This is a genomic window from Luteolibacter sp. Y139 (genome assembly GCF_038066715.1).
In the GTDB taxonomy this organism is placed as follows: Bacteria; Verrucomicrobiota; Verrucomicrobiia; order Verrucomicrobiales; family Akkermansiaceae; genus Haloferula; species Haloferula soli.
Genome location: NZ_JBBUKT010000010.1, coordinates 230,686 through 288,356, shown reverse-complemented (window position 1 = coordinate 288,356; position 57,671 = coordinate 230,686). Strand labels below are relative to the sequence as shown.

Annotated in this window: 50 protein-coding genes (1 of these 50 running past the window's edge); 19 read left to right on the top strand and 31 right to left on the bottom strand. The window is 58.6% G+C overall.

The annotated features are described in order from the left end of the window. Positions 1-464 precede the first annotated feature (464 nt). Positions 465-659 (top strand): hypothetical protein, encoded by a 195-nt coding sequence (locus tag WKV53_RS22475; RefSeq protein ID WP_341407061.1) that lies wholly within the window; start codon positions 465-467, stop codon positions 657-659. 423 nt (positions 660-1,082) lie between these two features. Beyond that, positions 1,083-1,238 (top strand): hypothetical protein, encoded by a 156-nt coding sequence (locus WKV53_RS22470; RefSeq protein WP_341407060.1) that lies wholly within the window; start codon positions 1,083-1,085, stop codon positions 1,236-1,238. Positions 1,239-1,295: 57 nt separating this feature from the next. Here the strand turns inward: WKV53_RS22470 and WKV53_RS22465 are convergent, their stop codons facing one another. The 4 genes from WKV53_RS22465 to WKV53_RS22450 form a co-directional block, all read right to left on the bottom strand. Beyond that, positions 1,296-1,640 (bottom strand): hypothetical protein, encoded by a 345-nt coding sequence (locus WKV53_RS22465; RefSeq protein ID WP_341407059.1) that lies wholly within the window; start codon positions 1,638-1,640, stop codon positions 1,296-1,298. Positions 1,641-1,654: 14 nt separating this feature from the next. Continuing rightward, a complete protein-coding gene (locus WKV53_RS22460) occupies positions 1,655-1,846 on the bottom strand; it encodes a hypothetical protein (protein WP_341407058.1) in 192 nt (63 codons plus the stop codon). A 5-nt stretch (positions 1,847-1,851) separates the two neighbouring features. Further along, positions 1,852-2,130, bottom strand: a complete 279-nt coding sequence (locus WKV53_RS22455; RefSeq protein WP_341407057.1) for a hypothetical protein — start codon at positions 2,128-2,130, stop codon at positions 1,852-1,854. Between the two features lie 766 nt (positions 2,131-2,896). After that, on the bottom strand, positions 2,897-3,400 hold the full coding sequence (locus WKV53_RS22450) for a ferritin-like domain-containing protein (protein ID WP_341407056.1): 504 nt from the start codon (positions 3,398-3,400) through the stop codon (positions 2,897-2,899). Positions 3,401-3,878: 478 nt separating this feature from the next. On the opposite strand from WKV53_RS22450, the gene WKV53_RS22445 reads away from it, so the two are divergent. Beyond that, complete coding sequence (locus WKV53_RS22445) at positions 3,879-5,003, top strand: glycoside hydrolase family 130 protein (protein WP_345789673.1); 1,125 nt, start codon at positions 3,879-3,881, stop codon at positions 5,001-5,003. Between the two features lie 119 nt (positions 5,004-5,122). Further along, the gene (locus WKV53_RS22440; RefSeq protein ID WP_341407054.1) at positions 5,123-6,220 is read left to right on the top strand and encodes a lactonase family protein; all 1,098 of its coding nucleotides are present in this window, start codon (positions 5,123-5,125) and stop codon (positions 6,218-6,220) included. Between the two features lie 30 nt (positions 6,221-6,250). Here WKV53_RS22440 and WKV53_RS22435 read toward each other — a convergent pair whose 3' ends face one another. From WKV53_RS22435 to WKV53_RS28740, 4 genes are all read right to left on the bottom strand, one after another. After that, the gene (locus tag WKV53_RS22435) at positions 6,251-8,458 is read right to left on the bottom strand and encodes a hypothetical protein (RefSeq protein WP_341407053.1); all 2,208 of its coding nucleotides are present in this window, start codon (positions 8,456-8,458) and stop codon (positions 6,251-6,253) included. A gap of 88 nt (positions 8,459-8,546) precedes the next feature. Beyond that, entirely contained in the window at positions 8,547-9,323 is a 777-nt protein-coding gene (locus WKV53_RS22430) for an SDR family oxidoreductase (RefSeq protein WP_341407052.1), read from the bottom strand. 166 nt (positions 9,324-9,489) lie between these two features. Then, positions 9,490-10,377, bottom strand: a complete 888-nt coding sequence (locus WKV53_RS22425) for a glucose 1-dehydrogenase (protein ID WP_345789671.1) — start codon at positions 10,375-10,377, stop codon at positions 9,490-9,492. A gap of 869 nt (positions 10,378-11,246) precedes the next feature. Next, a complete protein-coding gene (locus WKV53_RS28740; protein WP_375341838.1) occupies positions 11,247-11,522 on the bottom strand; it encodes a glycine zipper domain-containing protein in 276 nt (91 codons plus the stop codon). Positions 11,523-11,771: 249 nt separating this feature from the next. Between WKV53_RS28740 and WKV53_RS22420 the strand changes: the two genes are divergently transcribed. After that, the gene (locus WKV53_RS22420; RefSeq protein WP_341407050.1) at positions 11,772-12,281 is read left to right on the top strand and encodes a hypothetical protein; all 510 of its coding nucleotides are present in this window, start codon (positions 11,772-11,774) and stop codon (positions 12,279-12,281) included. Positions 12,282-12,362: 81 nt separating this feature from the next. Here the strand turns inward: WKV53_RS22420 and WKV53_RS22415 are convergent, their stop codons facing one another. From WKV53_RS22415 to WKV53_RS22405, 3 genes are all read right to left on the bottom strand, one after another. Continuing rightward, positions 12,363-13,214 carry a transglutaminase-like domain-containing protein gene (locus WKV53_RS22415; RefSeq protein ID WP_341407049.1) on the bottom strand — a complete coding sequence of 284 codons (852 nt, stop codon included), beginning with the start codon at positions 13,212-13,214 and terminating at the stop codon, positions 12,363-12,365. A 621-nt stretch (positions 13,215-13,835) separates the two neighbouring features. Then, positions 13,836-14,084 (bottom strand): hypothetical protein, encoded by a 249-nt coding sequence (locus WKV53_RS22410; protein ID WP_341407048.1) that lies wholly within the window; start codon positions 14,082-14,084, stop codon positions 13,836-13,838. Between the two features lie 150 nt (positions 14,085-14,234). Beyond that, entirely contained in the window at positions 14,235-16,049 is a 1,815-nt protein-coding gene (locus tag WKV53_RS22405) for an FAD/NAD(P)-binding protein (RefSeq protein WP_341407047.1), read from the bottom strand. Between the two features lie 176 nt (positions 16,050-16,225). Between WKV53_RS22405 and WKV53_RS22400 the strand changes: the two genes are divergently transcribed. Next, positions 16,226-16,783 carry an MOSC domain-containing protein gene (locus tag WKV53_RS22400; RefSeq protein ID WP_341407046.1) on the top strand — a complete coding sequence of 186 codons (558 nt, stop codon included), beginning with the start codon at positions 16,226-16,228 and terminating at the stop codon, positions 16,781-16,783. A 37-nt stretch (positions 16,784-16,820) separates the two neighbouring features. On the opposite strand, the gene WKV53_RS22395 is transcribed toward WKV53_RS22400, so the two are convergent. The 3 genes from WKV53_RS22395 to WKV53_RS22385 all read right to left on the bottom strand — a co-directional run bounded on the left by WKV53_RS22395 (position 16,821) and on the right by WKV53_RS22385 (position 19,397). Beyond that, positions 16,821-17,057, bottom strand: a complete 237-nt coding sequence (locus WKV53_RS22395) for a hypothetical protein (RefSeq protein WP_341407045.1) — start codon at positions 17,055-17,057, stop codon at positions 16,821-16,823. A 702-nt stretch (positions 17,058-17,759) separates the two neighbouring features. Next, positions 17,760-18,332: a hypothetical protein gene (locus WKV53_RS22390; protein ID WP_341407044.1), complete on the bottom strand. Its 573-nt coding sequence runs from the start codon at positions 18,330-18,332 to the stop codon at positions 17,760-17,762. A gap of 504 nt (positions 18,333-18,836) precedes the next feature. After that, entirely contained in the window at positions 18,837-19,397 is a 561-nt protein-coding gene (locus WKV53_RS22385) for a DUF1003 domain-containing protein (RefSeq protein ID WP_341407043.1), read from the bottom strand. A 379-nt stretch (positions 19,398-19,776) separates the two neighbouring features. Here WKV53_RS22385 and WKV53_RS22380 point away from each other — a divergent pair, with 379 nt between their 5' ends. The 6 genes from WKV53_RS22380 (at position 19,777) to WKV53_RS22355 (ending at position 27,585) form a co-directional block, all read left to right on the top strand. Then, positions 19,777-20,427 carry a hypothetical protein gene (locus WKV53_RS22380; RefSeq protein WP_341407042.1) on the top strand — a complete coding sequence of 217 codons (651 nt, stop codon included), beginning with the start codon at positions 19,777-19,779 and terminating at the stop codon, positions 20,425-20,427. Between the two features lie 100 nt (positions 20,428-20,527). Next, entirely contained in the window at positions 20,528-20,758 is a 231-nt protein-coding gene (locus WKV53_RS22375; RefSeq protein ID WP_341407041.1) for a hypothetical protein, read from the top strand. Positions 20,759-21,091: 333 nt separating this feature from the next. Further along, positions 21,092-23,242 (top strand): hypothetical protein, encoded by a 2,151-nt coding sequence (locus tag WKV53_RS22370; RefSeq protein ID WP_341407040.1) that lies wholly within the window; start codon positions 21,092-21,094, stop codon positions 23,240-23,242. Continuing rightward, complete coding sequence (locus tag WKV53_RS22365; protein WP_341407039.1) at positions 23,239-24,525, top strand: glycosyltransferase; 1,287 nt, start codon at positions 23,239-23,241, stop codon at positions 24,523-24,525. Before WKV53_RS22370 ends, WKV53_RS22365 begins: the two co-directional genes overlap by 4 nt. After that, positions 24,518-26,929, top strand: a complete 2,412-nt coding sequence (locus WKV53_RS22360; protein ID WP_341407038.1) for an endonuclease/exonuclease/phosphatase family protein — start codon at positions 24,518-24,520, stop codon at positions 26,927-26,929. The genes WKV53_RS22365 and WKV53_RS22360 overlap by 8 nt, the downstream gene beginning before the upstream one ends. Next, positions 26,926-27,585: a TVP38/TMEM64 family protein gene (locus WKV53_RS22355; RefSeq protein ID WP_341407037.1), complete on the top strand. Its 660-nt coding sequence runs from the start codon at positions 26,926-26,928 to the stop codon at positions 27,583-27,585. Before WKV53_RS22360 ends, WKV53_RS22355 begins: the two co-directional genes overlap by 4 nt. Before the next feature lie 311 nt (positions 27,586-27,896). Here the strand turns inward: WKV53_RS22355 and WKV53_RS22350 are convergent, their stop codons facing one another. The 4 genes from WKV53_RS22350 to WKV53_RS22335 form a co-directional block, all read right to left on the bottom strand. Next, positions 27,897-28,991 carry a DUF418 domain-containing protein gene (locus WKV53_RS22350; RefSeq protein WP_341407036.1) on the bottom strand — a complete coding sequence of 365 codons (1,095 nt, stop codon included), beginning with the start codon at positions 28,989-28,991 and terminating at the stop codon, positions 27,897-27,899. 828 nt (positions 28,992-29,819) lie between these two features. Further along, the gene (gene ligD, locus WKV53_RS22345; protein WP_341407035.1) at positions 29,820-32,966 is read right to left on the bottom strand and encodes a DNA ligase D; all 3,147 of its coding nucleotides are present in this window, start codon (positions 32,964-32,966) and stop codon (positions 29,820-29,822) included. An 88-nt stretch (positions 32,967-33,054) separates the two neighbouring features. Beyond that, the gene (locus WKV53_RS22340; RefSeq protein WP_341407034.1) at positions 33,055-35,157 is read right to left on the bottom strand and encodes a catalase; all 2,103 of its coding nucleotides are present in this window, start codon (positions 35,155-35,157) and stop codon (positions 33,055-33,057) included. A 198-nt stretch (positions 35,158-35,355) separates the two neighbouring features. Then, a complete protein-coding gene (locus WKV53_RS22335) occupies positions 35,356-36,249 on the bottom strand; it encodes a YihY/virulence factor BrkB family protein (RefSeq protein WP_341407033.1) in 894 nt (297 codons plus the stop codon). 161 nt (positions 36,250-36,410) lie between these two features. Here WKV53_RS22335 and WKV53_RS22330 point away from each other — a divergent pair, with 161 nt between their 5' ends. The 3 genes from WKV53_RS22330 (at position 36,411) to WKV53_RS22320 (ending at position 39,082) form a co-directional block, all read left to right on the top strand. Beyond that, a complete protein-coding gene (locus tag WKV53_RS22330) occupies positions 36,411-36,920 on the top strand; it encodes a hypothetical protein (RefSeq protein WP_341407032.1) in 510 nt (169 codons plus the stop codon). Between the two features lie 443 nt (positions 36,921-37,363). Further along, the gene (locus tag WKV53_RS22325) at positions 37,364-38,533 is read left to right on the top strand and encodes a Gfo/Idh/MocA family protein (RefSeq protein WP_341407031.1); all 1,170 of its coding nucleotides are present in this window, start codon (positions 37,364-37,366) and stop codon (positions 38,531-38,533) included. A gap of 24 nt (positions 38,534-38,557) precedes the next feature. Continuing rightward, a complete protein-coding gene (locus WKV53_RS22320; protein WP_341407030.1) occupies positions 38,558-39,082 on the top strand; it encodes an HD domain-containing protein in 525 nt (174 codons plus the stop codon). A gap of 304 nt (positions 39,083-39,386) precedes the next feature. On the opposite strand, the gene WKV53_RS22315 is transcribed toward WKV53_RS22320, so the two are convergent. From WKV53_RS22315 to WKV53_RS22305, 3 genes are all read right to left on the bottom strand, one after another. Continuing rightward, positions 39,387-39,593, bottom strand: coding sequence for a hypothetical protein (locus WKV53_RS22315; protein WP_341407029.1), 207 nt, complete (start codon positions 39,591-39,593; stop codon positions 39,387-39,389). Positions 39,594-39,843: 250 nt separating this feature from the next. After that, entirely contained in the window at positions 39,844-40,413 is a 570-nt protein-coding gene (locus WKV53_RS22310) for a hypothetical protein (RefSeq protein ID WP_341407028.1), read from the bottom strand. Next, the gene (locus tag WKV53_RS22305; RefSeq protein WP_341407027.1) at positions 40,410-41,951 is read right to left on the bottom strand and encodes a hypothetical protein; all 1,542 of its coding nucleotides are present in this window, start codon (positions 41,949-41,951) and stop codon (positions 40,410-40,412) included. The genes WKV53_RS22310 and WKV53_RS22305 overlap by 4 nt, the downstream gene beginning before the upstream one ends. A 252-nt stretch (positions 41,952-42,203) precedes the next feature. Here WKV53_RS22305 and WKV53_RS22300 point away from each other — a divergent pair, with 252 nt between their 5' ends. After that, complete coding sequence (locus tag WKV53_RS22300; RefSeq protein ID WP_341407026.1) at positions 42,204-42,479, top strand: hypothetical protein; 276 nt, start codon at positions 42,204-42,206, stop codon at positions 42,477-42,479. A 137-nt stretch (positions 42,480-42,616) separates the two neighbouring features. Here WKV53_RS22300 and WKV53_RS22295 read toward each other — a convergent pair whose 3' ends face one another. Beyond that, positions 42,617-43,378, bottom strand: a complete 762-nt coding sequence (locus tag WKV53_RS22295) for a hypothetical protein (protein WP_341407025.1) — start codon at positions 43,376-43,378, stop codon at positions 42,617-42,619. Between the two features lie 549 nt (positions 43,379-43,927). Between WKV53_RS22295 and WKV53_RS22290 the strand changes: the two genes are divergently transcribed. Beyond that, complete coding sequence (locus WKV53_RS22290) at positions 43,928-44,374, top strand: hypothetical protein (protein ID WP_341407023.1); 447 nt, start codon at positions 43,928-43,930, stop codon at positions 44,372-44,374. Positions 44,375-44,843: 469 nt separating this feature from the next. On the opposite strand, the gene WKV53_RS22285 is transcribed toward WKV53_RS22290, so the two are convergent. The 6 genes from WKV53_RS22285 to WKV53_RS22260 all read right to left on the bottom strand — a co-directional run bounded on the left by WKV53_RS22285 (position 44,844) and on the right by WKV53_RS22260 (position 52,021). Further along, on the bottom strand, positions 44,844-45,314 hold the full coding sequence (locus tag WKV53_RS22285) for a hypothetical protein (RefSeq protein WP_341407022.1): 471 nt from the start codon (positions 45,312-45,314) through the stop codon (positions 44,844-44,846). Between the two features lie 78 nt (positions 45,315-45,392). Further along, positions 45,393-45,800 (bottom strand): hypothetical protein, encoded by a 408-nt coding sequence (locus WKV53_RS22280; RefSeq protein ID WP_341407021.1) that lies wholly within the window; start codon positions 45,798-45,800, stop codon positions 45,393-45,395. Between the two features lie 551 nt (positions 45,801-46,351). After that, positions 46,352-48,028 carry a DNA polymerase gene (locus WKV53_RS22275; protein WP_341407020.1) on the bottom strand — a complete coding sequence of 559 codons (1,677 nt, stop codon included), beginning with the start codon at positions 48,026-48,028 and terminating at the stop codon, positions 46,352-46,354. 29 nt (positions 48,029-48,057) lie between these two features. Beyond that, on the bottom strand, positions 48,058-48,696 hold the full coding sequence (locus tag WKV53_RS22270) for a hypothetical protein (protein ID WP_341407019.1): 639 nt from the start codon (positions 48,694-48,696) through the stop codon (positions 48,058-48,060). Between the two features lie 883 nt (positions 48,697-49,579). Then, complete coding sequence (locus WKV53_RS22265) at positions 49,580-50,794, bottom strand: hypothetical protein (RefSeq protein WP_341407018.1); 1,215 nt, start codon at positions 50,792-50,794, stop codon at positions 49,580-49,582. 54 nt (positions 50,795-50,848) lie between these two features. After that, positions 50,849-52,021, bottom strand: coding sequence for a tyrosine-type recombinase/integrase (locus WKV53_RS22260; protein WP_341407016.1), 1,173 nt, complete (start codon positions 52,019-52,021; stop codon positions 50,849-50,851). A 220-nt stretch (positions 52,022-52,241) separates the two neighbouring features. Between WKV53_RS22260 and WKV53_RS22255 the strand changes: the two genes are divergently transcribed. After that, positions 52,242-52,685: a hypothetical protein gene (locus WKV53_RS22255; RefSeq protein WP_341407015.1), complete on the top strand. Its 444-nt coding sequence runs from the start codon at positions 52,242-52,244 to the stop codon at positions 52,683-52,685. A gap of 103 nt (positions 52,686-52,788) precedes the next feature. Here WKV53_RS22255 and WKV53_RS22250 read toward each other — a convergent pair whose 3' ends face one another. The 3 genes from WKV53_RS22250 to WKV53_RS22240 form a co-directional block, all read right to left on the bottom strand. After that, positions 52,789-54,861: a TonB-dependent receptor family protein gene (locus tag WKV53_RS22250; RefSeq protein WP_341407014.1), complete on the bottom strand. Its 2,073-nt coding sequence runs from the start codon at positions 54,859-54,861 to the stop codon at positions 52,789-52,791. 185 nt (positions 54,862-55,046) lie between these two features. Continuing rightward, positions 55,047-55,430: a hypothetical protein gene (locus WKV53_RS22245; RefSeq protein WP_341407013.1), complete on the bottom strand. Its 384-nt coding sequence runs from the start codon at positions 55,428-55,430 to the stop codon at positions 55,047-55,049. A gap of 82 nt (positions 55,431-55,512) precedes the next feature. After that, the gene (locus tag WKV53_RS22240; protein ID WP_341407012.1) at positions 55,513-56,691 is read right to left on the bottom strand and encodes an FG-GAP repeat domain-containing protein; all 1,179 of its coding nucleotides are present in this window, start codon (positions 56,689-56,691) and stop codon (positions 55,513-55,515) included. A gap of 93 nt (positions 56,692-56,784) precedes the next feature. Here WKV53_RS22240 and WKV53_RS22235 point away from each other — a divergent pair, with 93 nt between their 5' ends. Beyond that, positions 56,785-57,671, top strand: the 5' portion of a protein-coding gene (locus WKV53_RS22235) for an SGNH/GDSL hydrolase family protein (protein WP_341407011.1). 403 nt of this gene lie beyond the right edge of the window; 887 of the gene's 1,290 nt are visible here — the first part of the coding sequence; its start codon is at positions 56,785-56,787; the stop codon falls past the right edge of the window.

Here is a 57,671-nt window from a genome sequence, read left to right as displayed (position 1 = left end):
TCGAAACTCCCACGAGTGATAAAGCAGTAGTTTCGCTGCAAGTTTGATCATCTGCATCTCGGCTTCCTTCTCGCTGGGGAATGAGCCGAAAATCCGCGCGGTGTGGTGAGGCCCTATGGCCGTGATCACAAATAGCGGTGTCGGGGAGTTCATCGTTGAAATGGCCGGGAGATTCTTGGGATAGGGAAGATTCCCACGTCCCGACCGCCCGGGACATCACGCGATCATGGGATTTTCCACCGCGAAAAGCGGACAATTACGCGCTAAATGCACTTGGGCAGCGCATTCTGAAACCCACCGGTTAGAGACGACTAAAGAGAAGCGTTGTCTTTCAGTCACTTACAGGGGCGCGCATACTGGTCTGTGGATTGCCATAGGCGGCGACGTTACACCCCCCACGGTGGCGGACTCCGGCATGACGGTGCGGGGTCCGCCACCGGTTTTACCGTTATATGCCACCCTGAATGATCACCCACACCACCGAGTTGTCCGACGAGGAATTTCGCCGCGTCCACGAAAAGCCCCTAACCGCTCTCCGCCGCTTGCACCCTGACCGGACCGAGGAAAAGCTCCTCCACGCGCTGCGGCAGGCGACTGGGCTAACAGAGCCCGCAGGCAATGCGCGGCTAATCCAAGCAGCCTTGTTTTTGTTGGACTAGCGACGTTCCGACCAGGTTGCAAAGATCGCCAAAAATCTTGCGCGAGGGCACGGCCTAACGTCAATATGTCCCCCTTCTCTGGGGGGAGAAGAACATGCGCCCCGTTAGTCCTGTGGCTGACGGGGCGTAGTTTTACTCCCATGGGAATGTAGGATCACGAGCCCTTCACAATCGCCAAGCAGAGCACGACCAATGCTGCGGCCAAGACGAGTAGCATCCACTTCAAGCCAGGGTCTTCGAATGGCTTTCGCTTTGGGTCGTCGTACCGTGGCGGACGGGGAAAAGAGCGACGGTTGTCTCGGGATTTGCGGAACATCAGCAGAGGGGAGTCTGGTGGTGATGCCGCGAGGTAGTCACAAGATCGCCCCAAGTCCAGCCACTCGTCCTTTGACAACCGCGCGGCGCTGACTAACAGGAACGGCGATGCCTAGAATTCGAAAGTTTGGACCTGACGAATTGCTGCTGGCGGCGGCGGTGTTCGTGACCGCGATCGCCGCGGCTGTGGCGCTGGTGCACCGATTCCTGTTCGGACACTTTTACTGCCGTCGCAGGAGGATCTCGGTGAGATCCGTCTCGTGAGGAGGTGAGTCGGGCAAGGCGGGGATGTTCTAGAAAAGCTCCTTGAGCGTGGGGTCGTCAATTATCGAGGCCCGTGGGCCAGGGTGGGCCTCGATCGCCAAAGAAAGGAGTTCCCGCGCATGTGCCTCGTCGCCGGCAATCAGATGGATTGCCGCCAGCTCCTGCAGGATGTGCGCGGCGAAGATGGAGGTAAGGTCCGCCTGCGGGGGCGAGGAATCGCGCCAACTCTTCGGCCATCTCGATCTGCTGCATGGCCATCGCGCAGATGACGCGCATTCTAAGCACCGGCAGGTTCATGCGGATCGACGCCGGGGCAGCTTCAATCGCCTCCCACGCGTCCTCATAGAGCTCGAGTTCAACGTAGCCCTGCGCCTGGGAAATGAGTTTTTCTTCGTCGGTCATCGGCTGGCAGGTGGCTAGAGAGGACCCTTCCGAAGAGTGACGGTGACCTCGAGCCAGAGGTCGTCGTCCATACTCTCGGAGACCGTGGCAGTCTCGACGTTCTGATCCTGTAGATAAATCTTGGCCGAGTAAAGAAGGCTGTCCCTCAGCAGCGTTTCGACCGGAACGTCGAGGGCCGGATCGTCGGAGGTGTCGGGCTTAGGCATGGCGTTCAGGATTTCACGGGATAGACGCCCCATAGTTTGAAGTCCTCCCGCATCCAATCGGGGGCGACGTCCTCCCACTCATTCGGCAGCTTGGCGAGGCTGTAGGCGTAGCGGAGGGTGAAGACATAGTCGGGCCCATGGATCTCCGGGCGAAGCTGTCGGAGGGCGGCGAAGACGTGCTCGATGAGCTGTGCTTCGGTGGGGAGGGTGGATTCGACAACGATTGTCGCCACGAAGTAGCCGAGGTCCTTGGTTTCCGCTGCATGCCGGCGGGCGATACCCATGATCCAATGTTGGGGTTCACCCATAGGTCAGACCGTAGGCCCGCCTCCGGGTCCCGCAAGCTCACAAGAAATGCCTGTCTGGCCGACAGCGTATGGCCTAGAGCGGATTCCATATGGACGAGGTCCCCCCGCCCACCGAAGACTGCGATATTGGTCCCGCCTGGTTCCACAACAAAGGGTCCGTCCGCCTTTCCGCGCGCTCTGGAGACGGTTGATTGATGGGTCCTGACGGTTTTAGTGGCGGCGTGTGCTCATGCTGGGGTTCGGATCGCCATCATGGTTAACCGCCGCCAGCGCCCTGGAACCGCGAAGGGTCACTACTTCAATTTACTGGAGGACGAGACCGGCATTGCGACCCGCTTTGTGCCGCACTGTTAACCAAGGGACGGATCCGAACCCGCGAAGGATGGGGAGTCCGGAGGGTTCGTGTTAATTGCGGCTCTCCGCCCGCATTTTCCCTTCAGCGCCAGCAGCCAGCGAATCAGCATGGAAGGCGGCAGGCGCCTTTTTGTGAAATCCAGCGCGTGCCGCCCTTGGCTGGGAGGCTTATCAGCGTTAGCGCCAAATTTCGATTCAAGCAAGCGTCCGCTAACACCTTGCCCGAGTGGTTCGTTTCTCGTAGCATTTAGCTTTCCCTGGGGAGGGAAAACGGAGAACAGACGAACCCCGTCAGTCTTTGGACTGGCGGGGTTCTCTGGGTCTGCGGTCGACAAAAGCGCGGTTTTGAGTTCCCTGTCGATTCCACGGGGCTCATGTCACGAACAGATCAGTCGGCCGCAGCCGTTGTAGCTTCAGGGATGAGTTCTTGGGCTACGGCAGTCAGTGTCTTGTCGGTTGTGCCCTCTTCATCGAGGGTGGCCTGAAGCAAGGCCACGACCTCATCCTGCCCGAGAGCCTCTGCCAAGGCACGGGCGGACCCATATCCGGAGATCTCGTAATGCTCCACCTTCTGAGCTGCGGTGATGAGCGCCAAATCCTTGATGACCGGATCGCCCTCCTCCTGGATCGTTTCCGCGCCCTCTTCGACAAGGCCCTTCATGGCTTTGCAGACCTTGCCTTTGGGTGAGGCTCCAAGGAGTTGGGCTATTTCTTCCAAGCGGGCCACGTGGCCCTTGGTCTCTTCGAGGTGTTTGGTGAAGCCCTCCTTGAGCTTCGGATTGGCGGCCGCTTTCGCCATCTTTGGAAGTGCCTTCACGAGCTGGTTTTCGGCGCTGTAGAGATCCTTGATCTCTTGCACGAGGAGAATATCGAGTGACGTTAGTTTAGACATGACGTTGAGTTGAAGTTTCACCTGACTCTCGCATCGCGAGTGCCAAACGCTCGCCGTCATGTTTGCGAAGACCACGTGGCTTAAGCCTCCAAGAAAGGAGGCATAATGCCGTTGCTTGGCTGCAATTTGCAGATGAAATCAGCCGGGTGGTCCATTCAAAACTCAGACTGACGCCAGCCAAGCAATGGCCCAACTTCTGCGAATGCACTCTCACCCATGAGTCAGCGTATTCTTCTGAAGTCTGGCGGCTTTACCGCCATGGATCTATTGTTCGCCTTATCCACAACTAAGGCTGGTAAATCCCCACGGGAAGGGACGAGGAAGTCCGCCCCAGCATCAAAAGCATCCACGAGGACGAAGCAAAATTATTTCGCCTCGGGCTCGTCCTCGCTGCGTGCTGCGACCGAGAAAGCTATCAGTCCCGGGGTTACATCGGAGGTGCGATGAGTGGCGACCGTTGCGAACGCACATGGATGCCATGACCTTCGATCAGGACCAGATTGTCTTCAGCCCTCTTGATATCGATCTGACCCGATCGCCTTTATACGGCCAGATCGGCGAGCCAACCTTTGTGCTTGGAGCTTTCAATCCCGGCTTCACCCGTCTGCCCAACGGCAACCTTCTGATGATGGTACGCGTCGCTGAGGCGCTGTCGAATCCCAAGACGGAGCACGAGATCTTCGCCATCCGCTGGGCCGCGGACCGCGGCTTTGTGAGGGATGGATACGACCTCTCGTTGGTTGATGTCACCGATCCACGGAAGTTCCGGCTTCGGGGTCATTCTTCGAAGGTAATGGCCCTGACCTCACTCTCCTGGCTCCTGCCGGTGGAGCTCGATCCCTCGGGGGGAATCATCGTGGCCGTCCACTACACCAAGGCGATTGCCCCTATGGCAGAGTACCAGGAATACGGGGTGGAGGACGCGCGGATCTCCCGCGTGGGTGACACGTGGTACATGACGACCTGTTCCGTGAGCGCCCAACGTCACAGCACGACCTTGTATACCTCTGCGGACGGGCTGAACTACTCCCTTAAAGGGGTCATCATGGACCACCAGAACAAGGACATGCTGATTTTCGAGGGGAAGGTGGATGACAAGTTCTTCGCCCTCACGCGACCCTTGGGGGACCTCTATTTCGCATATCCCCCGGACAGCAGCTTCGAAGCGGGCCCGTCGATCAACCTATCCTCGTCACCCGACGCCCTTCATTGGAAGCCGTCTGACAGGCCGCTGATCCGTCCGCGCCGCGGTTCGACATCGGTCATGAAGGTCGGCGGCGGGACGGCACCCATTCTCACGGACCGGGGTTGGCTCCTGCTCTACCATGGCGTGCAGCCCGGAACTATTGTGGGGACGTATCGAACCTTCTACGCCTACCTGGATAAGAATGATCCTTCCGTGGTGCTCTCGGTGGACGATTCAGACCCCGTGCTGGAGTCCAGACCCGAGCTCACTCTCCCTATAAAAGATCTGAGCTATCTTACCGACGTTGTATTCACCACGGGACTCGTGGAGGACGGCGACCATTTCATCGTGGCATCTGGGGAGGATGACCTTGCCTGTCGGATCACCCGCATTCCCAAGGCCCGCTTTGGCCTCTGATTCGAATATTCCCATTCTTCCGGGATAACTCACCTCCAAGTCGTGAGCCAGGCGCCGATTGCCGGGGTGGTCGATCCGGGAAAAAGGGCACGTTTCAATGCTCTCAACTCCATTTCGCGATGAATCACCGACAAGCTCCCCCTATCGATGCAGAGCAAGCTGAACGCCCCCTGCGGATTGCCATCGGATCCATCGTGGAAGGCGAATCGAAAGACCGCGGCGGTATTCTTTTGTCGTCATTCGACCCCGCCTCCGCGACTTTCGGTGAGGTGACCCTTGGTGCGCGGTATGGCAACAGTGCCACCTTCCTTTGTCTTCATCCCACGCTGCCTCTTCTCTATTCGGTAGGCCGCTCCGACCAGTTCCCGGACGGGAGCGTGGCGGTGTTTGCGATCAATGCCCGTTCCCTCGACCTGAGATCGGAAGCATCGTCAGGAGGATCTACTCCCTGTCATCTGGCCATTGATGAATTCGGTGCCACGCTCGCGGTGGCAAACTACGACGATGGAACCACGTACACGCTCGCACTGGACGAACGGGGTCTCCCTATTTCCACCTTTTCCACACGGACGATCGGCGGAGGCCCGAGCCCAAACCGCCAGGAGGGTTCACATCCTCACGGAGTGTACTTCCGGGGCAAGACGCTTCACGTTCCGGACTTGGAACTCGATCGGATACAGTGTTGGACGATCCAGGATGCGAGGCCTGAATGGGAAACGTTGTCAGTATGGCAATCGGTGCCTGGCGCGGGTCCGCGTCACATGGCATTTTCCCCCGATGGACGTCACGCTTATGTCGCCAACGAATTGGACAGCACGGTGAGTGCTCTCACCATCAACGCAGGAAGCGGCTGCTTCGAGACTATCAATCACGTGTCCACGCTGCCTGAAGGTGAAGTGGTGAACAACACCACCGCCGAGATCGCGATTCATCCCAATGGCAGATTCGTCTACGTCTCGAACCGCGGGCACGACAGCATCGCGGTTTTCGCGCGAGACGCCGGATCCGGAGAGCTCAAACGAATCCTGGTTGCCCCTGCGGGCGGGAAGAACCCGCGGCACTTCGTCATATCGCCGGACGCCAACTGGATTCTCTGTGCCCACCAGGATTCAGATACCATCGTTGCGCTGCCACTGGATGGGAAAAGTGGAATGATCGGGAACGCGGTGGCGGCGATCTCATGCCCCAAGCCGATTTGTGTGATCTTCCTCGAGTGACGGCACTGGAAGCGGAAGCAGGTGGACCTTTTACTTCCGCAGCCAGACGATCTCGATCCGGGCACTCCCCGCCGCCTCAAAAACAAAGTGGCCGTCCTTGGTAACCACCGGCTTGAGCATGGCCCGTCGCTTCCCCGGCTCCTCCCGCCACACCTTGAACTTATTTTTTCCACGCCGGCGAGAATTCGGAATGATGCGCAGACCATGACGGTGTGACTCGGGCCCGACCAACTTGAAGCGGATTACGACCTTCGACGGCCGTTTGCCATCAGCGGAAAATTCAGCTCCTGCCAGGGGCACCGCAGCCCAGACCATGAATGGCACGTCGTGCCAACGATGGAACGTTCGCGTCGCTAGAGTCAGCGCCAAGCCCGCACCGTAAAGCTCTTGTCCAACCTGGCCGGCAGGCTCCACGGAGGCATAAAGATCCTCCAGGGGAACAGGCAAGGAGCGGTCGATGACTCCCTCATGAGGTGAATCACAGATTCCATCAGCCGGGAGCATCTCGGGGAGGTAGTAGGCCGCCCGGCTAATGAGATGTTTCCCATACTCCACCCAGAGTTCCACGAGCGACAGGGGGATTTGATCGCCCATCTCAGACAGATAAACGCGACTCGCCGCGAACACCTCCGCCTCCTCGTACGGTGCAATATAGGGAGCGTCGTGAAGGGGCGGCAGCCCCATGTAAGTGCTCCACGAATTCCCGGGCCGCGCTGGCTCCCACATCCAGAGATGGCTCAACACGCTCGCCATGCAGACCAAGCTCAGCTCCCGATAGAGCGAGTTGCCTGTCGCCTTCCAAAGCCGGGCTAGAGCGACGGCAGTGTGCACGGTATTATTCGTCTGATAGAGCATGCCGAATCCAAGGCCCGTCAGCTTTGAGGCAGCTGCTTCTGCTTCCCCCAGATACCTCCGGTCCGCGGTGAGGTCCCAGGCCTGCAGCATCACATGGGCATAGAGTCCGGCAGCATCGCGTTCGCCCCCGAGACCCTCGGCCACTTCTCGCTTCAGGACTTTCAGCGTCTTGCGGTGGTAGAACACCGGCCAATCGTGCTGGAAATGATGCGCCGTTTTTATCGTATATTCGAGGCATTCAAGGAAGAGCTTCTGCTCGGCCTTCTTTCCCGAGGCGGCGAGCCGGCCGAGGTTCATCATCGTGTGAAGCAGATACCAGGAATCCATCCTCTCGGTTTCCTGCTCCTCGCCCCGATCCGTCTTCAAAAACTTCTCGCCTGGCAACCACCGGGCCATGGTGCCCAGATCCTTCAGGAAGAAGGCTTCGAGATTGCCTTCCAGTCGCTTCATCAGGGGATGGGGCTCAAGCTGCCAGCCCTCGTACTCGCACAATGCCACCTGCACCGCAGCTTGGACCATGCTCTCCGGCGGCTTGTCATCCGAACCCACGTAGGCGTTGAGAAACGCTTTGCCCCTGATCTTGCGCACGCATGCGCGCGACTTTCCCAGCTCCGCCAGGATACGTTCTGCAGCACGCGTCCAATCGAACCACTTCCCGGGAGGTGGCGCCGTTTTTCGATAGGCCCACGCCAACCCCTCGAGGAATTCCACGGCTCGGGTCGCCTCTCCCCGGTCGCTGCTTCCCGTGACGCGAAGGAAGGCGTCCGAGATGACGACCGTCACCCCCTTCGGCAATGGCCGCTCGCCGCTGGGTAAGCACAGACCGAGCGCCGGCCACTCCACCCCCACGCAACCCCGTAAATTGGCTCCCGTTAATGCCGAGTACGGACCTAGGGCGGTGAGATTCTGGAAGTAGAACACCGTCGCATCGTTCGCCGCCACAAAGGCATGCCCGGAATTCGAGCCTGTCTGCGTCGTGAAGAGAAGCCCCTCGTCTAAGGGTCGATGGCGCAAATCCGTTGCCAGGATTTCCCGCGCGGAAGGGTCAAGCTTGGCAGGCTGCCGGGTAGTGACTCGCACCGTTGCTCGTGCCATCGGGACGGGATCTTCGGTCAGTCGAAGGCGGATTTCGTAGTCTCCGACCAAACAGGCAGTCTTCAATACGAAATTAGGGCCATCCCCGGTCACCTTCACCTTCGACACGTGCGGATCTTTTTCCAAGAGACGCAAGGCAGCCAAAACGCCCGTCTTGCAGTCAACGATCAGCCAGACAGCTTGATCACTCTCCATCATCCGGAATGATCCATGCTGCGCGAGTAGCCGGGCATGTTGAAGCTGCAGCGAATGCCCGGCCCAGGATCTCGCCAAATATTCACGCTCCACCGGATGGCGGGTGAAGGGTGGGTTTCCTTTCATGAAGGGTAGATGGGGAAAGCAACCTCACGCGCACCATCCACGTGGCGACATGCTCTCAAATGGCTTCGAGACGGGGACGGATCTGGAGCATGACGACGTCGCAACGATCAGGCTGGCTGAGCACGTACATCACACTCCGCGCAATGTCCTCGGACGTCAGCATTTCATGATTTTCCTCGGCTTTCTCCTGCTCCTCAGGGCTGGCATCCTGCATGTCCGTTCCAACTTTGCCGGGCTCAATGAGGGAAACTCGAATCCCCTCGGGATTCACTTCTCGCCGCAGCGACTTGGAAAATCCCCGAATTCCGGACTTCGAGGCCACGTAGGTGGCCGCATTTGTGCCACATTCCTCGGCGCTCATCGAGCCAATGAGGATGATCTGACCTCCCTTGCCTTTCATCCGCTTCAAAGATTCAATGGAGCACGAAATGTAGCCCGTTAGATTCACATTCACGATCTCGTTGCACGCGTCGTGGGTCATATCGACGAGCGGACCGGACTCCGCGACGCCGGCATTGAGGACGGCAATATCAATTCCTCCCAAGCGCTCGTCGACAGCCGCGAACAGCGCAAGCACGCCCTCCTTGGTGCCGATGTCTGCCAGTATTCCTTCCACTTTTCCGGCGGCTCCATCGCACGATTGCTCAGCATCCTCAAGGTGTTTCGCATCCGTCCCATTGATGAGCACATGCGCGCCGTGAGTTGCCAGCTCCAGCGCTGTGGCCCGCCCGATCCCGGTTGTGCCGCCTGTGACCAGAATTCGGTAGCCTTCAAGAGAGACGGTAGGTTCTCGATACATGGCGCTTTCCCTCGCGAACTCTGTGCCAGCCATGATCCCCGGTCAAACGACGCGAAAATGAAGCTGACGCGCTTCTCCTTGAGCAAAAAGCAAAGCATACCGCCGTCGCGCGATGCAGTCCGCCCCGTTCCTGCCCTCATCTCGTCATTCGCCGCCTCAGGGAAATTCCTCGAACTGCGGTCCCCCGCCAATGGAGCTTTCAGCCGTTGATGATCTCGCCTCCATTCGGGTGGAGCACTTGGCCCGTCATATAGCTGGCTGCTTCACTCGCCAGGAACACGTAGCACTCCGCGCATTCCCATGGCTCGCCGGCGCGTCCTAGCGGTGAGTCAGATCCAAAGGTGGCGACTTCTTCGGGAGGAAACGTTGCCGGAATCAGGGGCGTCCAGATCGGCCCGGGTGCGACCGCATTCACTCGGATCTTTTGATCGGCCAGCTGGCCTGCAAGTGAGCGCGTGAAGCTGACGATTGCTCCTTTTGTGGCCGAGTAATCGAGCAGCTTCGGACTGCCGCGGTAGGCTGTCACGGAGGTCGTGTTAATTATCGCTGGATGAGGCGACTTCCTCAGGTAGGACAGCGCCGCTGCCGTCAGGAAAAACATCGAGAAGAGATTCGTACGGAATGTGCGTTCGAGCTGATCCTCGCTAATCTCGGTGATGGAGGAGCGGAGGTGCTGCTCCGCCGCGTTGTTCACCAGGATGTCGAGCCGGCCGAATGCCTCAATTGTCGCTTCTACTGCTTCCGCGCACACGGACTTCATTCCTATATCTCCGCAATGAAGTCGGCACCGGCGTCCAAGCGTCTCCACCAGATTCGCGGTCTCTAGCGCGTCTTCCTCTTCTTCGAGGTAAACGATCATGACATCGGCTCCTTCACGGGCGAATGCAACCGCGACCGCGCGCCCGATGCCCGAGTCTCCACCTGTGATAAGCGCCACCCTGCCCTCAAGCCGGCCGCTTCCTTTCAAGCCCTCATGCTCATACTTTGGGAGAGGCTGCATTATCGCCTCGCGCCCGGGTTGGTGAGGTTGGGACTGCTCCGGGCGCTGTGGCTTCTCTTCCGATTCGTCCTTCGATTTGTTCGCCATGGCTCTCCCCTCGCAACCTGCGCGCCATCTCTTGGCGGCCCTCTTCAGGAACTACAGTAGCGAAGATAGCCGACTGGATTACTTGGCGGCGATGGCCCGCGTGATCGGCCTCGTTTTCGTGTGCTCGATGGCATTTCACGCGGCAATTTGGCCCTCTCAGATCCGGTCGATGACCTGCTTTCGTTTGGCTGCCAATTCGTCGTCGCTCAGTAGGCCTTGGGAATGAAGGTCTGCAAGCTTTCGGAGCGTTTCCGCGACGTCCGGAGCACGGTCTCCCTTCTCGGCCGCAGGGGGAGGTCTGGGGCGGTTACTCACATTGCCAGAAATGACCGGAAGGCTCTCTGCCGTGAAGCCTCCAAGCTGGCTCGAGAACTCAAGCTTTGCGGAAGAGCCCTGCTGCTGGCTGACCCCGCCAATCTGGTGGGAGCCTGTATCATAGACAGTGACTTCGCCATTTCGATCGATTGCCATCCGTAGCGTATTTGATTCTGGGATCCGCTGGTTGAGGGCGTGCCGAGGTCCGGCGGCCACCACATCCCGAGGAAGTTGGATGACGTTTCGCCACGGGTTCGAATTCGAAGAGGTCCTCACGAGACAGGGCGGTGGCCAGTTCCGAGAACACTGCATTCACCCTCGCCTTCAGGGAATGGTTGAACATGTCCCCAACCATCGTCATCCCTCCCTGCATCCACTGTCCGCTTCCGAACTCTACGCACTGGAATTGGGCCATCGTCCCGCCTCCACGTTGCAAGGCTTCCAGAAGGGTTCTCACTGATTCCCCCGACAGCTCGTGGCGCTTCGCCACCTCCTTGAGCGTGGCTTCCTCGGTAGCGGTAAGATGGGGCATATGGAAGAGGGTTAAAGCTAGGTCAGTGATTGTTCAATCGGAGCGATGCCCCCACTGCCAGGCCGAGTCCTAAAGCTAGGCCTACGGAGACGAGAGGGTGTTCCCGGACAAACCGGTCCACGGCTTCGCAGGCGCGGGTCGTGGCGCAAACCTCGTCACAACTAGCGCTGGAGATGCGTTCAGAATCCCTTGCACGTTTTGACGCGTGGTCTGCCGACTCCCGCTCCACTTCAGAGGCCCTATCGGAGAGAGGCGGCACGGAATCCGGATGGGGATTGGATGGCAATGGGTCACTCATAGGACTCTCACATATGCATCGGGAGTGCCAGCCACCGGAACCGGTCCACGTTGCGAATCGTGGTCGATCCATACGGCGATCGGTGGCGATAGGACACAGCAGGACGCCTTGAATACTCCGCAATCTGCCCTGCGTCGCTCGCATTCTGCATCATGTCGAGACGTGTCACCACGCGTCTGCCGCTCCCAACGTAAGGTATCGGACGTGCAAGGCATCACGTCCGGTTTCAACCAGCCGAAAAATCCAACGATGAAAACCAAGGAGGAAGAACTGAAGGAAGCCCGCAACGAAGATTCCATCACCGGCGAGCCGGGCAGCCATCCGATTGGCGTGGGAGTCGCAACTGCCGCAGCAGGTGCAGCAGGTGCGACCTTGGGGTCGATTGGAGGACCTGCAGGAGCCGCGGCCGGAGCGGTGATTGGAGGAGTTTTGGGCGCCGCGGCGGGAAAGGCGGCAGCTGAAGAATTTGATCCTTCGGCCGAGGAAGAGCATTGGAGGGAAAATCACTCGAAGACCAAATACTATCGGACCGATCGGAACTACGACGAGGACTACGCTCCCGCCTATCGCCTGGGCTGGGAAGGCCCCAATCGCTATGGCACCGATTTCGAGACCTCCCAGAGCGCGCTCCAAACCGACTGGGAAGAGCGCAAAGGGAAGTCCCGACTCGATTGGCCGAGCGCCAAGGAGGCCATTCGCGAAGCATGGAACAAGGTCGAAGGGAAGCTTCCCGGTGATGCAGACAAAGACGGGATCTGAAAGTGATCCCAAGGAGTGGAAGCTATGGATACAGATGTCAGCAGCGCACCAGGGCGAGGCAGGAGCGGTCTTGCACCTCGCTCAAAGAAGGGCGATGACCTGATTAGCCGCCATCAGAGTGTCGCGGGTTATCGGGACGAACTGTCCATCCAAGGAATTGCATATCACTTCGCTCCTTTCGAGGATGGGGTCTCCAAAGATCGTGCAAACGGAAACATCGGCAGCGTCGCGCCCCGTGGCAACCCGCACCAAACCATTCAGCGGAGCTAAACGGGTGGGATCGAACACATACCAGAGCTTTCCAATGAAGACTTCGAACACTGCATGGAAGTCGGTGGGATTGAGGAGGTGTGAGTAGCACGAAACGTAGCGGGCGGGCACATTCAAGGCGCGGCACATGGCGATAGCAAGATGAGCGAAATCACGACAAACCCCTTGGCGCTGCTCCAAAGTATCCACGGCTGAGGACTGCTCGTTGGTGCTCCCGCTCTTGTAGGTCACTTTCTCGTAGATCCAATCGCTTACGCCCGAAGCTATCGAGTATGGGTCCGGCAAATGCCCGAAAAGATCCAATGCCTGCTGCCGCAGGCGATCCGACTGGCAATACCGGCTGGGAAAAAGGAAAGGGACGGCATCCGGATCGAGTCTGCCCGGATCATCCGCGAGCAACGACGCCACGTCCGCTATCTGCGTCGAGGTCTCAACGTCTGCCTGATACCGGACCTGCATGGCCCCCGACCCCGAGGTACGTATCCGGGTAAAGCGATTCATTCCCACCGATGCTGTGAAGTCATCCGTGGGGACTTCCAAGCTTGTGTAGAGGTTCTCGTTAAGGATTCTCTGACCACCCGTGGCGAGGCACTTGATGGCGAAAAAGAAGGTGGAGGGCCCACGAAGAGTATAGCTGAGATCGGAACTGACGCGGAAATTCATCGGGCAATGCTAACCACGCGAATCCGACAGTCTAACCCGATTTCCGCACGTTTGTAACTGGTGTGATGGTAGACGAGGCATGCAAGCGGAGGGAGCCTTTCAATTAGGCGAACAGACCCACGACTTTCACTGAGATCCGGGAGAGCTTGCTCCACCACCGGAACCTTCCTCGCCCGGTGGGCCCTCAGGATCGTCCTGCTTTTCAAGCTCTGAGTTTACGGGGTCGCCGGCGAGCTTGCCTCCCAGTGCGCCGATGCCGGCGCCGACAAGCGCCCCGACCGCCATCCCTGCTGGCCCTCCAAGGGCACCGACGGCAGCTCCCGCGGCAGCGCCAGCGACACCTCCCACGGATGTCCCTACCGCTCCGCCCAATCCTTCCTTCCTCACCACGTGGCTGGTGCCGTGGTCCTTAGCATTCGGGTGCTCGGAAGGGGTTTCAATAGGTTGCGTCTGGCGATCTGGCTCAGTCATACGAATTCCTTCGCAAGACTCATGCCGGGAGATCTACCTCAACGCGGGTGTATGCAAGGATTACAAAGAGTTCCGATCCAGATGCCGCTCCAAGGCAAGTCGCACTTCCTGAATGCAGAGCGCACCCGACTGAACCTTCGAAGGCAAACGTCAAAGTCGAACAAACCTGCCTGCAAGATAACCAATGCCTGCGGCTATCAGGAGGGCGCGAACCGGCTGAATGCGGACCGTGTTGTTCAAAAGCGATGCTGGGGAATAGAGCGCGATGTCGCGCGATTCAACGGGCGCGCTTCCTTCCGCATAGGTAGGGTTGGCGGCTTCGAAATCTTCAGCGATGACAGGAGATGCCTCCTCGGCATGAAGCAAGGGATTCTTTGGGTAGGCGGGGACGTTAGACATGATGGTGAGGCCAATCGGCAGCAGTGTCCTCGCAACGAGCATGCCATTTGGAGATTGTATTCCATCCCGTTCATCGGACCCAAGCTAAAGGAAGCGCCAGTGCCCCAGCCTCGTGTCATGGCTCGCCTCAGCAGTGCGCATGGCTGCCGGTTAGATTTTCTCGTAGATCTTTGAGAGTTCCTCCGACTTTTCCTCAACATCGCCGCTGGTTCGGAGTTCTTGAACCCAGGCCTGCACGAAAATTGCGACCGTATCGCTACAGCACTGTAAGCCATACGAATAAGGCCTAATTCCCGACGTGTGTGTGAAAGCCACGTCGGCTAAACGTGGATTGCTTTTCCCATCGGCGCCGATCAAACGGCAAGCAGCGTCTATATTCACTCCTCCTAACTGGTAAAAGATCTCGTCCTCGATCTCGAAGACGTGCTCCTTCACCTCATCGCCCAAGGCATGGACAACACCGGGATCGGCAAAGCGAACCCGCCCCTTGCTCGCCGCACCTGTTTCCACCAAGCTCCGGAACGGATAATCCGGAAGCTTGAGCAATTTCTGGCCGCCGCACTCCACGAAGATGCGATACTCGGCGGTCGTCTCTCCACCGTCTTCATCCTGGATAGTCACCTTTGTCGTGCGCTCTCCTCCGACCTCCTCAGCGTCGTCAACCATCGCCTTCCCGGAGATGATTTTTACTCTGCCCGCATCATACAGCGCCATCAAGATCGCGCCGGATTCAAGTGGCATGGCTGCGATGACATTCATGAGGAATGGCATCACCGTTTTGCGAAAAGCCAGGTGATCTTCCGCGGGCATCAGGTCGGCGTGAAAGTTCAAGGTGTACATCAGGTCGTCGATGACCTCCTTCCAGTGGATCGGCTTGTGCCCCAGTACCGAGCGGCGGGCCTCGATCATTTCGCGGCGCATGCCTTCGAAGGCGTTGTTGTAGTCGTGCTTGTCGCTCATTGTTTCCACAAAGTCGGCCAGCTTGAACTCCGGCCTCGCCAGCTCCGCCACCATGTCGGCCATGCTGTCCTTGCGAAAGGCTTTGACCAGAGCCGGGCGGCAGACTGCATCGAAGAAGGCTTCCAGCCGGAGAAACCCTCTCTCGTCCCTTAAGCCCAAAAGCGCCTCGCGATCGACATGTCGGTAGATTGCTCGCATCGGCTCCTCCTGGTCCCACTGCAGGTGCGGCAGCCAGCCATGGAAGGCATGCATGACAATCTTGAAGTTGGGCGCTTCGGGGCTGGGCTCAAATTGCAGGATCCCGGACTCCCTTGTGAACCGGCCGTGGCGATGCGCCAGCGAGCTGATCACATCAAAAGCACTCAACGAGGCGCCCAGCGTGCCGATCGGGAAATCATGATACTCGCCTTCCGCCGGCAATAGCTTCGCGATGGGCCAAGGCGACGCGTAATAGCCTCGACCCGGCCGGTCATCGTTTTTCCAACAGTGGCCTGTCGCGATGACAACCTTCGCGAAGACGTGGATACCTCCCTCAGCAGTCACCACTCGCACCGCGCTGTCGTTTGGCAGATCCTCGATGTCGGTCACCTCGCAACCCGGATGCTCACTGACCTTGATCCCCTTCTCTTGCAAACTCGCCAACAAAACGCGGTATTGGGCGTGCAGGTACTGCCCGAGCACCAACCGCGGGTAGATCTTTTCCGCACTAATTTCCTCTCCTTCCAAACCCATGGCCCGCAGATCCTCGGGATCCAGATTTCGAAGCCAGTCCACCATCGAGGTAGGCAACTCCGGCAGTTCCTCAGAAGCGATGTTAGAGAGATTGAAGCGGTCGGTCGTGAGTGGACTATAGGGCATACCCACGCCCGTGAGCTGGCTTTTTTCGAAGATCGAAATGCTTGCGAGCGAACGCTTCAGGAACGGCAATTCATCCAGAATATGCTTCAACAAATAGATCGCAGAAGGACCGCTGCCGACGATGGCGAGGTTTAGACGAGGGTTCATAAAGGGAGGGTGGCAGACGCCTTGGCTTTCGAAATTGGCATGCAACCGCCCCCTCCCCGTCAGCGCGAAAAGAACCAAGCGCAAGCGTCTTTTCAGCCCGTAAGGGATCAGTAACCCGCTTTCCGCTTGCCGGATCGGATGGCTCCCGTTGATTGCCTTACCTCTTCTCGACGCTAATGGGAAAGCCATCGCCATCCGAATCCTCTACCGAGACCTCACTCGATACCGACCTTCCTCGTTGGGATGCGAGGCTTCTTCACATCTTCGTTTCAGCCGGCCATGACTATTGGGGCCGCAATGGCGAGGGCAGGATGCAGCACGGCATTTCCGACTTGCCTGAGGTCGAATGCATCGCCGGAAAGGGTTTAGTTGGGGACCGCTACTTCAACAGCCGTCCCGACGCCAAAGGTCAGGTCACCTTCTTCGACATGCGTGTGGTCGAGGAGGTGCGCCGACACTTCAAGCTTTCTAAACTTCCTGCTTCGGTGTTCCGACGTAACTTGATTGTCGAGGGGGTCGATCTACGAGAATGGAAGGGCAAGCGATTCCTCTTCCAAGGGATCGAATTTGAAGGCTCGCAGGAATGCCGTCCTTGCGAGTGGATGGACCGAGTGATCGCGCTAGGTGGCGAAGAATTCCTAAGGGGTAACTTCCGTGGAGGCCTTCGAGCGAAGGTGCGGACCTCTGGAATGTTACGGATAGACCGTCTCGAAAATTATGCCCCACCAAGGTAATCGGTTTTGAGTTGTTCAAATCAATGTTCCAAAGGGATTATTGGTCCTGGGATTCCGTCGTGATCCCGATCGCTTCTTTCACAAAGTCCTCCAGTTCTTCTTGGGAGGGAGCAGAACCCAACGCAGAGGGAGCATTCTCAAGAACCGTCACAACCTGCGAAGCGGTGGTTCCGGGATAGTCACTGACAAACTTCTCGACAAAATACCTCCGGTCGGGCTCATCACTGAGAGCATTTATATAAACCGGCATCGTGTTTTCTGGTTCTTGATTCATGGCGTCGTAGATCGGGATGCCATCTCGCAAAAGCCGTGCCGCCTTTTCAGCCGAGGTGTAGAGAGGACAGTTCCCGCTCCAACGTCTCGTATTCCTTCCGCATTCGAGCAAGGGCGCCCTCAAGCGATTCAATTCTCTTTGCAATAGAACTCATGTGCGAAAGCTTTTGCGCCACTGCATCGCTCGATGGGAACGAGGAGTCTGTGATGCCCGGTCCCTTCTGCATCCACAATTTGATGGTGACGTGTGCGACGCCAAATTCCCGATGCGCAGCGGCCTGTCCTCCGTGCCCCTTCGCTAGATTTACTTGGTGAATGTATTCGAGAACCCTTGCCTTTTCGGAGGTTGAGTACCGGCGACCGCGCGTATCCCCTGTCGTTTTGCTCATCACAATCCCGCGCCTTAGCAGACCCACTTTTGCTCCAGCAAGTGCGCGACTGATGCATGACGCGAAGACCGCAAAATGCCCCTAAGGTTTTACCGATGGCTCCCTTAGGCAAATGCCATTCGTAGATCCCGCTCTGTGCGTTCATTGCATCCAGTCGGGACCACTTCAACTATAGGCATCGCATTAGTGCGTGGTGTCCGTGGTTCGGGGGGACTGCGGGCACCAACGCTTTCCGTGGTATCCGTGTGAAATGGTAAGCGCCCGTGGCCGGAAACTAAACCCAGCCGGTCACGGGCTGCTGTCCTTCGGATATTTTAAGCCGATGGCGCGCTCTCCCATGCGTCGCGAATTTTGGACAACGCAATATGCGAAGCTGCTGGGTTCGAAGAGGGCTCATCCTTTGCGAGTTCCCCCGCTACGATGTCGGGTAGCTGTCGGGTGAGGAGGGTGACAGTGGGCGCGCTTGACGTGAGTCCCTCTTCCCCAATCGCCGTCACTTCCGTGTGACCCGCAGTGAGACCTAACGTCAAAAGCATCGAGTAGCTGGTCGCAGCCGTGGTTTGAGCGACAATGTCGTCTCGGACCATCCGTGACAGGGGATGCTCGCGAATCTTCCCGTAGAGGCCAGCAAGAACGCCCGTGGCGGTCATCACGCCCTCTTTGAGCGCCGAGCCGAACGCCCCCCCAACACCGCCGGAAATCTTCTTTAATCTCTCCAGTCGCGATTCACTGGCGGAGGCGATCGCGTTCAGAAGTGCGGCTAGTTCTGCATGCGCCGTCACCCGATCGTCCTCGAGCTGCCCTCTTATTGCTTGAGAAATATCGGACTCAAGACCGATCATGTCGTTCACGTACTGGCGAATGTTTTCGGAATGCTTTTCGCTCATGGTGCCTGTCTCTTCGCAATGAGCGTGCCGAAGCAGGTACTGCGTGATTCTGCCGCTTTGCGCCCGAATCGCCCCACCTGATGTATGGCATCTCGCAATGCTGAAGCTACACAATGCCATTAGAATTGTGCCGATCGAGATTCCCTTGAAAGGACCGCTAATAGGCGGATGAAGGCGGCGATGAGAGCGATCCGAATCCCGGAACCGGGAAGCCACCGCAGGGCGAAAGCCGCGGTCGAGAAGAGGATCCGCGAGGAATTGGAAGGGAAATCGCCCGAGCAGTCGAAGCAGGAGCCCAGAACTTGTTGGCCCAAGCGGCAAGAGCCTTCTCCTCCCCATCGGCACGAACTTTGTGATGTTCCAACGACTCCGGAAATTCCCCTACAGGGACATGCCGGACTGCCGGAATGCATCTTCAAGCGGCAAAACATCCTACGAATCGGCGGTGAATGCTCAGGCTCTGAAACCGTCAAGCATCTTGGCGGACAGTGCCGCAGCGTCGCTTCAAGGAGTGCTACGCGAGTTTTCGACCTCTTCTTCAATCTTGCCGATTTGGTCGACGAGGGTCTCAGGGTCGGTCGCTTGTTCCAGTACGGCAATGTCCGGATCTCCCTCCTCTTCAACGCCAACTTTCCGGGCGATCAGATGAAGAAGGTGAAGCCCTTTGGTGTCTTCCTGCTCGGCCAGAAGATTGATTTGAAGATCCAGTTGATTGCGGCGCTCCGCCACTTCTGCCTGGCGGTTGGCAGCGATCAGCAGGAAGATCGAGAGAAAGATCGCTTCAAGCGAGACGACCAGTGTCAGGAAATTGAACGGAAATGGGTCCCAAGGTTGCGGTAGAATGATTGTGTTCAAGGTCATCCACACCGCGAAGCCTAGGGCATTGGCCCACAAGAATGTCATGGATCCGCAAGCATCGTTGATCCTGACGGCTAGCCGGTCACCCCACGTGGCACGCTGGGAAGCCTGCTCCAACTCCACGATCGAGCGGACGTTTTTGGCCGTGATTTCTTCCACCGTTTTCGGCGGGCTTTTTTGAAGTGGCTTCTCGGTTGGATCACTCATCGGATAGGTTACGGGCAAAACACATTTAAATCGTCGTTCAACCGCCTAGGCTTCCACATTACCTAGGGACGGCAACAGAAACCGCGCGTTTACTCTGGCGGCTCAAAGCCGTGGCAAAGGCATCTACCTCCCGCGTACCGGGGATCCGTCATTGAACTTCTTTCGCCTGCCAAAACCACCGGCAAGTAAGACCGCCAGAAGGGCGACGGAGATGCTCAAATAAGCCCTTTCTCCGCTGAGGTCGACCATCTCGAAAATCCTAGCCAGAAATCTGGTTAGCCGATAGACCCCGATTTGTCCTCGTTTTATCCGTGACCGCAATGCCCCCGTAAACCTCGGCTGGTCCGTTCCGAATCTTCCTCCCCAAACCCTCCTCCCAATGAAGTCATTCGCTTCGCGAGCGCTCGCGGCAACCGTCCTCGCATTTGCCGGCGTCGTCTCCTCATCTGGATCTGTCGTTCTGCAGCCGTCCTCGGTATCGACCGACATGGGGGCACTTTTCCCCGCGGTCAACACGATCAATCAATCCGGGCTCTCCACGGGCTATACGAGCCTGGCAACCGACTTCGACGCTTACATCGCCTCCGCTCCCACCGCCGTTACCGGCTTCGGAGCCGCGCTATGGGGCGCTGCCGGTGTCCACTCCGGGAATTTCGATTTCTTCCTGGGCGATACCTACACCGTCGGCGGAATGGCCGTTTGGGCCGTTCAAGACGATCCGTCAGCCATTCGCCAGGTGACCATCATGCTGGACGACAACGCGCTATTCAGCAGTCCAGACTACACCGGCACATTCACGTTTTCCAACTCTCTTGGAGATGGGGGCGGAAACACCGGAGCGCAGGTGATCAGCTTTTCACCTACCACTGCCTCATACGTCCGGTTCATGATTCTGAATACTTGGGGAGCGGACTCGTTTGGAACAACTCTCAACGAGGCCGCCTTCTCCGTGGAGCCCGTGCCAGAACCCGCGATGGCGAGCATAGCCGGGTTTGCAATGATCGCCCTTTTCGTGCGCAGAAAGCGGTAGTTCGGCCTTCGCGATGCGTCAGTTGCGCTACCATCCCTCGCATCCCAATTCGGGCGCTACTCCGGTTGCGCCCGGCGATGAAGGAAGCATCTTCGTGGCCATGAGCGACCACCTGCAAGAAGTGGGGACGATGTCGGACGCAATGTTCGCCCAATTTTCGGTCAGCCCTGAGGCAAGAGAAGCTATGGATGGAGAGGTTCGCGCAAGCTTCGGGATCCCCGTCGATCGCTACTTCACGGTGACCATGCCTCCCGGCCCTGCCGGCAAAGTGTTCGTCGATCTGAGCAAGACCCGGGCTGTCGGCTCAGTGAAATTGTCCAAGGCCCCATGAACTTGAGCCTGGGGGCGCGAAGAGTCGCGGCTTCATTCTTACCTGTCCCACGAAAGCAGGATTGCGTTCAGTTAGTGGGATAACCGCTCTATAAGGCTGTGACCCTTCCTTTGCATGTCATGGCCTCGTTACCGGCTGTGAGGATTGCACGCTGCACACCTTCATTGGTTGCACTTCGCATTTGCGGGGCTTCTCAAAGTCACCTCAACTCAAAGGATTAGGCAATGGAACACCGTCTGCGGATTGGAGTGGTTCATGCTTAATCTACTGCCATGGAGATTTTTAGTTAAGCACGCCGCCCGCCGCTATGGGGTTTTGGACCCGGCCACGGTAATGGCTCGCATTAGAGCCTTTGCTCAACCTTCGGAGGTTGCCGAGCCATTCGAGCTTTTGCGAGCGGGGATCGTTTTTCACGCCCGCGGCCTCGTGAATGCCAAGGCGATCCAGCACAACCTCGACTGGGTTTGGCCCTATTGGGTGGAGCGCCAGTTCAATCCCGCGAGCCGATCGTTCGTGCCGCGCGCGTTTTCCTTCAGTCACATCAACCTCACTCATCGCAACTGGACCGCGGTGGGAATGCCAGATGTGGCTGTCTATCCTATCGTCGATCCACGCGGGCTGGTCACGCCGCTTCATGATGGATGGTCGCTAGACTTCTGGATCGTGACCGAGTCGCGGAAGCGCCTACTGCCGAGCAAGCTGGAAGACGATGCAGTCACTCAGAGTCTCGAACTGGGGGATGAATTGCAGGTGAGGACGCATTGCCAGTCCGAGGGTACGGAGCTTGAGCTGGGAACCCGCATGGTGGGTGAAGTTGGCAAGCCGCCGATGGTCTGTACGAACGTCCGGGCAATGGCGAAGGAAGACGGTTGGCTGGTGGTGGCGGTGCGCCCTTACAATCCGGAGGGCGTCCAGTTTATCCAACGCATCGCGCTGGATTCTTCGGGAAGAGCGTTTCGTGTGAATGGCGAGGCCACCGTCGACTTGGGTGAGGTGCCGATCTCGCTGCGCATGGCGCACTACGCCGAGGGAGATGTGTATCTGAATTTGCCGGGAGACTCGGATCAACGCGAGATCGCCTGTGGCACGGGAATGGCAACGGCGGCAGCGCTGTTCCGCATTCATGCAGGACAGGCGCGGGAACTTGGCGTCACGGTTTCCTTGGAGCGGGATCTAGGTCACACGGTGACTTCCACTCGTTCGTGGGCCGAGGCGTTGCGGGGAACAGCGTCCCTGGAGATCGGCGATGCCCGCATGAAGTTCCTCTACGATGCGGCGATGCGCACCGTGCTCCTACTTTCCGCGGATGAGCTGGTTCCCGGTCCCTACACCTATCGGCGGTTCTGGTTTCGCGATGCCTGCCTGATGCTCGCTCCGATGCTCGCGCTCGGCCTATCGTCAGCTGCGGACCGTATCATAGGGACGTTTGCGCCACGTCAGACTGCGGCCGGCTACTTTCTTTCCCAGGAAGGAGAGTGGGATTCGAACGGACAAGTGCTGTGGATCGTGGCCCGTCAGTGTGCGCTTTCCCATCGCCCTCCGGAGGCCGGTATCGACCGGGCCTTGAGAAAGGCAGTTCGCTGGCTCGCGAAGAAGCGCCTGGCCAAGGATGACCCTGCGGGCACGCGTGGCTTGCTACCTCCGGGTTTCAGCGCCGAGCACCTGGGTCCGAATGACTACTACTACTGGGACGACTTCTGGGCGTGGGGTGGTCTCAAGGAGATGGCGAAGCAATGGCGACGGCATTGCAACTATGAGGCCGCGGATGAGGCGGAGAAGCTGGCGGAGGAGTTCGCGGCCAACATCAACCGGAGCATCGAGTCGATTCCCGAACGTCGCTCGAAAGGCGCGATTCCTGCCGCGCCAGGGAGACGGATGGATGCCGGGGCAATCGGCTCGATGGTGGCGGACTATCCGCTGCAACTCTACCCACATGGGGCACCACGCGTGATGGGAACGCTGGATTGGTTGCTAGATCACTGCTTTCACGGCGGTGGCTTCTTCCAGGAGATGATCCATTCCGGGATCAATGCCTACCTCACGCTGGATCTAGCCCAGACCTTACTGCGGGCTGGCGATCCGCGATTCATCGGACTGATCCGTCGTGTCGCGGAGCTGGCTTCTCCCACCGGGCAGTGGCCCGAGGCCATCCATCCGGGAACGCATGGCGGGTGCATGGGAGACGGTCAGCACGGCTGGGCCGCGGCGGAGTGGCTGATGATGATCCGCAATTGTTTCGTGCGGGAAGAGGAGAACCATCTGGTAATCGGATCAGGCATCTTGCCGGAGTGGCTCGGCGGCCGGGTGAGCTTCGGCCCGACGCTCACGCCGTGGGGGCGTGTCAGCGTGCGGCTTGAGGGGAAGCATCTCGAGATCGACGGCGATTGGCATGAGCGGCCTCCGCACGTGATCGTTGCGGTCCCCGGATATCACTCGATCACCGCGAATGGAGGACAAAGCGTATTTTCCCTGGAGGCCCTATGAAGATCGCGATGTTTACCAATACCTACCTGCCGCACGTCGGCGGGGTGGCCCGCTCCGTTCAGACGCTAGAGGAGGCGTGCCGGGCGCGTGGTCATGAGGTGCGGGTGATTGCTCCGGAGTTTCCGGGGGCTGAGCCTTCTCCGCACGTGCTGCGGGTACCTGCGATCCAGAATTTCAATGGCAGTGATTTCTGTGTGAGGCTGCCGATGCCAAGTCTGGTGAGGGACTTCATGGAGGAGTTCAAGCCTGACCTCATTCATAGCCATCATCCCTTCCTGTTAGGTGACGCCGCGCTTCGTGAGGGATGGAAAATGAAGGTGCCGGTGGTATTCACGCATCACACGCTCTACGAGCGCTACACGCACTACGTGCCGCTGGATTCGGAAGCGATCAAGCGGATGGCCATCCAGCTCGCCACCGACTATTGCAACCTCTGCTCGACGGTGATTGCTCCCAGCGAAAGCATTGCCGCGCTCTTGTTTGATCGCGGAGTGACTGCACCCATCCGCACGATTCCCACCGGAATCGATAACGGAGCTTTCGAGCACGGGGTGGGTTCCAGCTTTCGCAAGCGTGCGAGGATACGGAGGGAGGCTGTCGTGATCGGCCATGTGGGTCGGCTGGCCGCGGAGAAGAACCTGAAGTTGCTGACCGAGGCCGTGATTCCCTGCCTCCACGAGCGGCCGGATGCGCTCTTCCTGCTGGTGGGCGATGGCGATGCGAGGGAGGGCATGCTTTCCCGCTTCGCGGAGGAAGGACTGGATGACAGGGTCCATGCGCCGGGCAAGTTGATGGGCTCCGATCTCAGCGATGCCTATGCGGCGATGGATTGCTTCGCCTTTGCTTCGCAGACCGAGACCCAGGGAATTGTCCTCGCCGAGGCGATGGCAGCGGGCAATCCGGTGGTAGCGCTGGACGGGCCCGGCGTGCGGGAGATCGTGCGCGATGGGGAGAATGGCTATTTGCTTCGCGCTGATGCCGGTGCGGATTTGTTTTGCGAGGCATTGCTCCGCATGATTTCGCAGCCATCAAAGCGGCGTAACCTGGCGGCAAGCGCGCGACTCTCCGCGAAAACCTACGACACGACGCGCTGTACCGAGCAAATGATCGCCTGCTATAGCGACCTGGTCACCGCGCAGCGACGGCAAGAAGAGGCCGATAGCACTCCGTGGGATCGCCTGATTGCCGGGATCGAAATCGAATGGGAATTGCTGGCCGCGAAGGTATCCGCCGTGACGGCCGCAGTGATCGAAACTCCAGCCACTGAAGCCCGCCTTGATTAGCCGCATCACCGCCCGAGTGCGTTGGCTGCGGCGAGTTCTGAATCGCACGCGGCTGGCTTCGCGTCTGCTCGGTGTGCGCCGTCCTAGCGGAGAGGCGGAGCATCCGGGGCTGATCATTCTCCAGATCGACGGCCTCTCGCGCAACCAGTTTGAACGGGCAATCGCGGATGGGAACTTGCCCTTTCTCGCCAAGCTCATGCGTCGCGGGCATTTCACGCTGGAGAATTTCTATTCGGGCGTGCCGTCCACGACGCCCGCGGTGCAGGGCGAGATCTTCTATGGCGTGCGCGCGGCCGTTCCCGGATTTCAATTCCTTCATCGGGCCAGCGGACAAGTAATGCGCATGTATGAGGCCGAGTCCGCGGCGGTGATCGAGGACGAGCTCTGCCGACGTGGTGAAAAGCCGTTGTTAGAAGGTGGCTGCGGCTACTCCAACATCTATCGCGCTGGCTCCACCCTCTCCCGCTACTGTTCCCAGGATCTGGCGTCAGCGGAGATCATCCGGCGGGTGAATCCGCTGAAGTGGCTAATCCTCGGTGTGGTGTATTTGCCGAAGATCCTGCGGATGGCGGGGCTTGCAGTGCTTGAATTCGTCATCGCCCTCGCGGACGCGGTCAAGGGGCTGTATGAGCGCGAGAATGTACTAACGGAGCTGTTCTTCGTGCCGGCGCGGGTGGTGGTCTGCATCCTCCTGCGGGAAGCGATCCGTTTCCGGATACTATTGGACATCGAACGGGGGGCGCCGGTGATTCATGGCAATTTCCTCGGCTATGATGAGCAGTCCCACCGTCGCGGACCCGGGTCTGCCTTCGCGCACTGGACGCTCAAGGGAATCGACAGTGCCATCCGGGACATCTTTCGCGCAGGCGATCATTCGGACTATCGGGACTACGAGGTGATCGTTCACTCCGATCATGGGCAGGAGCATACGATTCCCTACGAGCGGAAACATGGGCGCGACCTTCACGCTGCTGTCACCGAGGTGTTCTCCACAGGTTCCTTGGCAGGCGTAGAGGTGTGGTCGCGGCGTCCGGCGGAGCTGTTAGGCAATACTGTGGGGCGCTTTCGCAACCTGGTGGGCATGCAGTCGGAAGGGGTCGAGGATGGTAGTCCTCATCCAGAGCGGCAGATCATCGTCACGGCCATGGGTCCGGTGGGACACCTCTATCTGCCGCAAGATCCGGGAGCCGCAGAACTTGAAAAGTATGCACTGGATTTGGTAAAGGCGGCAGGCATTCCGCTGGTGCTGCTACCTCAGCCGGATGGAGGTGTGAAGGCGTTCAATGGGAGAGGCGAGTGGTCGCTGCCCGGGGATGCGGACAAGGTGCTGGGAGCGTCGCATCCTTTCCTCGAGGAGGTCACGCGAGACCTGGTGACCTTGTGCTTTCATCCGAATGCCGGCGACATCGTCATCTCGGGGTGGGATCCCGAGGGGCAGCCGCTCAGCTTTCCCATGGAGAACGGCGCGCATTGTGGGCCGGGATTCGAGGAGACCCGGGGCTTCCTGCTGGTGCCAGACCGGATCCGACGGTGGCATCATGCGCGGATGCCGGCGACTGGCACCCGGGTTCGCGGCGAGGACCTGCGCCGAATCGCGCTGCATTTTCTGGGGAGGGATGGCACGCGGGAGGAACGGGTGGCAGAACGTCTCCGGACCGGGCGAGAATTGCCGCTTCGGGTGATGACCTACAATATCCACAGCTGTGTCGGTCTCGATGGAAAGATTCGCCCGGAACGTGTGGCGCGGGTGATCAATCATTTCGATCCGGACATCATTGCGGTGCAGGAAGTGGATTGCCATCGCCTGCGCAGCCGAGGACTCGACCAGGCCCAGCTCATCGCCGATCACCTGCGCATGACGCACGTCTTCCATGCGATGTTCGAGGAGCAGAGCGAGCGCTACGGCATCGCTCTTTTTTCCCGGCATCCTTTCACGAAGATCCGGGCCGACTTTCTAACAGAAGCGGACCCGAGAGTCTTTCGGGAGGCGCGTGGGGCGATCTGGGTGAAAGTCGAGCCCGAAGGGGGGAAGCCGTTCCATTTCATCAACACTCACTTCGGTCTGGGGCGCAATGAACGGATGCGGCAAGCGGAGGAATTGGTGAGCGAGCGGTGGCTGGGTTCGGTGCCTCCGGACCAGCCGGTGGTGATTGCCGGCGACTTCAATTCTGGTCCGCGCTCCCGAGCGCTCCAGCCGCTGCGCCAGCGCTTCCGCGATGTGCAGCTCGCCGCTCCCGGGCATGTGCCAGTTCCGACCTTTTCATCACTATGCCCGGTGGTCCGCATCGATCATGTGTTCGTCAGCGAGCACTTCGCGGTCGAGGGAGTGGACCAGCCGTTGTCACCGGTGGCGCGGATTGCGTCCGACCACCTACCGCTTTGTGCGGAACTCATACTGCGATGACGCTTGCAACCCACATCCGGCAGCATAAGAAGCTGGTGGCAGCATTCTTCCTTCTGGCGGCCGCTGGTGCGGTCCTGTGGAGCTACCGGGATCACGTGGATCGTGAGTCGATCGTCGCGTTTGCAGAAGGCTTGCCGCTGGGGTTGTATCTAGCGGCCTTGCTGGTGTTGCCATTGGTTGGCTTCCCGATCTCGCCGTTGCTGGCGGTGGCAGGAATTCGCTTCGGCTTTGCCGGTGGCATGGCGCTGGCGACCGGTGTCATGTTCCTTCATAACATCGCCGCCTTCCGATTGACCCACGGTTGGTTTCGGGAGCGGCTGAGAAATCGGCTCGCGCGCGCGGGATATGCGGTTCCGTCGATCGATCCGAAGCACCAAGTGTGGTTCACCGCGCTCTTCGCGGCGATCCATGGTCCGCCGTACGCGGCGAAGCTGTACCTGTTGGCCCTCACCGACGTTCCGCTCCGTATTTATCTCTGGGCGGGCGCTCCGATCTACGCGCTTTTCTGCGTGATTCCGGTCGGCGCGGGGAGTGCGGTCGATACGCTCAAGCCTTGGGTTATTTACGTCCTAGTTGGAACCTCGGTGGCATTGTTGGCAGTTGGTGTTTTGCTTAAGCGGAAATGGAAATGCTGCGGCGTGGACGATGCGGATTAGCCCACTATACGAAAAAGGGAGAATAGTGCGACAACGCAAAGATTCCGAGCGTGGTTAGCGAAGCCGAAAGGAGCGCTGTGAGAGGCCAGTCGAATGCACTCAATCCTTGGTTGGAGGGCATTTCGACAAATACGGCACTGATAGAGTCGAAGCACGGATCGCGGAAGCTTCATCCCCCGAGAAGGACATTGGCGATCGCGGCGAGCTCTCGGACTCGTCGACTCGTTGATCTTCTGAGAATTGAGCTCGGGAGGCGTCACGGGAAATCGCCCTTGACCTACGGACGCATGTTTGAGCCCAGCGCGAAGCATTCACCCCACCCACCGGAGTACGGATTCCATGGGCCCGTTGCGGAATTTTCGCAGCCAGAACATAGAGAACGTCGCCGCGGCTGCGAAAAAGCATAGTGCAGCGCAAAGGGCTTCGCCGGGGCCGGTGCGCAGCCAGTCGAGCACGATGACGCCGCCCAGACCGAAGATAATGTGTCCGACATACCAGGTGAAGGCCATCCGGCCCATGGCGGCGAGTGCTTTTACAGGGTAATTTGCTGCCCATCGCGAAGCCAGGATAGTGCAAGATCCGATGGTGATCAAAGCCACGCCGGTGGCATTGATCAGGAACAGCGGAAGGGGCGGCATCGATTGTAGTCCAAAAAGGGCGATAACGTCTTCATGGCTCAGCGACGGCCCTACCGAGCCGTGGAACGCCGCGCGAAAGGCGATCGAGAGCAATGCCGAGCCTGCCCAGAGCAAGACGCCCCAGCGTAGGACCCGCCAAGCGAGTGCATCCTCCCGCCAATCCATGCGTCCGAGCCACAGCCCAAGCACGACCAGGGCAGACCACGGAAACACGGATCGGAATCCGTCATAGAAAAGGCTCCGCACCAAGCCAGAGGGAGTGCAGAGCGCGCGATAGTGCATTTCCCTGAAATCCCAGTTCTTTCCGTAATCCAAAAAGACAATCATAATGCAAAACGTGATCACGATCCCGGCACCCCAACCGAGAAGAGCGCGTGAGGAAACTTGGAGCAACGACGGGATAGCCAGGAGGCAGACACCGTAAATGCGAAGGATGTCTCCCTCCCAGACCATCAGGTTGATGAAACCGCACGCTAGCAGGAATATCCCCCTCCGCCTGAGCACAGAGCCGATTGGCCGTTGCGCGGAGGGTGTGCGGCCGGCCTTGCCCGCCAGCATAGCCACGCTCATTCCGGCCAGAACCATGAAGGTGGCGGCGGGACGCCCATCGAGAAAGCCGAGCATTGCCCTGGCCCACTGTGCCTGCGGTGTACAGTCGGTCATGACCAGTTGGAAGTGGACCGTCACCATTCCAAGAATCGCCAGCGCGCGGGCCACGTCCAGGCCGGCGACCCGCTTTGCTTCGGATGATCCGGCTTCGGAACTCATTGGAGCGTAGGGAAGCAAGTGGCAGTGCCTCTGCCTAGACGCAATTGTGGGGCTCACATCTGCGGAGCCATCGCGACTCACAACGGGCCTCTCCGCGTACTTTGCCGATAACTGCGCGAGATCCGCATGAGTAACCCGGTCTACCTGCCATCCTAGCGCTTTTGAGCGCATTTTCGGACGCCTGCACGAGGTGCTTTTACACGGCCGTTTATTGCGCCGCCGGGCTTAGGAGGACAGCCAGTCGCTGTAGTCGTCGGGTCGCTTGCACTGCTGGATGCGAATGCCGGGCTGCGCCCCGTCGCTCACCGTGGACGCCCAGTGTTTCGGTGGAATAAGGGCAGATGGAGTCGTACAGGCCGGCCAAAAGATGCGAAAAATCGTGGGCGTTTTGTGTCAGCAGACTGGCAAAGCGGTACTTGTTGTTCTAAGATGAATGGTGACTCTTGAAGAATTGCGCCCCTTCGATGGTATTTGTGTCGAACTCCAGGTGGGACGGGAGGTGTGGCTCGCCACACTAGAGGTCGGCAAGGTCGCCCGGCTGATGGATTTCCGACCAACCAATGAGGATCCGTTCGAAACAGCTCCGACTTCGCCTATGTCAGTTGATGAGAGACTACTCTCGGCGTTACGAGTGGACGGCAGGGATCGAATAGTCGCTCAAGCAAGCTGGCTTCTGGACCTGCGAGATGACATCTGCCCTTACTAGAGCACGAACCGGGACCGGCGAAGATTACGAGGTCCGCGACTCAAAAAGATCGAAGTTGCAATCATCCAATTGGGATTGTGGACGAAGTGATGTGCCAACCCGGCAATCATCAACTCTGAAAGTCAACCGATCCCCAAATCCCGCAGCAGCGAAGCGGGTATATTGTGAGGATGGATGTCCTGCCATTCCTTCGGGTGCTCGGGCGGTTCATGGATCGTGAACCCGGCCTTCGATAGCTTAGGTAGCTGTGCCCAATTGATAGGCATCGACACGGTGGCCCCCGGCCGCGCACGGAGACACCACGGAGCAACGCAGGTTGCTCCCCGGCCATTTCTCATCCAATCGACGTAGATCTTGCCAGCGCGCTTGGATTTGGTCGAAGTCACGGTAAAGCGCGCAGGATTGAAGCCGGCCACTGCCGATGCCACCGCCTTCGCGAATGGCTTGATCACTTCCCATCCGTGCTTTGGTTTCAAATGGAGCACAACGTGCAGACCCTTCCCTCCAGAAGTTTTCACGACGGTTTCCAGACCCCGTTCTCGCAGGTAGTCCCGTAACAGCAACGCAGCTCCCAGCACCTCTTTCCACGGCACCGACTCCTCGGGATCGAGGTCCCACGTCAGGAAGTCGGGCTTCTCCACGTTCTTGATGGGCGAGCCCCATGGATGGAATTCGATCGCACTGAATTGAGCCAGCGAGACGAGACCCTTCACGTCTTTCACAAAGAAGATGTCGTCGCCATCAGCGAGCTTCGCTTGATGGACGCCCTCAGGGACGTAAGTGGTGAAAGACTTCTGGAAGAAGAGCTCTCCCGTGATTCCGGAAGGCGCTCGCAACAAAGCCAGCGGCCGATTCGCAACGAAGGGCAGCATCAACTCCCCCACCCGCCCGTAGTATTTGGCCACCTCCAACTTCGCCACCCCGTCTCCGGGGTATACCATCCGGTCTGGGCTACTAATCGATATCCCCGCCACTTTTGTGCCCTTGCTGTCCACCGCGGACGTCTGCACCGCATCCATGTGAACATCGCCAGGACTCTTGTCTTCGCGGAGCGCCACGAACGAGGCCTGTCGAACTGAGCCATCGCGGGTGATCTCGGCGAACTCCACCTCCGCAACCAGCGTCGGCTTCAGCCACACCACTTTCTCATCAAACTCAAATGCCGGCTTGCTCGTCCTCAACTGCTTGAACATCGTCAGATACTGCCGCCGGTCATCTTCGGAGAAGCCCGTTCCGACCTTCCCGCGCGGAATCAGCTTTCCGTTCTCGTAAGTTCCAAGCACCAGCGATGAGAAGGCGGGCAAGGAACTCTTCGGCGGAGTATATCCACACACCACGAACTCCTGGCGGGGGCGACACTTCGATTTGGTCCAGTCACGTCGGTCGCCCGGCTTGTAGGTTCCGCTCAATTTTTTGCTGATGATTCCCTCTAAGCCCAACTTGCATGCCTGCCTGTAGAGATCGGCACCCATTTCTGACGACCATACGGTCGATCGCCTCACTACTCCGTGCTCCTCCTTGACCAGGTTGACCAACCGTTTCTGTCGCTCGGCTAGTGGCAAATCCCGCAGGTTGAGGCCGTCGAAGTGAAGAAGATCAAAGGCAACGAAGGACACTTCGTTAGGGCGCCCTTTCAAAGCCGCCTGGAGGTCGCCGAAATTGCTTCGACCCTTCTCATCCCACACCACCGCTTCACCATCGAGGATGAAGTCCTTCTTGGAGATCGCCGTGAGATGTTTCGCCAGGGGGGCAAACTTGTCGGTCCAGTCGTGGCCACTGCGGGTGTATATCGTCAGCTTGCCGTTCTGCTTCACTACGATCAGCCGGTACCCGTCGAATTTCAGCTCGTGAACAATGTCGCGGCCTGTCGGCACCGTAGAGACCACCTGAGCTAGCTGGGGAGCAACATAGCGAGGCAGCTCCGGCTCCGCGTCGAAGGAGGCCTGAGGATGCGTTGAAGGATCCAGCTTCTTCATCATCCAGTTGGGCTCCTCTTTCATTCGAGCCAGCAGATAAGAACCAGTCAGGCGATCGCCCCGCAGATGGAACTTCAGGGTGCCCTTGGCAAAATCCCTCCGCCATCCCTTCTCCAGGGGCTCCCAAGTTCCCTTGTCCCAAATAGCGACGTTCCCCGCCCCATAGTTGCCCTTGGGAATCGTCCCCTCAAACTGCCCGTAGTCCAAGGGATGATCCTCAACGTGAACGGCAAGTCGCTTCGCCACGATATCTTCGGGTATGCCCTTCGGAACCGCCCAACTGACGAGCACTCCGTCGATTTCCAGTCGGAAGTCGAAATGATGCTGCCGCGCGTGGTGCTCCTGGACCACGAATGAGCGGCCTGACGCGTCCCCGATCTGAGGCCCCGGCTCTGGCGTTTTCGAGAAGTTCCGCTTGGCGTTATACCTGCCGAGTGGCGAGTCGGACGACGGCTTCTTCAGCAGTTTCTTCCCTGCCTGCACGACCGGCACCTTTTTCGGGGCCCGCACCCCCTTTCCCGCATTTCCAAGTTCAATCCACACGGGTGCATGGTCACTGGCCTTCACCCACCCTCGCACCTCCTTATCGACCTCAGCTCTCACGAGGCGTCCTGCTAGCTGGGGACTCAAGAGGAGATGGTCGAGGCGCAGCCCGGCGTTTCGTCCATACGCATTTCGCAGGTAGTCCCAGAAGGTGAAAATGCGCTCGTCTGGATGAAGCGAACGGATTGCATCGGTCCAGCCTTGATCGACGAGCTTGCGGAAGCACTCGCGGACCTCCGGCCGGAAAAGCGCATCGTCGATCCACTTCTCGGGTTTATAGACGTCCAGCTCTGTCGGCATGACATTGTAGTCGCCTGCAAGCACCACCGGAATGTCTTGGCGAACAAGCCCCTCGGCGTGTGCGAGGAAACGCTCAAACCACCGCAGTTTATAGTCGAACTTCGGACCCGGTGCTGGATTGCCGTTAGGCAGGTAGAGACACCCGATCAGTATACCGTCAACCGCTGCTTCAAGATACCGGCTGTGAGCGTCGTCGGGATCTCCGGGAAGGCCCCGGCGTGTTTCGATCGGATTTAACCCGCGGGCCAGGATCGCCACGCCGTTCCAGCTCTTTTGCCCCTGCCAGACCGCGCCGTAGCCAGCGTCCCGGATGGACGAGATAGGAAACTTCTCCTGAGGTGCCTTCAATTCCTGAAGGCACACGACGTCCGGCTTGGCTTCCTCGAGCCAGCGCAAAAGAACGGGGAGACGCCCGTTGATCCCGTTGACGTTATACGTGGCAATTTTCATGAATTCCCCTTCTTTACCCGGCCAGCGAGGCGAAGGTAATCAGAGCGTTCATATTGTGGTTAGAGGAAAGACCCATGTCTGGCCACTGTCATCCAATACTCCGAAGCGTAGGTTCACGCTCCCATCGGCGCCCGCCTCGCGCGGTGTTGATGAAGGCTTTAACCCCTTTCGCACCCTCCAGGAGGATCGTCCCTTCGTCCGGCTCCACACCCGCCACATCCAGCAGCGGCGCAGCTTCCAGGGAATAGCCGATGACCTTGAGATGCCCGAAGGCATCGCGCACCCAGTTCACCGCGGCGGCTTCCCGGGCCAAGTCTGCCATCGCATCTTCGGAAGCAAGGATCGCCACTGTATCAAAGAACACCGAAGGCCCGCCGGACAAGGCATGGTCCACCGCGACCAGCACCCCATCCGAGGTGGTGGCCCCGCCGATCTTCGGCGCGATCAATTCCACCGCGGCCTTCTCTTTCTTGAAGGCGGCCTGAAGCGCAGCGAGCAGCTCCGCATCCGCGCCATCGGTGATGAAAATCCCAGCCTTGCGACCCTTCAGCGTATGCGGATCTTTCCCGATCAGGCTCAGCGATGGCGAGCGATCGAGATCGCGCGGAGCCACCGCAGGCTGGATGGCCATGGCATTCGCCAGCGGCATCCCTAGCGCATCCGCCACCGTTTGCTGAAGGCCCTCATCGATGTTCCCGAGATGGCCGAGCATGCGGTTGCGGATATCGATCACCTCCACCTTGGCGAGTTCGAAGGCGAGCGCGCTCGCGATGTGCGTTTGCTCGGGCTCCGTCATCGAGCGGTAGAACAGCCGCGCCTGAGAATAGTGGTCGGCGAAGGTCTCCGAGCGCTTGCGCAGCTTCTCGCCCGTCTCGGCTTCGGGAAGCGTGCGGAAGCCATGCACCGGGCATTCGCGCGGCGCCTCGGGCGGCGAAATCTGGCTTGGCTCGTAGGCCACCCTGCCCTTGGGGACTTGCATCTGGCGCAGGCCGTCCCGCTGGTTGTTAGAAAACGGGCAGCGTGGCGCATTCACCGGGATCTGGTGGAAGTTCGGCCCGCCCAGACGACTGAGCTGCGTATCCAGATAGGAGAGCAGCCGGCCCTGGAGCAGCGGATCATCCGAGAAGCCAATGCCCGGCACGATGTGGCTGGGGCAAAAGGCGACCTGCTCGGTTTCGGCGAAGTGATTGTCCGGATTCCGGTTGAGCACCATCTTACCGAGCATCCGGATCGGGATGATTTCCTCGGGGATGAGCTTGGTGGGATCCAGCAAGTCGAAGTCGAGCTCCGCGACCTGGCTTTCCTCGATGACCTGCACGCCGAGCTCCCACTCCGGGAAGTCTCCGCGGTTGATCGCTTCCCACAGGTCGCGCCGATGGAAATCCGGATCAGCGCCGCTGATCTTCACCGCCTCATCCCACACCACCGCGGCGCTGCCGATGGTCGGTCGCCAATGGAACTTCACGAAGCGGCTCACGCCCTCCGCCGTGATGAACCGGAAGGTATGCACGCCGAAGCCCTCGATCATCCGCAGCGACCTCGGGATCGCCCGGTCGGACATCGCCCACATGATCATGTGCATGCTTTCCGGCGTGAGTGAAATGAAGTCCCAGAAGGTGGCATGCGCGGAAGCCGCCTGCGGGAAGCCGCGATCGGGCTCCATCTTCACCGCGTGGATCACATCCGGGAACTTGATCGCATCCTGGATGAAGAACACCGGCATGTTGTTACCCACCAGATCGTAGTTGCCCTGCTCAGTGTAAAACTTCACCGAAAACCCGCGCACATCGCGCGGCAAGTCCACCGACCCGGCACCACCCGCGACCGTCGAGAAGCGAACGAAGACCTCCGTCTTCTTCTTGGGATCCTGAAGAAAGCCCGCCTCGGTAATATCAGCCGCCGGTTCATACGGCTGGAAAAAACCATGCGCACCCGAACCACGCGCATGAACGATCCGCTCCGGAATCCGCTCGTGATCGAAGTGCGTGATCTTCTCGCGGAGGATGAAATCCTCCAGTAAGACCGGACCGCGGACACCCGCCTTGAGAGAGTTCTGATTGTCCGAAATCGGAAGCCCCTGATTGGTGGTCAGGTGGGGCTGACCTTCGACTGCAGTCTGGTGGGTTTCGGCGGGAAGCTTGGGAGAGGGAGCGGCGGAAGAAGGTGCCGGCGGAGATTTCTTGGAAGCCATGACGGTGAATCCACCGGAGGTTGATCCGGCGGGGCACCCGCTCTCGCACACCCCATGCCGCTTAGGGCATCAGCCACCATGGCTGAGCAAGCGACCTTCCGTGAGCGGGCCGGAAGTCATATTGCCCGAGGTTAAGTGCATCATGCCCACGGAAGCTCGTGCGGGGAACCCCGCGTCGACCTATCGCTTCTCCGAAAGTCATTCGCCGGGTGCCTGGATTTCTACAACCTGAATGGCCACTGCATCCTTATCCGGCAGGATGGTATCTCCGCTACTGTTTGCCGAGACTTGGGTGAACTCCGCTCCGAAAAGTAGGATGATCGAAGAATAGTAAACCCAAAGCAATACAAGTGCGAGTGCCCCGGTTGCCCCGTAGGCAGATGCCGTGGCTTCCCGTCCCAAATACCAGCCCATCGCGAATTTCCCGATGCTGAAGAGAACGGCTGTAAACACTGCTCCCACGAAGACGTGATTCCATTTAACCCGGACATCCGGCAGGACCTTGAAAATTGCAGCGAAAAGACCCGCTATCAACAGGAAGGCGACGACCGTGCTGATGACGTTCCATATGACGGGGGAAATGCTTAGGAATGAACCGGCCCATGTGCTGATCCCCTGAAGAAAGGCAGTAAGAAGCATCGAGGTCAAAAGCAGGAACCCCGTGCCGAGCACCATCGCATAAGAGAGGAACCTGTCCCTAATAAGCCCTTTCCAGCCGCGACCACTACGGCGCCGCACTCCCCACACGGTATTGAGAGCTTCCTGAAGCTGACCAAACACGCCACCCGCACCGAACAGCAGCATCGCGATGCCCAAGCCTGATGCCAGGACGTTCTTCTCAGGCTTCCTCGCGTGCACTAGCATGTCTTGGACGGCCGTGGCTCCGGCATTTCCAAGACTGCTCTTCAGGTGCTCGGTGACCTGACCTCTCACTGCCTCGTCCCCGAAAAACCATCCCGCCACCGCAATGGAAATCAAAAGTAAGGGAGCGAGGGAAAACACGGCATAGTAGGAAAGTGCCGCGCTGAGACGTAGGACCTCATCGTCGATGAATTCATCGGCCGTCTGCCGCAGGATTTTCCAGTAGTTCATCGCTAAAGTGTGCAGTCCTTGGAACTGCGGGTCCTTCTTAGCAAACAGCGTTCCCGTTACTCCTCTGTTGAGAGGTGGCAGGGCACCGCCTGTGCCTCCTCACACCGCTTGTTCTGCTGTCGGTGGCACAAGGGCACAGCAATCGCTAACCGAGAAGAGCAATGACAGATCACGAACCATTCCATGAATCCCTCAAGGACCGTCACCAGAATCCTGACCCATTGACCGGCGAGCCCGGCTCTCATCCCCTAGGGACAGGACTCGGGGCCGCGGGCGGAGCGGCGGCGGGAGCAGCAATCGGAGCGCTGGCAGGTCCCGTCGGACTGACCATCGGAGGAGCCATCGGTGCGATCGCCGGTGGCCTCGGAGGGAAGAGTATCGCCGAAACCATCGATCCCACTGTGGAGGAAGACTACTGGCGCCAGCAGTTTCAGCGGGAGCCGTACTACACGGAGGACAAGGACTTCGCCGACTATGGTCCGGCTTACCAAATGAGTGTCGCGCGCTACCGGCCCGACTCGGGCTTTGAAGAACATGAACCGGCGATGGCCGAGGAATGGGACAGCGTGAAGCAGAACTCGAGGCTGCACTGGTTGGAAGCCCGCGCGGCAGTCAAGGCAGGCTGGGATCGTCTTCATCAACAAGCCGGAAAACCCGACAAAGATTTTTGAACCACTCGAAGATCGGTGCCCCATCGTGCGACGTGCGCGATGGGAAAAAGGTCGGCCGCCTTTTTGCAATTCGCCTTCATTCTTCTTCGTCGCTTACGATACCAAGCAACCTCTCCATCTACCTCTCTAACATCTCCGTTCTCTCCGAAGGACCGATTTCGCAGAATCCCAGACGGAAGGCCCTGTCGATGGCTTCGCCAGCCAGCTGTGGCCGGCTATTCCCGAAGCGTTCGAGAAATGCTTCTTGGGCGGTTTCTTCCTCCAGAGAGCCGACATCATTTATAGGTGGCATTCGGGAGTCATCGCAAGTCCTGTACCCTCCTTCTGGTCCCCCCACCGCTTTCGCTGGTCGCCCGGCCGACTCGCCATCGGCGGCAAGTGCCGCCTTGATCTGGCCCTCTCGTCGAGGTGCGTGGCATGAGTCTTGCGAAGTGGTTAGCATCATGGACCCCACCACCCGCCGACAATTCATCGGCTCCGCCGCCATGCTCACTGGTGCCGGACTCGTCCGAGCCGAAGAGTCGGTTCCACTCGCCCCCCCGGACAAGCAACCGGAGAAGCTGGAAGTCGAGGAGCCTTCGGGAAAGAAGGCCGGATGGGCCATCGTCGGGCTGGGTCAATTGGCGCTTGAGGAGATCATGCCCGCCTTCGCCGGGTGCAAACATTCTAAACCTGTTGCCCTTGTCAGCGGACATCCCGACAAGGCGCTGAAAGTGGCGAAGGCCCACGGCATCGCGGAGGACGCGATCTACGACTACGAAAACTTCGACAGGATCGCGGAAGACGAGCGAATCGATATCGTCTACATCGTGCTGCCCAATAGCATGCACGCGGAGTTCACAATTCGCGCGCTGAAGGCCGGCAAGCACGTCCTGTGTGAAAAGCCCATGGCGGTCACCGTGGCTGAAGCGGAGGCCATGGAGAAGGCTGCCAGGGATTCCGGCAAGAAGCTCGGCATCGCCTACCGTCTCCACTACGAACCGATGAACCGGCAGGTCATGGAATGGTGCCGCAGCAAGCGTTTCGGCAAGGTCAAGGCCTTCAACTCCGGGAACTGCCAGAATGTCGAAGCACCGAATATACGACTGAGCCGTAAGCTTGGTGGCGGACCTGTCGGGGACGTCGGCGTGTATTCCATCAATGCCGCCCGATACGTTCTCAATGAGGAGCCTCTCGAAGTCACCGCTTACGCAAGCAAGCCCGACGACGACCCCCGCTTCCGCGAGGTCCCCGAAAGCGTGAGCTTCGTGATGCGTTACCCCTCCGGCGCGGTCGCGAGTTGCCTCTGCTCCTTCGGCACTGCGGAGAGCCGCTACTACCGGGCCCACTGCGAAAAGGGCGTCATCGAAATGGACCCCGCCTTCAGCTACCGCGGCCTGCGGCTCTTCACTTCATCAAGGGAAACCGAAGACGCGAAAGCACCCATGGAATTGACCGAGGTCATAATCGAAGCGGTCAATCATTTCACCGTAGAGATGGACGGCTTCTCCAGTGCCGTGCTCGATGATGCGGAAGTGATCACCCCCGCAGCCCTCGGCATCGCCGACATGAAGATTGTAACCGCGATCACAAGGTCGATTGAGAGCGGGAACTCCGTCAAGGTCGCCGACTAGTCCGGTATTTTCTGCACTTCGTCCATGATTGAGTCATCCCACGGATCCAGTGAGGCAGGAAATTCCCTCTGGCAACAGGCGGCGGCTATGGCGGCCATGGCTCATCTCGGACAGACGTCGCCAGGAGAAGACACCCCCTATTTTGCCCATCCCTCTCGAGTGGCCATGCTCGTAGCATCGCAATTCAGGTGTTTCGATCCCGAGGTTATTGCTGCAGCCTACCTGCACGATGTTTTCGAGAAGACATCGCTCACCCGCGAGGCAGTTGCCCTCACCCTTGGCGGCACCGTGGCTGGATGGGTTGAGTGGCTCAGCAAGTCCTCGAAGGATGAGAAAGAAACCTACTGGAAGCGACTTTCAGAAGCCCCTTGGCAGGCTCGGCTGATCAAGATGGCAGACGCTCTGGACCACCTCCATGGACCGCCCGAGTACCGCGATTCACGCCTCCGGGCAGCGCGCAGGGCATTGAAATTGGCGACCGGTGACGAAGCTGCCATCCATCGCGCCGCGGCGATTCTGGAAGCAGAGATCCGACACATGGAAGAGTGACTCGCCCGCTCCGGCGCCTGGGGTCACCAGCGGACCTGGGTATCGAGTTCGGCGATCTTCTGCTTGTGCGGCCACACGTCCGAACGTGAGGAGAAGGTCTCACCAACTTGAGGTGGTGAGCCGAGGTGCGGATAGCCTAGCGTTTCTACAACCCCACGCTATGAACTATACGGTATGTAACGGCGAGAGAGACTGCAGGGCGGCTCAGACCACGCTTACCCTCGCGACGCGGAGCACCTTTGGATGGACCGGCTTTAGTTCACGAGAACGCCATGGTCCGGCGAACCATTAGTTCCACCGATAATCAGGTCTCATCCGGCGGAAGCTCTCCTGCCTCCGCCACAAAGTGCATCAGGCACTCCCTCAGCACAGCCTTCGGGCCGACGCCTCGGGAGTGAGCAAGATGCAGCAGGTTGGTAATGAGGTCCGGGATCGCTTCCTCGCAGTCCTCACCCATCCCCAGGACCTTCTGAAAAACATCCAACGCATCAACGGCGGAGCGTACCCGCATTTCATTCCCCCAATTCGGATTGTCTAAGCCGTCCGTCGTTTCGTAACGGTCAGGATCATGTGGCGGAAGGACATCGAGCTGCGCGAGGAGTTCTTCGTCGGTGGGTTAAGTAGGATCAGTCATGTTGTTGGTGATACTGACAACTCCCGGTTTCGGTACAAGCGCTATTTCCGGGATCCGTTCCGCACGCCTTTCCACACTCAATGAATTTGACCGTTGAGAGAGCCAAGTCGACCACAATGAGGCGAAGCTAGACTTCCTCCATTCCCGATCTAACAAACCTCACCGTCGACTCAATACCCCACCCCGATAAGCGTCCAATCAACCGCTCCGTGGTCATGGCCTCCTCATCCCCGGGCAACCGATGCAGCAATCCGCGAGCCTCCCCATAAGGGAAAATCCCTGCAATCCCCTTCCTCATAGCCTCAACGCCCCGCCTCAACAGCTCCGGCAAACCAGTCAAAGCCGGGATTCGCCGGAACAGATGCAGCTCCACCACCGTGTCACCAAACGGATTGCAGGGCACCTCCACGTGGAACTCCCGGGTGGAGATTGCCACACCATTGCCCTCGACCAGCCGATAACCGTGAGCACCGTCCCACAACGATAGAGTTCCCTGGTGCAATACCAGCACGAGGAAACGCCTTTGCAGCGCCACCCTGAGTGATTCGACGTAAACGCCGCCAGGGATGCGCCACAGCGCCGAGAAGTCCTTGCCACCCGGCCTCCACAGCGTCCGTTCAGACTCCGGGATGTCACGTGGCCAGTAGGCTAGTCTTCTCGTCCCGCAAAACGGCAACTGGATCGCCGGCACTTTCATTCGCACATCGGTTTCACTGACGCGTTGACCTCGCTGACGGAGACCTGATTCGATTCTTCACTCGCAACCTTGTATAGCTTTCCAGCTCTCTCGACCCAACCAAGTCCAACCAAGCGAGTGAGAACGGGCACCAACTGGGAGTAGTCCTGCCTGCTGTAAGCACGGAACAGCGTCCTGCGGGTGCATGGACCTAGCGCCTTCAGCTTGTGATACATGATCTCCAAAGGGCTTTCCTCGGGTTCCTCCCCTTCCAGCAAACGATCCAATGCCCTGCTCCTGCCCGGACCGCTCCTCGCCAATTTTACAAATTCCCGCGTCTTCTCGATGAGTCCCTTGGCCACCCACATCGCAATAACGAGATCAGGCGTGTTCACGGTGGGCTCCCCTTCCACACGCAGTAACCTCACACACAGCGCAATCTTCGCGACCGTCCATGGATAGCTCTCCCACTGCTCATCCCAAGCGCCATCGAGAGCGCGGCTCGAATGACTCTCGACCAACTTCAGGAATTCCGCTTTTGCGTCGGGAGTGAACGAATACGGAATCGACTCACCTTCCAAGCGTCTCGAAAACAGTCGACTAACATGCTCCCCCCAGGCGACTCCCGGATCCGGGCGATCTGACTTTGCCAATGGCTCTCTGGACGGATCGCACACAAGATACTGGGTCACCAGTTGGCTGGCTGACAGGACATTGTCTGCGTGAGCGGCTTCCAGTTCGTCCGCTGTCGCCAGTACGATCGACGAAACGGACGAACGCGGCTTGTAGCTGCCGTCCACGAACTCCAGCCGGGTTGCCCAATCGGAGTTCCTACGGAACGATGCCAAACGTTCCTGCGCCCTGACAGGAAGCCGAGCGAGACGATCGAAGTAGCCTGGTGAGGTGGAGACCTCGAGGATCGTTCGATCAAACGAGTGACCGTTCATGGCGTTGAGTTCCTCGATTCCAAATGACGGCACGATCATCATGGCCTTGATGCGAAACCTCAGTGCATTGACCGCCGCCCTGATGGCCTTGGTCTCCGCCACGACAGCCTCATATTCCATCAGGATGCGATTCTCCGTTTGGTTGCAGAAGGCGTTCATCATCTCCCGCTCGTTCTCGGTTGTGCTCTTCAAGGCTTCACCTCGCAGGATCAGTGCATTGAGCCGGGTCTCAAGCGAGGCCAATTCATTGTTCTGAGCGCGGCGATCGCTGAGATGTTCGTAGGGCTTTAGCCAGTGGATGATCTCGCCTTCCACCGCCACCAACATCCGTTGAATCGCACGCCGCAGGAGCGGCACATAATCGCGGAGGATCGTCAACTGGAGGGATGGCGGAAGTGAGCCCACGAGCGGAGCATCGATGGTCACCCGTCCACCTACGATACCGCCAGTCACCGTGAGGAGGATAGCTGCGGCTGATTCCGGGCTGATGGCGGCGAAGCCACCCCATACTGAAATGATGTCGAGCAGGAGTGGCGGCCAATCGCTTTCCGGAACTTCGCAGCCGGTGATTGGAAATGTGTCTGATGGAGGGCTCTCATTGAAGACTTTCATGCCAGCCATTCTCGCTGACAGCCGCTGACAGTACAAGGCAGATTTCAACGAAGGCTAGAATAACGACGCTCAGGGGAATCATCGACTGGAAACGCTCATTACGCGCCATATGTGTCGCTTTTCCCGGTCGCAAATCGATTCGCGAAATCAAACCTGTCGATCTGAGGTGCAGAGACCTCTGAAACGTCGTTGCATCCGAAGTTCGTGCCGACCAACTTCACCGGGAACCTTCAGAGGACAGGACACAACGCCATGGACCCTGAGTTTGACACCGTCCACTTCACCTTGGCAGGCCACTCCTTCGAATGGAATGGCACAACCCGGACGCTGAAGCTGGTGGATGGGAGTGAAGCGCAGATGGCTACCCTGCTGGAGGTTATCCAAGGTGTGATCCTCGATTGCAGTGGAACTCATGTTCCCGCAGTCGTTGCAGTAGATCGAGCCGCAAAGCGATTGGCTCAGCCGATATCGGACCTCCGGGTGGTCGGCAACAATGGCGGGAATATTCCAAGCGATGCGCAGGCATGAATTGCCTACGGTCTCTGTCCGAGGTCACTTTCCCGTCTGCCAGCATTCAGATCGAGGAAAGCCGTTCCTCACTGGTAACTAAGACGTGAACGGTGACACGGGTTGAAGCGGGGACTCGAAAAGCATGCCCCTTGCTCTCAGGTCGCCAGAGGTCGTTGGAAATCCAAGTCGAACCTCCGGACCATGATGTCACGTTCAATGTTTCGGAGACGCCTGGCCAAGCATCGTGCCGACAGGAAGCCTGCTGCTGCTAGTTCCTGTCCAAGGGAGCGGATTACCCGACGATACCTCCAGATCAGTCGCCCGGCCCGCTCCGCCCAGACTTTCATCGCATCCTCAACGGGCATCACCACTACCTTCCCGTCTTCATGCTCTCTAAGGCGCAGCCAAGTGTATTCGTCCAGCAACTCCCACGCCCGTTTGATGTCAGAATTCTCGCGGAATGGAACGAGATCGATATCGTTCCCGTCACGACCTTCTGCGAGAGCTTCCCATACGTAGCCCGCAAGCATGACCAGCAGAGCCTGAGTGTTTCCCGCTGGTTCGCTGGATCCTTCACAGAATCCACCTTGAGATGTTGCGACCAGGGTCGTCGCACGGAGACCGCAGATCTTCCGCATGACCGCGTGCGCAACCTCATGCTCGGCGACAACACAAAGCTCCTGTTCATCGTCCCGCGATTCAAGAAGAAGCTCGACCGCCTCCTCTGCCTCCTGCGTCCTCAGAGCCTGCTTCAGCTTCGTGAGGTTGATCTGCTGCCTCTCGTCGCGAAACAACGGCCAACTGTCCCAGGATGGCGCACCAGCGGGTGCAGACCGCGTCGTCACATCTGAGGGCATGGGGCAGTGCTCCGCATCTTCAACAGCTCCGTCTTCGCTCATCATAATCATAAGAGTCATCAACGGAAGCAGTTGCGTCGCCGGGTTCTGCCCTCTCATTCTCGATCCGCTTCGCGGCCCCTGCGGGCTCCACGAGACGCTAAACGGGGCGAGTTCGCTTCGCTCATCGCCCCCGGTTGATCGCCCCTTAGTAGTCGAGACTGGTGCGCCACCGATGGCTCCGCGCACGCCTATCGGCGTGCTTACGCTTCGCTCTTTCATTTAAGCGGGAAGGCCATCCTGAGCGTCTTCGACACGAGCGCGGCTCGTAGTGAAAGAATCCAACCTAGATCGATCCCGGGAACTCTGAGTGTCCTTCAGCCGGGAGCGAAGCTGCACATGGTATCCAGCTTTCGCTACTCGCATGTTGGCTTCCATACGGAGTTTTACATGGAATCCCCAATGACGCCCCTTGAGGGCTTTCAGTTCGTCCAGGTCATTGCAGGCATTCTCCACCGCCAGCTCCTTAGCCGCTTCGCGGAAATAGGAGTGTGCGGGACTGAATGAGCCATAGACAGCGTTCAGGGTCTGGGAACAGCTCCACCATCTGGCTCCTTTATCTCCCCGGTCATGCAAACCACCGTCTACCTTCCGGTAGTGTCGGTTGTGAGTGACCGACTTGAGGAGGTAGGAGGTTATAGCCCGGAGATCCTTGTAAAGGGGAGCAACCTCGGTTCTCCCAATTCCGAAGTCCTTGCACCAACCCTGGATGGACTTCTCCAGATCACGCGTGGGCTTATTGAGAAGCTTTCGCTTCTGACTCAGGTTACCACGAGCGATCTCCGAGAAGCGCTCCAAATCCACTCCCTCTTGGACGTTGAAGGAAACAGGAAGGAGAAGGTGGAAATGAACGTGACCACTGACACCACGTTCAAACACCCAGAGGTAATCTGGGGAAACACCGCGGAGCTTCCGGAGCAGTTTCTCGAAACGATGCATCGCATCTTCACGAGTGAGCTGCACTGGGAAGGTGGCGGTGATGAAAAGAACGTTCTGGGCGGAGCGAATGAGGAATAGACGCGAAAGCGTCAGCCTCAAGCGCTCCCGTGAACGGTTGAAGCTTGCGTGGGAAGAGTTCTGATGTGGGACAAAGACGTGGATCATGTGATCCGAATCGGTCGAGATGTTCATATATACTGACAAGACGAATTCAACATTTGCCACCATTCAGTACAAGCCCAAAGAATCTATATCCCGCACAAATAACACTCCTCTTAAATGTCGACACCTTATTCCCTGGGAGCGTGACGCTGAGGAAGTGCTGCGACTGGTCCCTGGCATCGACGCTGGCACCGAATCTCAACCTGCACGACGCGAATGATACGGGCTGAAGGATCAGTGCAGCCATGCAAACGCAAAAGAGCTACATCGCCTCGACGGAAGCGATGTAGTTTGAGCTAGGACTAGCCTCTTACGCCGATGCCGCAACGACCAGATCCAAGATCGCCGCGAGGTAGTGAGCTACCACAATGCCTGACACTCCAGATCAGCTTTCGACTGTCTCCTCCAAACTTACCGGATCTTCTGCTTTCTGCTCGACCTCCCGAGGGAGGTACCGCTGGAAAGTGAAGTCCGACACCACCGGCACGATGCTGCTGCCTTCCCCGTGACGGATGGTTATGAATTGCTCCTTGTCTGAGACCTCCCTCCCATCCTTCTCCCCCTTCTCCGTGAACAGCTTGCTGATCCCAATGAAGCAATCAGCGTGGTCGTAGCTGAATGGATATAGGAGATCCCTCACCTCAACGGTCGGACAATCATTCACAACGGTTGGACACTCAGCATCCACGTCTCTCATCTGGGCCATTTTGCATAGCACCAGAACCAGCACGCGATGCACTCGGGCGTAACGTGCCAAACGAAGCATGATCAGCTTTGCGACGTCCCCCTCCGCATCTGACAAATCGTCGAAGATGATACATGCCGGAGCAGGCTTCGCGAGTTCCTCGTTCAGCACTTGTAGTGGATCATCTTCGAAGTCCCAAAGATCGTCGAACTCGAAATGACGCGCTATGTGCGCGTGAGGACCAAGTAGCTAGTCCCACGACGGAACCTTGCCGTTCCCTTCAACGGCCAAGAAATCCATCCTCAGATCCCAAATCTCCCCGCTGGGAGTGGCGTTGCAATAGCCAATCACTTCCATCGGCCACGGGACAGTGGAGGAAATGATCCTACGGAGGATGAAAGATTCCTCCTCTCCCATAGACAAGTAGCTGACCCTCAGAGATTGGTGGATCAAACGGCCAGCAATCTGAGAGGCCAAAATGGACTTCGCCTCGTGGTGGTAGCCTCCCAACAATACGACACCACCTTGGTCACGGATAGGAGCGAGGATTTCATCAACGGTTGGGATGCCGGTCAGTCCGCGGGCATCGGCCACATTTTTTGCCGACGTTGCCGGCGCGTTGCGATTGCTGGAATCGCCTTCTTTATGGTCTTTCATAGTATGATACTTTGGTTTCTTGTGACATGAGGAGACACCGCTCCTCAAAGGCATAGGGAGCCAAAGCCCTCGTTGAGGACTTCTCGACAGACTCGAGGACTAGGCTCGATCAGCTACGCGTCGCCCATTCGAGCAGCGTGTAGACGGAGTTCATTCCCGGGCGTTCTTGGACCTCGATCAGCCCCGTTTTCCGGAGTCGTCGCAGACCTTCACGGACCACCTTCTCGGAGAGTCCCGTAATCCTCCGGATGGTTCGATGGCTTGCTGGGAAACTAGTCGCGTCTTTCAACGCGCGCAGGTGCCATAGTGCGAGAGCAACAGGTAGCGCTCCTGCACCAGCACCAATCGCCTTTCTGAGCCCGGGCCAATCAATTGGACCCCTCAGGTAATCAAGAGAGCGATCGGCTCGCTTCGGTGCCATCTCAGCCATCCCCGCGAAGGAGGCCGGTGCGGCGACACGACCCAGCGATACTGATTGAAGAAAGGACATAATAATAGATGGGACGGGGGTATCGTTGCGGGTAGGGGTGTCCTTCCCTTCTGGGCAGGGGCTAACCGAGAACTTTCATGGCAAGGTCCCAGATTGGGTTCGCGTTGCGATGTCCAAAGCGATGCGGGAATCGGTAGATTTGGACCTCGGTACGGATGACAAAGCCGCCGAGCACGTCGCCGCTCGCCCGATCCATGCAGGATCGGAACAAGGCCGTGTGATGGTCGATGTGGTCAACCGGTGCCTCGATTAAAAATGCATCGTGAACTGGTGCGCAAATCGATAAACCTTCCTCCACGCCGTAGATCGCCGCCAAGCGCATCATTTCCGCCGCGTTGGCTTGGCAGGGAAAATTCCTCAACGTGGTGAACTTCGTGTCAGGGGTGACTCGAAGGCTCCATCCGAAGCGGGTGTAAAGACTCCGTGCCAGCTGGCCGTAGTCGCAGGCTCCGTCACTCCATTTCCAGAAATCGGGATAGCATCTGCCATGCATCGAGAGTAGATAGCTGGCTTCGCCCTCGCTGATGCCGAGACGACGGGCAAGCCCAGCAGGGCTCATTGAGTATCCCACGCCGAGGAGAGCGACCTTGAAGATCTCGCGGATCTGCGGGTGGCTCAGCTTGGTGGCGTTCACCGGTGCCGCTCCCGCCATTCTTGCGAAGGCGATGTAAGGATCCGATGACATGCAAGCGTCCTGTAGCCCCTTATCGCCCGACAGGCCGGCGGCGACGCCGATCTCCTGATGGCACCAATCGATGTAGGCCAACGCCATTCCCGGCTGTGGCTGGATGAACCGCCGCATCCATGATGAAAGATCGAAGGCAAAGCGCCTGGTCGACGGCTGGTTACGGCCAGAGGTGGTCCAGAACGGCGAAAGTGGAACACGGTTCCGCCCATCTCGTCCGATGACGAGTTCGCAGCCGTTGATCTGATCCAGCACCTGCTTCGCTCGATAGATCCCGTTGATCGCCCGGGGAAAGAGCGTCGCCATTTCGGAAAAGGTGTCGTTCGACAGATCCAGAAAGCCCCCTTCCAACCGGGGCCAATCGATTCCGTGATTCCTCGTATAGCGGACAAACGCCAGTTGATCAAAACGGCCGCCACACCAGATCCTCTCAAACGGATCGATCGAGTGAAGGACCTGGGATTGAAACTCGTGCCACCGATTCTGAAGGGCATTGACCGTCTGACCGTCGACCGGAATCCCCTGCCACTCCATGTCAGCCACAGCCTTCATGTAGTCGCCGCGAAGAAGGGCTCGAGAATCCAAGCGCGGTTTCAGGATGCTCCAGAGGCGGCCGATCCCTTCAACCCTAGCCTCGCAGTTCTTTAGGAGAGCCGACTGCTCCTCATAGGAGTAAGGGCCACCGCGAACGAGCAAGTGGTCCACGTCGGGATCTCCAACAACATTCGCGAACGGCACACCCATTGTCAGCAGTGCACCGCACAGGTCGCGACCGATGCGCATGGGAAGTCCATTAGTGAAATTCCGAAACTCGGTGTAGAGGTCGATCAGGTTGACCGGCACCTGCCATCCAAGGGCCCGGAAGCAACCTAGCGCGTCCTCCGCATTGAATGCGACGACAAGCGTGGCAAGACCCACATCGAAGGGGACTTCACCGCACGATGCCAGGGCCTCGCCGCCGAGGCGCACAATGCGCCCCGACGGGAGGGTATTGGCTACAAGACAAATCGGCACCGGGCGTTCACCCGGAGACGCGTGGAACGCGAATTCCACGACTACGACCTCATTGTAGCGCTCAGGTATCATGCCCCGGCTCCGAGGAGTTTTTGGATCAACCAGTGGTTCTCATCGGTGATCAGCTGCTCGGTGATCGCCTCTTCGAACAGTTCATCCAGGTTGTCCGGCCACACGGGTGCCGGCCATTCCTGAATGGGCGATGTCTGCCGGAACCCGGACGATTTCGGGTCCCATGTCAACCGGACCCAGCTGTTCTGGTTGCTCAGAACCGCTTTCCACAGCGACTGGCTCGCTGGGTTCGGACTGCCAAACGTGACCGGTTCGCCAATCGGCATCAGTGTAATCGAGCCGTCTCGGCTGATGCATGGCACGAAGTGCTTCACCGACGTCTCGCCCGGCATCTTTTCCTGCAGCCAAGGCGGAACGATGTACAGCTGGCCGCGTTCGTCGTCGTTTCCGATCGTTGCGAATTGCTGGGTGTAGTACTTCGGGTCGGGATGAGGCGAGAAAAACACCTGTTTCCCGAACTTCTTCAACGGCGGCGTTGCCGCCCGCGTGGTCACGCCTGCCAGAACACCGAAGTTCTGGGCGAGCGCGATGTCCGCGAGTTTGTAAGTCCGGCCGCCCGTCCGAGCAATTGGAGCGTCAAAGTCCGCTCCAATCGGGTCCAACGGTTGACCCAAGTTTTCGTTCTGCTCGCTCATGGGGATGTGCGAGCCCTCTTCATGACGCTCGCCCGTTCCCGGGTGAGCACTTATCGTCTCATTACTTTTCATTTATTACTTTTGGGGTTGAGCGGCGTCATACCGCGTTTAACCGGCATCCAACGTGGATGCCGCTGCCTCCCGCTCCACCACGGCCGCGACCGCAACCGGATCGAATCGGACTGCGCGTCCAAATCGCACCGAGGGAATTTCTCCCGAGGCGGCCATCAAAAGCACCTTTCGTTCAGAGATCGAATAAGTGAGGGCAATGACCCGGGCTCGGACAAAAACCCGCACAGGCTGGGTAGCGTGGTCGTGGCGGTGGGCGTTCGGCATGGTTCGAACTCCTACCGAATGGCCTCCGCATCAAAGAAACGCGTCAAACTCAACCTACATCTATCAGCGGAATGGGCACCAAGTTGCTTCCACATCCATTCGCTATTTCTAGACGTGGAATGCAAGTCGAGCGAGCCGTCTCAAAATCCCCCCAATAATCGCCTCGCAAGAATGCGCTTTGTAACTCTCTTATTCTTTGTTGGTTACGCCGCAAAAACCCCTGACCAATCGCTGAATCTTGCCATTACCACTGCTTTTTAAAGGATTAGGCCTAATCAAACACAATCAGTCCCAGAAAATTTTAAGACCCGGGACGTGCCGATTTCCATTGGCCGATGCAAATTGACAGAGATTTCCGCAAATATCACCAATCCGCCGAGGCTGACGTGCGTTGGCGCCACCGTCACCGCTATCAGATGACTTGATGCCGAAGTTGCTCTGCCTCGGCCCAATAGAGCTACGGGGCAGTCACTGCCGCGGCCGAACCCACAGATCCACAACGACCGAGCTAGGCACCTCGAAGGCAATGATTCCCATTCCAAGGGGCTCATTTCCGCTTGCGTGACTCTTTGCGCCTTTTAAGAGGCGGAACATGTCCGAACCTTCGTTTGCACATCGCGCGAAGTCCGTCCCGAAGAACAGCCCTAACAGCGCCTTCCTGGCCTGAGTATTTATCCGAACTGAAGCGACGCTTGATGGCACTCCATTTCTCCAGTTCCGTCCAACGCCCACTGCATTCGTCGTAAAGATATTTCATCCCCGCACGTACCCACAAATCAATTACATCGGATTCCGCTTTGAACGCCGGCAGCACCGCGGCCGCCGCCCGCCATCCGTGACTTGTGCCGGGTAGAATTCCACCTTCGACAGACTCGCTGTCGGAGTATTGCGTTAGCACGCGCTGCCGATCTAATTCCTCCATGACCTTGGTCGCGATCCATGACTGCTGACCAACTTTAAAACCCTTTCTTTCCACTCTAATCGGCGACGCTTTTCCCAGCTGGATATAGCGGAGAAAAGCCAAGACCGTTTCATCAGGTCGGGAATCCATCGAGCCGACTGTGAAGGGCCACTCACTACTTACCATGGCCAATTTGGACAAATTCACCCATCCGATCCATGCAAATGTCTGGTAGCATACACTTTCAATGAACGATTCCAGAGCAGACTTATGGTCCTGAGCAGGTTGTTCCGATCCAAATGCACTGTAGTAACCGTCCAAGGGAAGATCGTTCAGAACACCCCGGATCAAAGGCGAAAACGGAAAGTGGCCTCGCGAGGTAACCAATCCACTGGCTGCAAGTTCTTCAAAGCTCTTCTCTTGAAGCTTGCCTAGTAGTCGGTTCAGATTGTGCTGATTTTCTTCATTGTCCGCCGGGCGGATTACATCCATGTGTTTGATGAACTCATCCGGAGGTTTCGACTGACGTAGGCTGTTTAGCTGCTTGGTCCCAATAGTCACAATGGTTGAGAGAGCGCTAATGGATTCAAGATCCCCCAACCACCCGAGCATCCCTAATCTCGTGATCGCGTCTAAAGCTTCGTTCTGAACCTTCTTAGGTTCTAGCTCGATCCTGGTAACAATTTCGAGTCTTCGAATGAGAACGGATGGGGGAATATCAGCGACCGCAAAAACAAGTTGGCCGACCAGTTGGCTCAGTGAGCCCTCAGTGGGGTTGCCAATCTCGTCGGGATGGCTTGACGGATTCATGGTCGAACTTAGTCCAAATAGACAAGAAAATGCAAGTTCGCGGCGAATCACCTGCACTCAATCGCCCTATTGCGCCCAAAGTTCCGAAGAATTCCTGTCAGGCACTCAATTAATGTCGTCGGGAAGCATCGTTCCGGGCGGCAACACTTCCCAGTAAGGCATCGCCTCCCGCTTCGTGACTGCTTTGTGGTAGTGCTCGAAGAACACCCGGACATGCTCGTGCCCCATATCGGATTTGAGAGCGTCGAGGTCATTCTCTACGGCGAGCATATAAGTACCGAACGAATGTCGGAGCGCATCCTGCTTCTCGTGGCCGTCGATCCCCGCCTCCTTCCTCACGCGAGCGGCCTTGAATCTCCAGCGCGTTGGAACGATCCTTCCTTGGCGGTCTCCCATTGGAACAATTTCCAGCCAGGTGGCGAGCGTCGCATTGATGCGGACATTCCGACGGCGTGCCTTCTTTGCAATCGTGGGACCGATGCGGATGTTGTGTAGTTCAAGCGACACGTCATCCCAGCGCAGCTTAGCCACCTCTTCGGGCCTCACGCCACCAAATGCCATAACGGCGAACGCCGTGGTGCACGACGCACACCTCTTGTCGATCCCCTCGTCGTAGTCCCTGCATGCCGCCATAAGCCTTTTCAGCTCGGGAGGGCTGTAAATGCTCACATCTGCCGCGTAATCGGGCTTCCGCTCAACGTGGACGCGCTTTACAGGGTTTTCAGCTATGGTGCCGGCCTTCACGCAATCGCCCAATACCGACGAGATGTACCGCAACCCGGACTTCCATCTCGTGCGGCCCTTGGTGACTTCATCCAAGGCTCGCTTGATGGCGGCGGGTTCGATGTCGAAAACATTGAGGGCAATGAACCACGCCGGGAGTGCTTTCCTCCATGCCCGCAAGTCGGCAATGGTGCGTTCGCGGTGGTTGGGACGATTCTCGATGGCGGCCCTCCAGGCTTCGGAAAGCGTCGGAGCCTTGCTGCGTGTGTCGTGGTGGCTGGCGTAGAAGGCGGCTGCCTGCGCGAGCGTCACGTTGAACGGTGCGAGTAGCTCGGCGGCCCTCGTTGCATCCTCTGCGAGCGCGGCGGTGATGTCCGATGCCTTAGCGCGCCCGCCTTGGTAAATCTCACGGAGCCGTTGGCATTCGGCCTTAGCCTGATCGCGGGTTTCGAAGTAGCGGCGGCGAAACCTGCCGGTGTCGGACACGCTGCCGGGGATGTTCACCAGCCATCCCTTCGGCGTCTTCCGATAGTCGAAACGCGGATTTTTCGCCATGGATCGAATATGCACTATCGCAGTCTTAAGTCGAGAATGTTCCGAACGCTGCGAATGGACAGAACGGTGATCCTCTGACCTACGCGGACTTAAGTTTTGTGTCTCCGATTGAAAATCCGCGTGTCGGCGGTTCGATTCCGTCCTGAGCCACCACCTCTGCAGAAAAAAGGACCGCGGCAGTTGCCACGGTCCTTTTTCTTTGGCCTGACGAAATTTACTCATGCCCTTCCCACCTCGAAAATTGCGTTTTAGCCGGAATCGAGCAGGTGCTGCCTATCCCCTCAAAGCAGACGAGGTTATCCAGTTGCGCTCCCCGCTACATACTGCATCCGGTATGACCGGACGGCTGATTTTAAGAGTCACTCAGGATGGAAACCGGGAAAGGGCGGAGTATTGGCTTGGTGCGCCAGATGCGTTTATTTCTGCATCGGACGAGCTGACTGACGACCTCATGCGACATTTGGAGCAGGCCCTGGTGGCGCTTGCAGCAGCTTTAAAGGGCTATCGTCCGGATGTAGATGCCAATGATAGTGGTCGATGCATCTCTTTCTGGAGTTGCGAGCAACCGGCTACGGTGTTTGTTCCAAGCCACCCTACAAGCTACCAGCCACCAGAGGCCTGTTTGGCAGCATTTGACCAAGTGTGGTCACTCGTCATTGGATGAGTATGAGAGCGCGGTCGAACCACGCCCTTCAGTGAGGCTATAACCACGCCCAGGAAGAAGACCGCGGTAGACGCCGCGGTCTTCTTTATCTTCCTGGATCGAACTACCACCGGCATTCGATGCCCGCGAAAACTCCCCGTCCGTCCCCGGGCAGGAACTGACGCTGGTCGACGCCCTTCGCGTTCTCGATCACGCCGGTCGTCGCAGCATAGCGCTCGTCAGTGAGATTCTTGCCCTCGATGAACCACGAGATCCCCTCCTCCACCCGGTGCCCCAGCTTGAAGCCGAGGAGTGCGTAGGGATCCGCCGAGAAGGTATTGCGGTGATCGATCCACGACTTCACCGGCACCCACTCGAAGTTCGGACCAGCATACCAGCCGCAGTCATTCTCCCACATCAGTTCGCCGCGGATCAGGTGCTCCGGCAGGCCGGCGATCTGGTTATCACCATACGTGGGATCATGGTCGAAATGGTAGTCGCCATAAGTCCACGCCGTCCGGAAGACCAACCGGTGCGCCGGATTCTCCTCCCAAGCGCTGCCTAACAGATCGACCTCACCTGCGAGTTCGACGCCTTGATGAATGGTCTGGTCCGCATTGATCGTGCCAGTTGCGCCGATGGCCGCGGGCGGTGGTAGCTGGACAGTGAGCAATTCGTCATCTACCTCAGCCCGATAGACGGACAGATCCCATCGGGCGAAGCCATGCGTGCCGCGGGTGCCGATCTCAAAGGTGGTGGCTTCCTGCGCTTCATTCGCCACCACAGCGGTGCCTGACTCGCTGAAGGACGGCGGCTCGTAGCTACCGCTCACATTCGCGTAGACCTGCGTGGTCTTCTTCTCGTCAGCGTCCCAGCGTACACCGATCTTCGGCGAAACATTGTCGTAGGTGCGGTCGTAGCTGCTGTTCGCGGGCATCGGCCCGAAGACCCGGCGTGTCTCCCGCTCGTTGCGCGAGGCGGCAGCACCGAGCACGCCGGTGAAGCCCGCGCCAAGTTCCAGTTGGCTCTCAACAAAAGCCTCCAGATTGGTCGCCGTCTGATCGTCCTTCTGAACAAGCGCGCCGCGATGACCGCCGACGTTCACGTAGTTTGCGGCATCCGTTTCCCCGCGCTGGAAGAGCAACCCCGCACGGAACCGCTGCTCACGATCGAACAGATCGTCGGTATTCGTGAAGACCACGCCTAACAAACCATCGTTCGACTTCTGATCCACCACCTGGAAGATCGGGTGATCCAGATTCTTGTAGCTCCACGCCGCGATGAAATCGACGGAGCTGTTGCCATTCGTCACCGTGGTCTTGCTCGCGACACGGAACAGCTCGAAGTCTCTCTTCTGGTCCTGGGTGATGTTTGCCGGAGCAGCTTGGCGTGGATCGAGTTCCAACTCGGCCTTGGTCAAGTTACCGGGCAGCTCCGAGTCGGTGACGACAGACGTCAAATAAACCCGGGTCTCCACATTCTCGGCCACCTGCCAGCCGAAGTTGAGGAAGAGGCGTTGGTTGTCCTGGTCCGCATGATGGCGGAAACCCTCCTGCGATTGCTCGGAGAGGCTGAAGTAGAGATCCTTCGAGCCCTCGCTGAAGCCCCCCGCAAAACGCGCCCGCAGGTAGCCGAAAGAACCCGCCTCGAGCCGCGCGGAATATCCAGGCGATGTCAGCCCGGTGTGCGAGACATAGTCGATCGCGCCACCCAGCGTGGAAGATCCATAGGCGAGTGCATTTCCACCCCGCCAGACATTGATGTACGATGCGGATAGTGGATCGAGTGCCTGGAAGTCGAAACCGCCGTCAGCCAGATTCAGCGGCACGCCGTCCTGAAGCACACGGATGCCGCGACCGTGGAAGGTCCTCTGTAAACCGGAGCCGCGGATCGAGAGCCGGGCCTCGTCAGAACCGAAACGCGGCTGGGCAAAGACACCCGCAGACAGCGCGAAGGTGTCAGCCACCGTGCTGGCGCGACCAGTGAGGTAGCGTTCGGCATCGATGACCTCCACACCACCGGGAGTTTTCTCCAGGTCAGCGCGGCTAACCTCGGGGGTCGGAACCGTAAGAGATGGCTGCTTTTTCTGCGCCGTGGCCTCAACGACCATGGCATCGAGTTTGTCAGGCGATTGGGCCTGCAGAAGGGAAACGAGCGAGCCGCCGATACCGGCGACGGTTAAAAAGGAAGCTTTCAAAATGGATCATGTGTGAAGGTGGAAGGCGCGGCGGGACTGGAATTGCGCGCATGCACGGATGTCCTTGTAGGACCTCGTGACACGACGAATGGGGCCGCCTTGGATGGACCGTGATGCCGATGGGAACACGCCGCTGCCCGGTCCGGCTAAAGCCAGGACTACGGACGACGCGACGGGGAACCCTATCAGGCCACGCACCTTGGCGGCGGCACCGGCGGCGCAGACGCTCCTTCTTCAACGGGCAGATTCATGCCCGGAAACATCACCTTCGGAGCCTCCGTGAATTGCGGTGGGGAAAGCGCCAGTGGCGATGACGGAAGCATTTCCTTGAGCAGCTTCACCGTTGGTGAAACCGGCAGTTCCTTCGACTTGCCGTCGGAGTCGGACTTCTTCGCGTCGGCGATCTTGCAGCAGAGCGCGCACGGCTTTTCACCGCTGAAGGTCTCCTTGGCACCCTTGATTAGGCCGTCCTCCTTCGAGTAGCTGACCAACATCCCCGCCCATGCATAGGTCTGCACCAATGCATACTCACCGCCCACCAGATGGATGCTGGCGAATACGGCAAACAAAAGCTGGAAGAGCTTTTTCAGGGGACGGGAAAGAGCTACGGAGCGCTCTCCCTTTCAGCAAGGCAAAATCGGATCTGTCTCGTCAGCGCCGGATAATGTGCACGCCCTTCTTGCTCCCGGCGGCGAACTCCAGCTTGCCATCGCCATCCAGATCCACCGCCAGCACTTGGCAGCCGACGCCCGAATCATTGTCGATCACTTCCGGCTCCCAGCGGACGCCATTGCCATCCTTGCGATTGTAGAAAATCACCGCGAGCGCCGGATCGCGTTCGCCGGGATCATGGCCCATGTGCGCCCAGAAGCGCTTGCCGGTGATGAAGTCGATTCGGCCGTCCTTGTCGAAGTCCCCGGCATCCATCGCATGAAGCTGGCTGAATTGAAGACCATCCGGGCCGGTCTTCGCGGGATCCTCCGGCAGGATCTCATGAGGGGTGAAAGCCACCTTCCCGTCGCTACGATGGTTCTCGCACCAAAACAGCCCGTAGCCATGGCCATTCAAGCTGGTGACCAGGTCATTGTCTCCGTCCTTGTCCACGTCGAAGACCAGCATCTGTGAGCCGCCGGGACCGGCGAATTTCTCCTGATGCCACGTCCACGTCCCGCCCTTCTCCGCCGGCTGCTCGAACCACCCGTCCTTCTCCACGATGTCCATCTTGCCGTCCCCGCTCAGATCCCCGGCGCCCAGCCCGTGCACATACGGCGTGTCCGTGCGCTTCTCCGACACGGCGATGAAGGTCCACGGCTTGGTCACGTCCGACCAATCGACCTCTGCATAGCCAAACTTGCCGCCCTGCATGCAAACGACCTCTTTCTTCCCGTCGCCATCCAGATCCACCCACAGGGGGCTCTCATGGGCCGCCTCGGTCATCACCCGATGGGCCGTCCATTCGCCTTCCTTCCCTGGATTCAGGTAGAGCGTCAGGTCCTTGCCCGGGTGACTGGCCATCAGGATGTCGTTCTTCCCATCGCCATTCAGGTCGTCCACCCAGCTCAGGAACGAGTCCTCCATGTAGCCTTCGATCGACTTGGCACTTCCCGGCCGGTAGGGCTTGGCCTCCTTGAAATCCGGCCCCTTGAACCAGAAGGCCCCGGCGACGAGATCCTTCTTCCCATCTCCATCCAGATCCCCGACAGAAAGGCCCTCGGTGAGGAAATCCTTCGTCACCACTTGCTTCTTCCAAGCCGCCCCACCGGTCGTTTTGGCGTAGGTCAGGGCGATCGCGAGCAGCCCGGCGGGCAGGAGAATGGCTTGGGGTTTCATGGAAAAAGGAAAACGCTTCCAAACGGGGAGGACTTTCGTGTCGCGACAAGGACTTGAAAGCCCGGGGCCCTGCGTGTCGTCTGGAGTAAATCCATGAAACGCACCCTGCCACTGATCGTCACGGCCCTCGCATTCCCAATTTCTGCCAAAGAACTCCCGCCGCTTCCTGCCGAACTCTCGGTCTACCAGCTCGATCCCGCGCCTGAGCCCGCCGGACTCCTCCTGAAAAAGGGCGACCGCGTGGCGATCTGTGGCGACTCGATCACCGAGCAAAAGCGCTACTCGGTGATCATGGAGAGTTACCTCACCGCATGCCTCCCGGAACTGGAAATCACCTGCCGCCAATACGGCTGGAGCGGCGAGCAGGCCGGCGGCTTCCTCGGGCGGCTGGAAAGCGACGTCCTGCGCTTCAAGCCGACCTTCGCCACCTCCTGCTACGGCATGAATGACTTCCGCTACGTGCCCTACGAGGACGGCATCGCCGCGGAATATCGGAAGAACGAGACCACCATGGTCCAGGCATTCAAGAAAGCCGGCACCCGCGTGCTGTTAGGCTCGCCCGGCATCATCGATTCCGTGCCCGGCTGGGTGAAGTCGGCCAAGGGCACCCAGCAGGACCTCAATCTTTCCCTCTCGAAGTTCCGCAACATCGGCATCCAGATCGCGGCAGAGGAAAAGGTCGCCTTCGCCGATGTCTACCGCCCGATGCTGCTCGCTGACAACCTGGCAAAGAAACAAAACGGCCCGGACTTCAAGGTCGCGGGCAAGGACGGCGTTCACCCCAACTGGGCCGGCCAAGTGGTCATGGCCTACGCCTTCCTCAAGGGCATGGGCATCGATGGCGATCTCGGCACCATCACCATCGGCCGCTCGGGCAAGGCGACCGCCACCGCTGGTCACAAGGTGATCTCCTCCGACGGCGGCAAGATCACCCTCCAGAGCACCAAGCTCCCCTTCAGCCCCGGCCCTGGCGACGTGAA

Coding starts and splice junctions, on each gene's coding strand:
- WKV53_RS22475 (WP_341407061.1), top strand. CDS start 465: ATGATCACCCACACCACCGAGTTGTCCGACGAGGAATTTCGCCGCGTC.
- WKV53_RS22470 (WP_341407060.1), top strand. CDS start 1,083: ATGCCTAGAATTCGAAAGTTTGGACCTGACGAATTGCTGCTGGCGGCG.
- WKV53_RS22465 (WP_341407059.1), bottom strand. CDS start 1,640: ATGACCGACGAAGAAAAACTCATTTCCCAGGCGCAGGGCTACGTTGAA.
- WKV53_RS22460 (WP_341407058.1), bottom strand. CDS start 1,846: ATGCCTAAGCCCGACACCTCCGACGATCCGGCCCTCGACGTTCCGGTC.
- WKV53_RS22455 (WP_341407057.1), bottom strand. CDS start 2,130: ATGGGTATCGCCCGCCGGCATGCAGCGGAAACCAAGGACCTCGGCTAC.
- WKV53_RS22450 (WP_341407056.1), bottom strand. CDS start 3,400: ATGTCTAAACTAACGTCACTCGATATTCTCCTCGTGCAAGAGATCAAG.
- WKV53_RS22445 (WP_345789673.1), top strand. CDS start 3,879: ATGACCTTCGATCAGGACCAGATTGTCTTCAGCCCTCTTGATATCGAT.
- WKV53_RS22440 (WP_341407054.1), top strand. CDS start 5,123: ATGAATCACCGACAAGCTCCCCCTATCGATGCAGAGCAAGCTGAACGC.
- WKV53_RS22430 (WP_341407052.1), bottom strand. CDS start 9,323: ATGGCTGGCACAGAGTTCGCGAGGGAAAGCGCCATGTATCGAGAACCT.
- WKV53_RS22425 (WP_345789671.1), bottom strand. CDS start 10,377: ATGGCGAACAAATCGAAGGACGAATCGGAAGAGAAGCCACAGCGCCCG.
- WKV53_RS28740 (WP_375341838.1), bottom strand. CDS start 11,522: ATGAGTGACCCATTGCCATCCAATCCCCATCCGGATTCCGTGCCGCCT.
- WKV53_RS22420 (WP_341407050.1), top strand. CDS start 11,772: ATGAAAACCAAGGAGGAAGAACTGAAGGAAGCCCGCAACGAAGATTCC.
- WKV53_RS22415 (WP_341407049.1), bottom strand. CDS start 13,214: ATGAATTTCCGCGTCAGTTCCGATCTCAGCTATACTCTTCGTGGGCCC.
- WKV53_RS22410 (WP_341407048.1), bottom strand. CDS start 14,084: ATGTCTAACGTCCCCGCCTACCCAAAGAATCCCTTGCTTCATGCCGAG.
- WKV53_RS22405 (WP_341407047.1), bottom strand. CDS start 16,049: ATGAACCCTCGTCTAAACCTCGCCATCGTCGGCAGCGGTCCTTCTGCG.
- WKV53_RS22400 (WP_341407046.1), top strand. CDS start 16,226: ATGGGAAAGCCATCGCCATCCGAATCCTCTACCGAGACCTCACTCGAT.
- WKV53_RS22395 (WP_341407045.1), bottom strand. CDS start 17,057: ATGAATCAAGAACCAGAAAACACGATGCCGGTTTATATAAATGCTCTC.
- WKV53_RS22390 (WP_341407044.1), bottom strand. CDS start 18,332: ATGAGCGAAAAGCATTCCGAAAACATTCGCCAGTACGTGAACGACATG.
- WKV53_RS22385 (WP_341407043.1), bottom strand. CDS start 19,397: ATGAGTGATCCAACCGAGAAGCCACTTCAAAAAAGCCCGCCGAAAACG.
- WKV53_RS22380 (WP_341407042.1), top strand. CDS start 19,777: ATGAAGTCATTCGCTTCGCGAGCGCTCGCGGCAACCGTCCTCGCATTT.
- WKV53_RS22375 (WP_341407041.1), top strand. CDS start 20,528: ATGAGCGACCACCTGCAAGAAGTGGGGACGATGTCGGACGCAATGTTC.
- WKV53_RS22370 (WP_341407040.1), top strand. CDS start 21,092: ATGGCTCGCATTAGAGCCTTTGCTCAACCTTCGGAGGTTGCCGAGCCA.
- WKV53_RS22365 (WP_341407039.1), top strand. CDS start 23,239: ATGAAGATCGCGATGTTTACCAATACCTACCTGCCGCACGTCGGCGGG.
- WKV53_RS22355 (WP_341407037.1), top strand. CDS start 26,926: ATGACGCTTGCAACCCACATCCGGCAGCATAAGAAGCTGGTGGCAGCA.
- WKV53_RS22350 (WP_341407036.1), bottom strand. CDS start 28,991: ATGAGTTCCGAAGCCGGATCATCCGAAGCAAAGCGGGTCGCCGGCCTG.
- ligD (WP_341407035.1), bottom strand. CDS start 32,966: ATGAAAATTGCCACGTATAACGTCAACGGGATCAACGGGCGTCTCCCC.
- WKV53_RS22340 (WP_341407034.1), bottom strand. CDS start 35,157: ATGGCTTCCAAGAAATCTCCGCCGGCACCTTCTTCCGCCGCTCCCTCT.
- WKV53_RS22335 (WP_341407033.1), bottom strand. CDS start 36,249: ATGAACTACTGGAAAATCCTGCGGCAGACGGCCGATGAATTCATCGAC.
- WKV53_RS22330 (WP_341407032.1), top strand. CDS start 36,411: ATGACAGATCACGAACCATTCCATGAATCCCTCAAGGACCGTCACCAG.
- WKV53_RS22325 (WP_341407031.1), top strand. CDS start 37,364: ATGGACCCCACCACCCGCCGACAATTCATCGGCTCCGCCGCCATGCTC.
- WKV53_RS22320 (WP_341407030.1), top strand. CDS start 38,558: ATGATTGAGTCATCCCACGGATCCAGTGAGGCAGGAAATTCCCTCTGG.
- WKV53_RS22315 (WP_341407029.1), bottom strand. CDS start 39,593: ATGCGGGTACGCTCCGCCGTTGATGCGTTGGATGTTTTTCAGAAGGTC.
- WKV53_RS22310 (WP_341407028.1), bottom strand. CDS start 40,413: ATGAAAGTGCCGGCGATCCAGTTGCCGTTTTGCGGGACGAGAAGACTA.
- WKV53_RS22305 (WP_341407027.1), bottom strand. CDS start 41,951: ATGAAAGTCTTCAATGAGAGCCCTCCATCAGACACATTTCCAATCACC.
- WKV53_RS22300 (WP_341407026.1), top strand. CDS start 42,204: ATGGACCCTGAGTTTGACACCGTCCACTTCACCTTGGCAGGCCACTCC.
- WKV53_RS22295 (WP_341407025.1), bottom strand. CDS start 43,378: ATGACTCTTATGATTATGATGAGCGAAGACGGAGCTGTTGAAGATGCG.
- WKV53_RS22290 (WP_341407023.1), top strand. CDS start 43,928: ATGCAAACCACCGTCTACCTTCCGGTAGTGTCGGTTGTGAGTGACCGA.
- WKV53_RS22280 (WP_341407021.1), bottom strand. CDS start 45,800: ATGAAAGACCATAAAGAAGGCGATTCCAGCAATCGCAACGCGCCGGCA.
- WKV53_RS22270 (WP_341407019.1), bottom strand. CDS start 48,696: ATGAGCGAGCAGAACGAAAACTTGGGTCAACCGTTGGACCCGATTGGA.
- WKV53_RS22260 (WP_341407016.1), bottom strand. CDS start 52,021: ATGGCGAAAAATCCGCGTTTCGACTATCGGAAGACGCCGAAGGGATGG.
- WKV53_RS22255 (WP_341407015.1), top strand. CDS start 52,242: ATGCCCTTCCCACCTCGAAAATTGCGTTTTAGCCGGAATCGAGCAGGT.
- WKV53_RS22240 (WP_341407012.1), bottom strand. CDS start 56,691: ATGAAACCCCAAGCCATTCTCCTGCCCGCCGGGCTGCTCGCGATCGCC.